Origin of the sequence: Streptococcus jiangjianxini, assembly GCF_040225085.1 — a bacterium.
GTDB lineage: Bacteria > Bacillota > Bacilli > Lactobacillales > Streptococcaceae > Streptococcus > Streptococcus jiangjianxini.
In genome coordinates this window covers 1-57671 of record NZ_JBEHGL010000007.1, presented here as the reverse complement: position 1 = coordinate 57671, position 57671 = coordinate 1, and the positions used below count along the sequence as shown (strand labels likewise).

Genomic DNA, 57671 nt, shown 5'->3' with positions numbered 1-57671 from the left:
TGCTGCCCAGCTGGCAACTGATTTTCAAGTTCAATCACTTGATTAATCTCTGTCTCACTTAAATAAGGCTTAAACATGGCTTCCTCCCTTCTTTGCCTGATTTTTGTCGTGTATTTTTTCTAATAGTAACTGCCGCTTTTGTGACGGGCTGGCTTTAATGCTTTCTAAAAAACGAGCCTGTCCCAAGTGCAAATCAGCTTCAAATCCAGTCAAAGCTGTCAATTGCTCACCAGCAACTGATTTCCCATCTTGACTATAAGGATTAATGGCAAAATGCCCCTTCAAAATGGTCTCGGCTGCTTCTTGGTATTGGGATTTCAACAAATTCAATAAGTCGTCCAGTTCCTGTTCATTATAGACAACAGCTTGTCTATTACGGCTGAATTTATAATCGTCTTCAGGTAAGTAAGTCAGAAATTCCTCTCGGAAAAGACCATCGTAACGCAAGTCGTCCTTGAGTTTTTGAGGAATTTTTCCAAATTCACTAATGTCTTTGAGGGCTAGGCTGGGTTCTTGCATCTGCAAATACATGGCACCAAAGTAATCGAGCTCATCAAAGAGAGGCTTCCCTGTTTTGTCCTTACCTTCTCTTAAAGCTAGAAGATAGGTTATCAACTGAGGACTAAGGCCATTGTAGAATTTCTCCAGTTGAAAGCGTTGGTGACTGGACTTGTAATCAATAACACCATAAGCCAAGTCTTTTGCATCTGATTGCAACTTATCCACACGATCAATAAAACCAGATACTTCTATGGGATGACTCGGTGGAGACTTAGGATCACCTGCTAACAGAAGCTTAAAGGGGGCTTCTTGGCGACTGACCTGAATATCATCTCTGTCTTCAAATAAACTTCCTGTAGCCTTAGCGATCATCTCCAAGATTTCGCGGGAATACAGACTTGCTTGATTTTCCTCATAAAGCGCTTGAAATGCCTTATCTTGCTTCGTTTCCATCAAAGCCTTGTCCAGCTTGTCTTTAAAACTTAAGGTCTCTTGGTTAGAAAGCGCCCGCTCAAAAACTTTGTGTAAAAAATTCCCGTGACTTCTGGCATCTGGATGAATAGAATCCTGCTCACGAAGACCAAGGATTTTCTCAACAAAATAAAGATACTGGTTATTGTAAAAACGCGTTAGTGACGAAGCCGATAGGTGTAAGGCCTGATTGGTTGGAAAGAGGACTTCTAAGACCTCTTTCGATAGGGGTTTGGTTGTCAACTCTTTCGAAATGTGACCAATCGAAATGCCTTTGTCAGACAATTCCTTCCGAATCACACGACCTAAAACATTCCAGTAAGTCACTTCTTCCTGACTCAATTTATCCAAAAATTGAGAGCGATTAAGGCTGATTAAGCGCGCTAAAACCTCTTTGTAAGAACCCAAATCGTCTGGGGCAATCTGCCCTAAATTTTTTTGTTTTATCGTAAGGGGAAATCCCAAGTCATTCGTTAGGGTGGTCATATAGGGCGACATGAGTTCTTGACCTTCGCCCATAAGCTGTGGATAAGACAAGACCAAGCCTTTATCGGCAGCATTTAAAAGAGAGATAGCTACAAAATGATTTTTCTTGAGATTATCTCCTGTGATGATGTCAAGTCGTCCTTGACCATTCACATTTTCATTAACCAGTTGACGCTCTTCATCTGTTAACAGACTAGTATTTTGAGATACCTTAGGAAAGGATGATTGCCCAAGCCCAATAGCATAGACATAGGGAGCCGAATGTGGCTCTATCAAATCATATGAACGCACATTAACCACATTAACCGTAGCAGGAACCGTACGGTAATCCGTTGATGTCATCCCATTGGCTAAAAGAGTTACCAACTCCAGCATGCTAAGCGACTCTTTTGCAAAGGCAAGTTTTGCCTGTTCCAATAAATCAGTAAAGACCTTCCACACTTGCTCATGTTTTTCAATTGATTCTTGGTTAGCATTGACGGTTAAGGTTTGCATATTCTGCGCTAAGTGGCAGTTTTCAAAGAAGCTCATCAGTTCTTGTAATAGAAAATCAATATCGCCTTGCACATGTAAGCCTGTCAAGGGTTCTATTAGTGATTGTCGCATATGGTTGAGTGCTTCTAAAGCATACTTTTTAAGTTCTTGTTGTTGCCCTTTTTCATCTGCTTGAGTTCGACTGATATTATGCTTGAAAGGTTTGTTGAATTGTCCAGCATTGATGTCTGCGAATTGACAATATTGTTCAAAAACGTCCAAATCATCATCCTTATATTGACCATAGAGACCTGTTTTTAACAGATTGATGACATCCTCTCTTTGAAAATAATAACGCAAGACTCGCTCAAGACTCATCATAAAGGCAGAAAGCGGATGGTTAACCATTGACTCAGCTCGTCCCCAGTAAAAGGGGATTTCAAACTGATGGAACAGGCGTTCAACAGGTAACTTATAAGAGTGTTCATCCCCTAAAAGCAATGTAAAATCCTTGTAGTCTGCCCCTTCTTCACGGATTTTGCGGCGAATATCTTTAGCAACTGCTTCGATTTCAACTTTTTGATTGGTAGCTTCCCAAAGTTGCAGAGCGGTTTGGTCACTATCAGTCCACTCAACAGTCACTGCTTCTTGAGATGTAACATCATAACTCGCTTCGAAGGCTTTTGACACTTTCGCGAACGTGGTCTCCTTGCTGTCTTCCAATAATTCTTCCGCTTGAACACCATGTTGGCTAGCTAGCGCTCGTAAAAAAGACACACTGGCTTCATAGACATTGCCCGATAATAACTGAGCATTGTAAGCTCTCTCAGTCGCATAGGCGCCAATAAGCACTTGCTCTGCTTTTTGATTAAGAAGTTCAACCAGCTGCTCTTCTTCTTCTGAAAAACGGGTAAAGCCATCGATAACAATAACCGTATCTTGCAACTGGTGATCCAACTTGCCTTCACTAAGGACCCGCATGAAAAATTGCAGCTTACTCTCACCACTCAAATGTTCCAAATGAATAGCTTCCATAAAGTGGCTCAAAATCGTTCTGAGCTCTGCCATTTTGTCCAAAGGATCCGTTTCTGATATAAGGACATCAAAGTCATCCAAAGTCAGCTGACTTTTGGCTAATTCCTTGTATAAATCGAGAACTTGTTCAATAAAACCAGGATCTTTTTTCAAGCGACCAAAAACAGGAAGGGATTGATCGGAGAGCTGGTTCAAGACACGGTAAAGAAGCATGCTCAAGCCTGCATCATTCAAATTAGCATTTTCTTTTTTCTTGGGCAACATAAAATAATTGGGCAGCTGACCAAAACGTGTCACAATCATTTGAAAACTAGCATGGCTCGGCAAGTAATCCAGTACTCGACGTTCTTTCTCAAAAGATAAGGAATTTGGGGCTATGTAAAAAACACGCTTACCTTGCTGAAGAAACCCTTCTGCTTTTTGTGTTAATAAATCCGTTAGAGAATTGGTAGGATTGGTATAATATAACTTCATGGAGACACCTAAAAATAAGATATTAAGCCCTTAAACAGCATGGACATGCTGACAAAACCGCCCAGCCTATGGTTAGGTAGACGCCATCTTTGCCACATAGCTGTCAGAGCGAGTTTAAGTTATCAGATACTAAGCCCTTTGATCACAAACGGGGCTTCAAACTATCTTCTTATTATAACAAATTTAAGGATTTCCATTGATAATGAAAGCTATTTCAGAAGACTTTTGATACAATTAAGTTATCAGATAAGTTTAGAGGATAGTAAAATGAAAATAGATGATCTTAGAAAAAGTAGTAATATTGATGATCGCCGAGCTCAGCAATCATATGGCACTTCACGCGGAGGTATGGGAAGCGGAGCCCTTCTTTCTATCCTCTTTTCAAGAGGATCATGGAAAATGAAGCTTTTCATGATTATCATCCTTATCATGTTTGGTGGGGGAGGTGCCTTATCCGGCATTTTTACAGGCGGCACCAGCCAATCTTATCAGTCAAATCAAATCTCTCAGAAAAAAAATACTAACGTCAGCGATGCGGATGCTGAATTTGTTAGTAAAGTTCTCGGCTCAACAGAAGATTATTGGAATAAGCAGTTTAAAAAAGAAGGTCTCGGAGATTACTCCGAACCAGAGCTGGTCTTCTATTCTGGTCAAACGACTACCGCTTGTGGTGTTGGCCAAGCTTCATCTGGGCCTTTCTACTGCCCTGCTGATGAGAAAGTTTATTTAGATTTAAGTTTCTACGATGAACTATCCAATCGTTATGGGGCTAAAGGGGACTTTGCTTTAGCCTATGTCATCGCTCACGAAGTGGGGCATCATGTGCAGAACGAGTTAGGCACTATGACGGACTACAATAAAGCACGTCAAGGCAAATCCAAAGCTGAAGCCAACCAGCTCAATGTCCGTTTGGAGTTACAGGCAGACTATTATGCTGGGGCATGGGCTAGCTATGTCAAGGATGAAGGTCTTCTGGAAAAAGGAGATGTCCAAGAAGCCATGCAGGCGGCGCATGCTGTTGGTGACGACACACTTCAGCAAGAAGCCTATGGTCGAACGGTTCCAGATAGTTTCACACACGGAACTTCTGAACAACGCCAGCGCTGGTTTGACAAAGGTTATCAATATGGAGATATCCGTCATGGCAATACTTTCCAAGGTCCTTACGGAGATTTATAAGATTGATGCCAGTTAAAAGTTTCCTCTTCGTTTCTTGATGGCTCATAAGGACAGGGTTAGCTCGCAATGAGATACTATAAACGGCTTACTGATTTGTTATCATCAAGTCGTTTAAAAAACTTAATGTGGCAATAGGAAACAAAAACAATCCAGTCTTGACGTCATCATATTAGTACGACCTATTCATTAACTTTTTGTCAAATAGCTCCGAAAAGCATTGCTTCATTGTAATGCTTTTTTTAAAGCATTATTTCCCTTCTCTTGTTTCATAGCTAACTTGTTACTAGAGGGCATTCTGATGTAGGCACAGAGATTACGCAATCCTCTCTTAAACACAGCTCCACCTTGACTAATACTTAGCAAAATTCAGAAATAGTGATGTCATAATGTTATGACAAGAAACTCGACCCTTAGGCTAAGAAGGGTCGAGTTTTTCGTTATGATCTTTTGAATTCATGCTGAGACATGATCACTATCCTTGTCCTACGTAAATATTATCCGCAACATAGTTCCTTGTCTGAAAACTATCTCATTTAACTCCATTAATGAATGATCTTTTGAATAAGGTGATTCATTAGATAGATAAAAGCTGTAACCCCCACACTAACTATGCTTAACAGTAAGACGGTATCAACTCTTAATGGCGTGGTCCCTAAAACATTGTTAAAGAATGGTAGATAAACAGCCATCATTTGCATCAAAAGACTAAAAATTAAAGCGAGAACTAAACGTTTATTGGTCAGCAACGACCTATCTAGCCCAAAGCCATTTTGACGTCTGACATTGAAAATATGCCCTAGCTGAGCCACTGTCATAAAGGAAAAGGTTGCTGTTTGAGCATAGACTAGTGGTCGTTGAGTGACGATATGCAGGTAATAAAAGAGACCGAATGCTGCTAGACCGATAATGATACCACTCAGGATAATCCTTGATAAAAAGTTAGTCGTCACCAGTCCATTTTGACTATCTCTAGGTGGTCGCTTCATAATGTCTTCTTCTGCAGTCTCATAGGCTAATGCAATAGCTGGCCCAATATCAATTAATAGATTTAACCACAAAATATGTAAGGGCTGAATTGGCATTGGTAACAGAAACATAATGGTAAATAAAATAGCACTGATCTCTACCATATTACAAGCAAATAGGAATGACACATATTTTTTGATATTTTCAAAGATGATACGTCCTTCCCTAACAGCTTCCACAATTGTCGAGAAACGATCATCGGTTAAAATCATATCAGAAGCCTCTTTAGCAACCTCTGTACCACGAATGCCCATGGCAACTCCAATATCTGAGCCATTTAGAGCGGGAGCATCATTGACACCATCACCTGTCATAGCAACTATATCACCATGTTTCTGCAAGGCATTAACCAGTTGCCATTTATTTTCCGGAGAGACACGGGCAAATACGGCAGTATCATGAACGCGGTCAATAAAGCCAGCCTGATCATGCTCTTGGTCAATCTCAGCGCCAGTCATGGTGTGATCCCAATTCTTAATACCAATTTCTTTCGCAATCATCGAAGCGGTCTTAGGATGATCACCAGTGATCATTTTTATGTTAATACCAGCTTGCTGTGTCTGTTGAATGGACTCTGCGACATCCTTGCGAGGAGGGTCTACAATACCAAATAACCCCTCTATCTCCAACTCTTGACAATGGTCAGATAGCCATTTGGGTAGATCTTCCGTCATCGCAGAACGATCTTCTGCTGAAACAAAGGTACTAGCTAATGCCAAGGACCGCATTCCTTTTTCAGCAATTTGCTCTATCTTGTCTTGCCAAAATTGTTTCTTATCAGCCTTTTCTTCCACCAGCGACAAGAGAACATCAGGAGCGCCTTTTAAGATAAACTGCACCCGATTATTTGGCCACTGATAACTGACTGCCATGTATTTATGTTTAGAGTCAAAGGGAATTTCATTTAGTTTTTTGAAACCATATTGCTCTATCTTGTCTGGGGTCAAGTTTCCTTTGTAGCCAAGGACTTTCAGAGCACCATCTGTTGGGTCTCCTTTGATGCTGTACTCATCACTAGCGTCATCTGAAACTTCTAAACGTGCATTACTAGACAAAAAGGCATGCAAGAGTATGGCTTTTAAGCGACTCTCTTCAGAACTATCCTCTTTATCCTGAGAGGTCACAAATGTCTGATCGATGTCAATATCATACTGATAGTCATCTTTAGTAATCTCACCTTCAGGTTGGTAACCCGAACCTGACACCTGATAATCACCTGTAGGCGTACTGATAATGCCAACCATCATTTGGTTCTCGGTTAGCGTTCCTGTTTTATCACTAGCAATCACTGATGTCGATCCTAGGGTCTCTACCGCCGATAAGGTTTTGACCAAGGCTTGATGGGAGGCCATGGTTTTCATCCCATTGGCTAAGGTAATCGTCTGAACAGCTGGCATAGCTTCTGGAATAGCCGCAACAGCCAAAATAATCGCAATAGGCAAGATATCAGTTAATCTCTGACCGTTAATAAGACCAACTATCACCACCAAAATTGCTGCAAGAACAGCGAGTAAAATCAGTGATTTACCAAGTTTGGCAATTTCCCTATCTAGTGGGGTTTCAGAACTTTGGTGACCAGACATCATATCTGAAATTTTACCAACCTCTGTATTCATGCCAGTATCCGTCACAAGAGCCAAACCTTGTCCCCTTGTCACTGACGACCCTGAAAAAATCATATTGATGCGATCACCAATAGGCACGTCTTGATCTAAGATAGCATCGGCATCCTTATCCACAGCTTCAGATTCACCTGTCAAAGCCGACTCAATGACTGCTAAATTGTTTGAGGTCACCAAACGTCCGTCAGCAGCGATAGCATCACCTGTATGAAGGACTAGCACATCGCCAGGAACTAACTCTGATGACTCTATCTCGATTTCTCTACCATCACGTAAAACACTGACGTGCGTATTAACCATATTTTGCAAGGCATTGACTGATTTTTGTGCTTTTAATTCTACAAAAAATCCTGTCAATACCGAAATTAGTAAGGCTAAGAAAACAGCTCCAGCTTCGATCCATTCGCCCATTGCAGCTGATAACATCATGGCAAAGCCTAGTAGGTAGACAATAATATTGTTCAACTTTTCAACTAGAATTTCTATGGCTGATTTGCCATCATTTTCCTCTAAAATATTTTTCCCATATCTTTCTCGCTGACTCGTGACTTGTTCTTGTGTTAATCCTTTTTTGATGTCAATATCATAGGTTTCAAGTAAAGTATTCAATGCTTTTTGATAAATTTTCGTCATATACGCCTTCCTTCTTTTTTAAATTTTCTAACTATTTAATTATATCATACTATTAACTCAGATAAAAGAAAAAACCACACTACAAAATAATAGTGTGGTTACTTTAGGTATATCGCTAAACATGGGCTTTGACTAAATCATTTCCTAATCAACTGACTTCAAGGCTTCTAGCATATCAATTGTTTTAAGGATATGGTTGACCAGCCAACCCAGCAGTATCAAAATGATAAGCACAACAGCAATCGGAGTGGCATAGACCGTCCAAGCAACTTGGGTACCAAAGAGGATATCATTGCTACCAATCATGTTCATAATGACCTTGTGAAGGTAAATCCCTGAGAAGAGTCCAACCCCAATACCGATAAGAGAAAGGATGATCGTCTCACGATAGATATACATCGTCACTTCTTTATTGAAAAAGCCAAGAACTTTAATAGTCGAAAGTTCACGAATGCGCTCTGCCACATTTATATTGGTAAGATTGTAAAGAATGACCACAGCTAAGAGCACAGCCACCACTGTCAAAACGGTCATAGCGCCATTTAAGGAAGCCACTACGGCTTCAACCGTATCAACCATAGCAGAATTTTGACTCAAGCCTGAAATAGCCGCTAAACTTAGTAGAGCTGTCGCTTGATCTTTCAAAGCCTGACTGGATTTATCTTTTAAATTAACCAAATGAGCCTCTGAAGCATCCACCTGTTTAAACGTTTTCTCAAAAATGGGTTTCGTCATCATGAGATAATGTCCAGCATTCATCTCGATAATCCCTGAAACCTTGACCTGATAATGTTGCCCTTTATCATCTTTCAGACGAATCGTTTGACCTTCTTTAGCCTGATAAGCTTTAGCTAATTTTTCTGAGATAAGAACACCGTCTTTTGCTAACTCACGTTTTTTGCCGTTTTTAGCATCGTAGAGATTAATAAAAGAGCCAAAATCTTTTTGATCAGACATCAATAGTGACACGGATTGGTGTTGAGGCATCTTAGGAACTTCTACCATCATTGAAGCATAGTTGATCGTCATTTGCTTGGAAACCTCATCACTTGATAGGGCTTTGGTCAGTTTGTCCTTGTCTTCTTTCTTAGCGCCAGATGCTTCCACAACTAGCATGTCATAAGGTGTCAGACGACCAAACTGGTTCTCAATGACCTTAGATAAAGAGGATTGGATACCAAGTCCTGCAAATAAGAGGGCAACAGACCCTGCTACGCCAAAAATCGTCATAAACATCCGTTGCTTATAGCGGAAGATATTTCTCGCCGTCACTTTTTGGGTGAAAGATAGTTTTTGCCAAAGCAAAGACAAACGCTCTAGTAGGATTTTAGACCCCTTGACCGGTGGTTTAGGCAAGAGTAGCTGGGCAGCCTTTTCACTGAGCTCACGGCGGGCGATGAGGTAGGCTGGTAAGACGGCAGATAACAAAGCAAGACCAATAGCAATGCTAGTATAACTCCAGAAAAAGTCATAATGAATAGCGCTAATGGTTGTGTCTTTCGTCATGATATCAGCAATCACCCGAGGCAGGATATAATGTCCCGCCAAGACACCCAAAATGGTTCCGGTCAAACTGGCGATAAGACCATAGATAACAAACTTGCGAATGACATCAGCATTGCTGTAGCCCAATGCTTTAAAGATTGCCGAATTATTGCGTTCCTCATCAACGAAGCGTGTCATAGTTGTAAAAGTCACCAGTGCCGCCACTAGATAAAGAACAACTGGAAAAATGTTACCGATCTGCGCTACGCTGTCTGAACCTGATGCATAGACCATATAACCATTACCACCAGGCAGCGTTTCACGGGTGTAGACAGTGTAACTGGGTAGTTCTAAAGCATCCAAATCTTCCTGTGCTTTAGCAAGGTTCTTTTCGTTGGCGGCTAACTCTTTTTTAGCAGCTACTAAGTCTTTTTCTTGCTGAGCGATTTCTTTTTGGGCTTCTCTTAGTTGCGACTGAGCGGCTTTCGCTTGTCCTTGTGGTAAAGCCGCTATCATTTTTTCTTGATCAGATAATGTTTTCTTAGCATCAGCTATTTTTTGCTCACTGTCAGTAATTTTTTGACTAGCATCAGCTATGTTAAGCTTGTTGGCATCAATCTCAGCTTGTGGTTCTTTTTTGATTTCAGCTAAATGGATTTGCGGATTGTCAGCTAACAGTTTGTCTAAAGAATCTTGTTTATCTCGTAGCTTGCTTTGATAAGTCTTCTCAAAGGAACTTAATTTCGCTAAATCATGATAACGGATACGGGCAAGCAGCGGATAGTCGCTATCAAATGCGTTTCCTACAACAACACCATAGGCAGCTAGATTTCCATCTCCTGCGGTTGAAGTACCAAGGTTTGTTGTCGACCAAATTTCCGGTGAATTGACAAACCCCGTCACCTTAAAGCTTGTTTGCTTGAGAATACCATCTTCTGACTGAGTAAATTTGATCGTATCACCAATCCGATACCTTTTTTTAAGACTGGAAACCAGAGCGATTTCCTGAGTACTGCTAGGTAACTTCCCCTTAACTAGGGTCATCTTAGAAATATTGTCCGGCCTTGAAAAGAGTCTAAGAGCATCATTGGTGTCTTTAATAGTGACATCGGTCATATAACCAAAGTCAACATCAGCCTTCTTGAGATTTTGAAGCTCTTTTTGATCCTCTTCCCCCAAGCCCATGCTGGCAATCACCGTCAAATCCATGGTATTTTGGCGATGGAGGTAAGTCGTGGCTGAACGCTGCATGTCAGGTGTTGTCACTTTAAGACCGACGTAAGCGAATGCCCCTAGCATCATCAAAAGCATAATGGATAAAAAGCGTCCCTTGGAAGAGCCTAGCGATTTCCAGATATCTTTCCAGTAAGTTTTCTTAGACATGGCTTCCTCCTAGTATTCTAAGGTCGCAATGTCTTGCGGGTTTTCATTAATGTCAACACTTGTGACACTGGCATCATGCATTCGAATGACCTTATCTGCGATCGGCGCCAAGGCTGCATTGTGGGTGACGATAACTACTGTCGCTCCTTTTTCGCGCGACATGTTTTGGAGGATTTTTAAGACCTGTTTTCCTGTATTATAATCCAGGGCTCCAGTTGGCTCATCGCAGAGCAAAAGTTTTGGGTTTTTGGCAAGAGCACGCGCAATGGACACGCGCTGCTGCTCACCTCCAGATAACTGAGCTGGAAAATTGTCCATGCGATTAGCAAGCCCCACGTCAGCCAAAGTCTTTTCAACATCCAGAGCATCCGGAACTATCTCTGAAGCTAGCTCCACATTTTCTTTAGCTGTCAGGTTAGGAACCAAATTATAAAACTGAAAAACAAAACCAACGTCATTGCGACGGTAAGCGGTCAACTCCATGTCCGAATAACCAGAAATATCCTTACCATCAATGATCACCTGCCCCTCATCATTGGTATCCATACCGCCTAAGATATTTAAAACAGTGGACTTACCAGCACCCGAAGCTCCAAGGATAATAACCAATTCGCCCTTATCAATATCAAAGCTCACATCGCGATTGGCAACAATTTCAGTACTCCCCGTTTGATAACGCTTATAGGAGTTCTTCATTTGAATATAAGACATGCTAACCTCTCAATTCCTTTTCCTCTTAAATCATCAACGTGTTGATTTAATCTTGCTGATATTATATAATGGCAGCAAGAAATCTTCAAGAACAAAAATCGACAAAGTGTTGATTTTAAAAAAAAGAGATAACAAACCATGACAAAACGACAAACCGAAACCAAATACTATATTAAAACAGCCCTAATCATCCTGCTCAAAGAAAAACGTTTTGAAGATATTAGCATTTCAGACATCACACGTAGAGCAGGGATCAATCGTGGCACCTTCTACCTGCATTATAAAGACAAGTATGACATGATGAGCCAATTTAAAGAAGAAATGTTGTCTGACCTCTACTCCATCTTAAAAAAAGGCGATATTGAAACGGATATCAATACTATTTTGATCAATACCTTTTCTTATGTGCAAGACAATTTTGAGTACATAGAAGCCATTTCAACCATCTCTTTTATCAACTTCTCGGAAACGATCAAGAAGTTTGTACTCGATTTTCTCTTAGAATTCCCCCAATCCAAAACAGCTATTGCCAACCATTACGGTGTTCCATATGAATATGCTATTCAAGTCTATTTGGCCAGTATCGAAAGCCTTATTTCCTATTGGGTCGCAACAGGTGGCAAAGAAAGTCCGGTAAAGATGACCGACATCATCTCCAAAGTCTTAAAAATTGACGAAAGCATCAGCCAGAACTCACCAAAAATGAACCGCTAGACAACGGTTCATTTTTAACTTTAATCTTTTACAGCGTCTTTAACACTTTTGGCCACGACCTTTGCAACCCCTTCTTGGAAAGCATCTGGAATAATATTAGTTGGGCTTAATTCATGATCAGGAATTAAATCTGCAATGCCTCTAGCAGCTGCTACTTGCATTTCAACGGTAATGGTTTTAGCGCGTGCATCTAAAGCACCTCTAAAAATACCCGGAAAAGCTAACACATTATTGATTTGATTAGGAAAGTCACTACGTCCGGTACCAACAATGTAAGCACCTGCTTCTAAAGCTTCATCAGGATAAATTTCTGGGGTCGGATTAGCCATAGCAAAAATAACTGGTTTTTTTGCCATCTTTGAAATCCATTCTGCGTGCAGAGCACCTGGTGCTGATACCCCTACAAAAATATCGGCATCCACAAGAGCATCTTCAAGACTTCCTGCTTTAAAATCTCGATTAGTTACTCTGGCAATATCTAAATGATGTGGCTCCAATTTTTCTGCATCTTTTTCATTGATAATACCAAATTTATCAACAACCGTGACATCAGTAGCTCCCGCTGCTAGCAGCTTTCTCGTAATAGATAGACCAGCAGAACCACCACCATTAACAACCACCTTGACATCTTCTAAAGCCTTACCGATCAATTTTAAACTGTTAAAAATGGCTGCTAGAACAACAATAGCAGTTCCATGCTGATCATCATGAAAGACCGGAATATCACACTCTTTGATCAAGCGTTGTTCAATTTCAAAGCATCGCGGTGCAGAAATGTCTTCAAGATTAACGCCACCGAAGGTTGGAGAGATGGCTTTGACAATATTTATAATTTCTTCTGTATCCTTGGTATTCAAAACAATTGGTACTGCATCAACATCCGCAAATCGTTTGAACAGGGCTGCTTTTCCTTCCATAACAGGCATGGCTGCTTCAGCCCCAATATCACCTAAACCTAGTACCGCAGAACCATCACTGACGACTGCTACGGTATTTTTCTTAGTTGTTAACTCATAGGCCAAACCTGCATCATTTGCAATCGCTGATGATACCGATGCAACTCCTGGTGTATAGGCAATGCTTAGATCTTTACGATTATTGACCTCAACTTTTGAAATCACTTCCAGTTTTCCACCATTTTTCCGAGCTTGTTCTATCGCTAGTTGTCCTACATTGTTTGACATAATATTGTCTCCTTTTTTTCTATGTTCTTATTTTAAAAAATCATTCGTAAAATAGCTGTCATCGTAATCACTGTGATAGCACCTCCCAAGCGCGTTGCTACTTGTGCAAAGGGCATGAGATTCATTCGATCAGCTGTACTTAAAATAGCGACATCACCAGTTCCTCCCATACCACTCTGACAAGAGGAAATAATCGCTGCTTCAACAGGATTCATATTTAGAAAACGAGCAGCAAAGAATCCTACCGATACAACCGTAAAGACCACACTGATAACAACAATAAAATATTGAATGCTCAAGGTAGCCACCACATCCTTCAAAGGAATGTAAAGCAGTCCTAAACCGGCCATCAAAGGAAAAGTGAAGTTTCCTGAAATAAATTTATAGAGTTGTTTAGACCCATTTTGGGTTTCTTGAGGAATAACATTGATATATTTTAAAGCCGCTGCCAAGAGAATCATCAAGACCGGTCCTGGGAATCCAGTCAGTTCTTGTAGTAAACCTCCGGTAATAAAAAGCGTGCAAGCTGTTAACACACCAGCTCCCATTTTTTTCACATCTAAAGGTCCCGATTTATCTTCTAAAATATCCGAAAGATCATCACCTTTATTAATTTTAACTAATTGTCCCTGACCAGACAATTCTGGACGTTTTTCACCAAGGCGACTCAATAAAGCCGTGCATAAAATCGCAAAGAAATTTCCAATGATGGTTGCTGGAATAAGCTGTGCCACCAACTGCTCACTTGATATGCCTGTAATAGCACTATAGCCAATTGACAGGGGTAAAATACCTTCACCAATTCCTCCTGCAAGGACAGGGGTTACAATAAAGAATAAGGTTTCTTTCCAATCAAGCCCTAGTAAAACACCTACCAAAGTGCCTACTGCCATAGCACAAACCATCCCTAATAACATGGGAATGATCATTCTAAAAAGTCCCTGAATAAGCATCTTTCGATTCATCCCAAGAATGCTACCGGCAACCAAACAAGCGATATAAAAATATAAGAAATTAGCTTGCTTCATCAGAATATCCGCAGACTCTAGAACATTGTCATTAACCAGGTTAAAAAATACCAAAACAGACGGTACTAGTAATGAGAGAATAGCAGGTCCCCCGAAGTTTTTTAAACCAGGGATATTAGCACCGATTGTTCCTAGTAACCACCCAAGTGTCAAAATCACGGCGAATCCGCCCAACATATTAACAGGTAATTGTTGCCAATAAGCAGCAGCCATAACAACAAGGGACAAACTGACGTAAACAGGCAAAGGAACCGAGCCAACTTGAAACTCTTTCCAAGCTAATTTGTTCGGATGGTCCCTATTTTCAACCTTTAATTGATTTGTGACTTTCATTTCCGCCATGAAAGTACCTCCTTTTGTTTTGTTACCCCCAGTTTAAAGTAAACGCTTTCTAAAGTAACTATTTTTAAATTATTTTAAGTTCTTTAAGTAATTCAATTTTTTTAACTAATTTAAACTAGCTTTCAATTTTTAAGATATGCTATACTCAATGAGGAGGCATTTACATGAAAAAGTCACTTTCTCTATGGGCTCTATTAACCCTCGTTCTCATTATTACTTCCAGTATCGCTATCTCTTTTTTCTACATGAGTAGCCTCAAGCAATCCTACCAGTCCATTCAACAAAATGAAAAAACATTATTGAAATCGACCGCCCAATTTTTGAAAGAGGATCCCAACATTAACGATGCTCTCAAGGCTAAACAAAGTAATCAGCAACTTCAAACTTTTGTTCAAAAAATGACAAAACAATTCCATCTAGACTATGTTGTTTTAATGGATATGAATGGTATTCGCTTAACCCATCCTGATCCTTCTAAAATCGGAAAGCATTTTAAAGGCGGTGATGAACATCTAGTCTTTCATGGTAGAGAATCTTTTTCTACTGCCAAAGGAACACTCGGACAGTCGCTGCGCTATTTTGCGCCCGTTTTTGATGATAAAAAACAACAAATTGGTGCCATAGCTGTCGGCATTAAATTAACAACACTTGAAGAGTTGTCACAAAAACAGGCAAACACTTACGGAAAAGTACTCATCATTAATATAGCTGTTAGTCTATCCATAACAGCTATACTGGCCCTATTATTGAAAAAAGAACTTCACGATTTAGAACCTAAAGAAATTTTTCAACTGTTAGAAGAACGAAATGCCATGTTAGATAATACCCAGGCTGCCGTACTTGTTCTTAATAATCGACACGAGATAAAACACTTCAATTATGCAGCAGCATCCCTTTTTGAAGCCCTAAAACAGCCTTCAACAGATGTCAAAAAAATTGTTGATCTACTCCCTTATCTAGAAAATAAACAGTTTGAAACCTCAGACGAGCAATTATTACGCTTTCAAGGAAAAGATTACCTGCTTACCATTTCACCAATCATTGTGAAGAACAACCAGCGAGGGCATATTGTTTTTCTAAAAGATGCCAGTAAGACACTGTTTACTCAAAATCAACTAGAGACAACCACAGCCTATGCTAAAGCGTTACAAGCACAAAATCATCATTTCATGAATCAATTACATGTGATCTATGGTTTACTTGATACCCAGTATTATGACGAGCTAAAATGGTATCTCTATCAACTGCTAGAACCTGGTCAAGATACATTGAGTCAACTTTCTCTGTTAATCAAGGACCCACTTTTAGCCAGCTTTTTTGTAGGGGAAAAAGAAAAGTTCTCTGAAGAACAAATCGTCTTAAATATCACTATACTAGATGACATTGACACTTTTTCAAATGAAACCTATCTGAATAATTTTATGCTGATCCAGCACTACATCCATAACCGTCTCATTGCTAACATCAGCGCTACATATCTGAATTTAGAGGTTCTCATAGAAGGTGACAAGATTGTTTCAGAATTAACTCTTCCTCCTAGGACAGATAAGCCTCTTGATTTAGAAACGATTTTCAGCACCCCCTACTTCCATCAACTCATCCAAGATTCTCAAGTGACATTTCAAATCAATCATGACCAAGAAAAATCACAACTTATTTTTATCAGCCCTTATTAGAGAGGATTCTCAATGAATGTTTTAATTATTGAAGACGATCCAATGGTCGAATTCATTCACAGGCACTACCTTGAACAAACAGCCTATTTTGAAATGATTTTCTCTGCCAATAGTATTGAAGAAGGATCTCTTATATTAAAGAAAAATCCTATCGACTTAATACTCCTTGATATTCATTTGAAGACTGGCAATGGCTTAACCTTTTTAAAAGAAGTGCGCACCAACTCTATTGAGTCTGAAGTCATTATTATTTCAGCAGCAAAGGAAGCTCAATCCGTCAAAGAAGGATTCCATTTAGGCATATTAGACTATCTCATCAAGCCCTTTAGTTATGAGAGGTTTGAGGAAAGTATCCAACGTTTTCTAGAACGTAAAAACATGTTTAATAACAGTGAATTTCAACAAACGACCATTGATCATCTTAACCAAGCCTCAATCTCCCAATCCCGCTCCTCCAAAACAGTAACTTTAGATGAAAAAGGATTATCACAAACAACTTATCAGCATATCCTAGAATGCATTGCTTCGTTCGATCGGGCCTTTACCATTCAAGAATTAACTGATAAAAGCAACTTGTCCCATGTCTCTATCCGCAAATACATTAATTTCATGGAAGAAAATGACCTTCTTACCAGCCAGCAAATATATACTAAAATTGGGAGGCCCTATAAAAAATACCTTCTTAAATAGAACCAAAAATGAACCGCTAGACAACGGTTCATTTTTTGATAGATAGTTTTTTACGATATGTTTAAATGTCAATGCTAACATTAACGGTTTGCACCGGTACGTCATAGAATGGATCTTCACGACGTCCAAGGAAATCACGTGCTTGTTGCGGGAAAGAGGCATAACTCAATACGTCTTCCTCAGTCTTAGCGTAGTTGGCGATTTCCTCACGAAGAGCTGGCAACTGTGGTTCAAGAAGATCAGCTGGACGAATCGTTATCACTTCTTCATCGCCAATAATTAGCTCCTTAATGCCATCAGCTAAGGGAGCTGGGGACTGTCCATAAAGCCCACGCACATAGTCCTTGATTTCATTTGGAATGACCTTGTAACGTTCGCCTGAGATAACATTCATGAGGGATTGTGTACCAACCATTTGTGATAAAGGCGTCACCAAAGGGGGATAACCAAGATCTGCCCGCACACGGGGAACTTCTGCTAAGACTTTCTCGTACTTATCTTCCAAACCCTGATCCTTCAACTGACTAAGGAGGTTGGAGAGCATTCCTCCAGGTACTTGGTAAATCAGGGTCTTGGGTTCAACATCCTTAACTTTCGGATTGAGAATACCTTCTGAACGATAGTGATCGCGAACCTTATTGAAATGCTCGGCCACTTCTTCTACTTTCTTAAGGTCAATACCCGTGTCAAATCCTAGCTCTTCAAGAGCCACAACCATTGATTCGGTTGCAGGTTGACTCGTTCCGCCTGCAAAAGATGAAACCGCCGTATCAATAATGTCGGCACCTGCTTCAGCTACCTTAAGATAGGTCATTTCAGAAATTCCGCTGGTCGCATGAGTGTGCACTTCTAAAGGCAAATCAACAGCTTCTTTGATGCGTTTCACCAAGTCATAACCAGTTTGAGGGGTTAAAACACCCGCCATATCCTTGATACAAATGGAATCTGCACCAATCTCAGCATAACGTTTGGTCAAATCCACAAAATAATCCACTGTGTGAACAGGACTGGTAGTATATGAAATAGCAACTTGCGCGTGCCCTCCAGCCTCCTTTGTGGCACGCACTGCCGTTTGTAAATTACGAGGGTCATTCAAGGCATCAAAGATACGGATAATATCAATTCCGTTTTCAACAGATTTTTGAATGAAACGAGTTACCACATCGTCAGCATAGTTACGATAACCCAATAAGTTTTGCCCTCGAAGGAGCATTTGTAATTTTGTATTTTTAACGGTTTTACGAATGGTCCGTAGTCTTTCCCAAGGGTCTTCGTTAAGGTAGCGCAAACACGAATCAAAGGTTGCCCCTCCCCACATTTCAAGCGCATAGTAACCAGCTTGATCTAATTGCTCAAGAACTGGCAACATCTCTTCAGTGGTCATGCGCGTTGCGATTTGACTTTGCTGACCATCCCGTAAAACCGTTTCGGTAATACGAATTTTTGTCATCTTATTCTCCATTATTTCTTAAATCGTGATTCATTCAACTAGTGTTTAGCTTGATTAATCTCTCAAACTATCGTGTTTAATGATTATCATCTAATGCTTGATCAATGATTTTACTAATAACTGCTTGCATTTGCTCAATACTATGTTTTCGAGAACGCCCACATTCTTTAGCGATTTCAGAACATATCAAACACTGACGAGGGGCTTTGTTTAATTCCGTTCGGCTGATAGGACTTAAGAGCCCAGTTTCAACTTTTCGTAAAACGTCCAAATCCATTAGGCGCCCCAAATCACTAGCTTCCTCAATTGTCATTAACACTTTTTTGAGTTCAAGAGGTGGTAAACTTGACATCATGTAATATTCCCAGCCTGTTTTTGGGGTTATCTTTTTATCAAAGATAATCTTGTCAGATAATTCCTCTTTAATCAGATCAATCATACTATCAAAGGCTTGCCCTAGTTTTTCTGATGTCTTTACAGGGCCTGGGATATTCATGGTTGCACAGAGTATACTAGCTTGTGGATATTTTTCCATGAGCATTTGTTGTCTAAAACTGCGTGCTTCCCTAGCTTGTAGCATGTTATCTAAGCTAACTGACGGTCCTTCAAATACAGATTCTTTAGACATTTTTAACCACGTCAATCAAACTGCCATCACGGTATTCAATGAGGGCAACCACCTTTTCACCATATTGGATCGGTTCAGGATTGCCAACGACCGCATAGGCTTTTTCTTTGAGTTCTTCAATCGTAAATTGAGGCACTTTCAAATCGTTAAAGTGTTCTATCAAGTCAGGACGATTTGGGTTAATCGCGATACCAACTTCTGTTACGACAACATCAACACTGGTACCAGGTGTAATGACTGTATTAACCTTATCCACAAAGGTAGGAATGCGACCACGAATAAGAGGTGAAATCACAAGACTCATCTTAGCAGCAAAAGCGGTGTCACAGTGACCGCCTGATGCCCCACGAATTACCCCATCAGATCCCGTCATAACGTTAACATTAAAGTTTGTATCCACTTCAAGAGCAGATAGGATACAAGTATCCAGTTGGTTAATGGCAGAGCCCTTGCTGAGTGGTGAAGCGTACATATTGGCATCGATTTCCAAGTGTCTGCCAGCATTACGGTCAAGAGATAGAGCAGATGGATGGTCAAAGTCTTGAACGTCAATGATTTTTTCAACCAAGCCTTCTTCCAAAAGTTCTACCATAGCATTGGTGATACCACCAAGCGCAAAGCTAGCTTTTATATCTTTGTCAATCATGGCTTCTCGAATAAAGCGGCTAACAGCAAGTGAAGCACCCCCAGTACCTGTCTGGAATGAAAAGCCTTCTTTAAAGTAAGGTGAGTTGGTAATCACTTTTGCTGCGTATTCTGCGATTAAGAGTTCTTTAGGATTTTTAGTGAAACGAGTAGCCCCTTTGGCAATACCATCTGGATCACCAATAGCATCAACTTCAACCACGTAATCAACATCTGTTTGAGGAATCGAAATTGGTGCATTAGGATAAGGGACCAAAGTATCGGTAATGATAACCACTTGGTCTGCATACTTAGCATCAATCATAGCATAGCCGAGGGAACCACAGGTGGCTTTGCCTTTTGTTCCATTGGCATTTCCATAAGCATCTGATGACGGTGCTCCCAGAAAGGCTACATCAATGTGAATATCACCTGAGGCGATAGCACGCGCACGTCCACCGTGAGAACGGATAACCACAGGGTTTTCCATGATGCCTTCTGAAATAGCTGCTCCCACCTTGTCACGCAGACCTGATGAGGTGATGTTTGTCACGACACCGTTTTTGATGTGTTCAATCAGAGGTTCATGGACATTGGCAATGGAACTTGGAGCAATAGAGAGATTTTTAATCCCAGCTTTAGCAATCTCATCTAATACCATGTTCATGACATAATCCCCTTCACGAAAATGGTGATGGAAAGAAATAGTCATACCATCCTTCAAACCTGTTTTTTCAATAGCTTCTCGGATGGAGCTGAGCAGCTTATCATCTCCTGGTTTTACTGGTTTAATCTTGCGACTTGTTTCTTGGTAGTCTTTGATATGTGCCAATTCTCCTTCAAAAACACCGTATTGATCAGCGTATTCTTGAGGAATGTCTCGGCCTAGTGTGTTTGTCACCATCTTAAATATCCTCCTCAGTCAAAACTCCTGCTGCTTTCGCGAGCATCATCACACGTTCTGCGCGCTCCACGATTGGCTTATCAATCATCTTACCATTGAGCGCAATAACACCTGAACCCTTGCTTTCCGCCTCACGAATTGCCCATTTGACTTGTTTAGCGTTCTCGATTTCCTTTTCAGTTGGTGTGTAAATGTCATTTGCCAACGGAATCTGACGTGGGTTGATAACAGACTTACCATCAAAACCAAGTTGTTTAATCAAGCGAACTTCATTTTGGAAACCTTCCGTGTTATTAACATCTGAGTAAACCGTATCAAGCGCTGCGATACCAGCTGCACGGGCCGCATGAAGAATCATACTACGGGCAAAAAAGAGTTCTTGACCATCTGCATAACGGCGGGTTTTCATGTTGGTTACATAGTCCTCCGCACCAAGGGCAATCCCAATCAGACGATCCGAGGCTTTTGCAATTTCACGAGCATTGAGAACACCTTCGGCAGATTCAATGGCTGCCATCATACGAGTGCGACCAACTTCAATGCCGTATTCTCGCTCCACACGTTCTATCTCAGTTTCCACATCAATAATATCTTGAGCTGTTTCTGTTTTTGGTAAACGAATAACATCAACACCAGCTGTTACAACAGCTTCAATATCTAAAGCACCACAAGTATCTAAACCATTCACACGAACAACTGTTTCAACATTGCTATAATCAAACGTTTTAAGTGCAAAATGAACCAAGACACGTGACGTATCTTTTTCTTTTAAGGATACTGAGTCCTCTAAATCAAACATAATCGAGTCAGCCCCGTACAAAGGCGCATCGCGAAGCATTCCAGCATTGGCACCAGGGACAAACATCATTGTTCTTCTTAAACGTTCCATGAGTCAATCTCCTTCCAATTATAAGCATCAAGGCCTGCTGAACGGTGTGCTGCTGCGATGGTACGAGCCTGGATGGTACAATCAAGAGCTCCCTTATCCACAGCTTCTACCTTGGCAGATGTGACACCAAGATTTTTTAGAGTTTCTTCAATGACACGACGAATTTGTGTGCCAAACTGTTTTTCAACGCTACTATCCAGTGAAATTGAAATACCATCAACCTCACTTGGAGATAAGGTTAGCATAATGTCGCTTGATTCTAATGAACCAGCAACTGCTGTTTGCTTAATTTCCATGATTCACCTCTATAAAATACTTATTTATCTGATGGGAAAAGCTTGATCAACACTTCTGCTGAAATATAAAGGATTCCCAAAACAACAAAGATTCCAAGCATACCTAGACCCATGAGTTCAAAAGCCTGGATTAAATGATCCATATTTATCATAATGACCTCTTTTTCTATTGCTTAGCTGAAGAAGGCAAGGAGCAAACCACCAGCAATAACTGAAGCGATTTGACCTGACACATTGGCACCAACAGCGTACATCAAAATGAAGTTTTGCGGGTCTTCATCAGTTGCCATTTTTTGGATAACACGACTTGACATTGGAAAGGCCGAGATACCTGCCGCACCAATCATTGGATTGATTTTTTCTTTACGGAAAATATTTAAAATCTTAGCAAAAACAACGCCACCGATAGAATCCATGATGAAAGCAACCAAACCAAAGACGATGATTAAAAGTGTTTGCACGTTCAAGAACAAGTCCGCTTGCATCTTTACTGAAATGGTCAAACCAAGTAAGATCGAAACGATATTAACCAATTCATTTTGAGCTGTTTGTGATAAACGATCCAAGACACCACACTCACGAAGAAGGTTACCAAACATTAGGAAACCAACCAAAGGAAGGGAAATCGGAGCGATAAATCCTGCAACAACGGTAATCACAATTGGAAAGAGGATTTTCGTCATTTTAGAAACGCTCTCTGCTTTATAAGTCATACGAATTTGACGTTCTTTTTTAGTCGTTACTAATTTGATCGCAAATGGTTGGATAATTGGTACCAAAGCCATATAAGAATAAGCCGCCACCGTGATTGGACCTAGAAGTTTCGGCGCCAATTGGTTAGCAACAAAGATGGAAGTCGGTCCATCTGCTGCACCGATAATACCAATAGAAGCTGCTTCTTTGATGTCAAATCCAGCTAAAACAGCCACGACAACAACAAAGAAAATACCAAACTGAGCCGCCGCTCCAAAAAGCAGCATAAATGGATTCTGCAAGAGAGGTCCAAAATCAATCATGGCTCCGATACCGATAAAGATAAGAAGTGGGAAAAGCTCCGTTCCAATACCAATATTGAAGAGAACATCGAAAACCCCTTCTTGCTCAACCCCATTGACAACCTGAGTTAGAACCCCAGTTCCTGGGAAGTTAACTAAAATTGTACCAAGCCCCATGGGGACCAACAATGTCGGCTCATATTCTTTTTTAATTCCTAAATACATCAAGATGGCTCCGATTAACATCATAACGATTTGCGGAATCGTAATAGACGTAATGCCAGCAATTAATGTTTCCATTATGTCAATTCCTTTCTCTACATGTGTGATTATTGGATCGTAATCAAGCCATCACCTGGATTAACTGTTTGTCCTGATGTCACATGAATCGCTGAAACAGTACCTGCAGACGAAGCCACAATCTCATTTTCCATCTTCATCGCTTCAAGGATCATAAGAGGTTGGTTTTCAGAAACGGTATCGCCTACATTTACCAAAATGTTAAGGATAGTTCCTGGCATTGGAGCCGCTAGGGCATCCGCTCCTGCGGGGGCAGAAGAGACTGCAGCGGGGGCTGGTGCTGTCTCTTCTGGGGTATCTACAACTGGAGCTTGTGGGGCTGCAGGTTGAGGTTGAGCTGATGGCAGTTGACCAGCGGGTGTAGGTGTGCCACCAATTTCTTCCATCTCAACGAGGTATTCTTTTCCATCCACAGAAATTTTGAATTTGCGTAACATTATTGTCTCCTTATTTATCTTCTTATTTTTTGCGTTTGATTGATTTAACAACAAAGTGGCTATCAGGGTTATCGCCTGCGGCAATGCTTGAGGCAAGCAGTGAGACGATCAAACTTTCAGGGTTTCGTTTTAAAATCCGTTTAACCTTAAAACGACTATCAGGATTATCTCCTGCAGCTATACTTGAGGCGATAACACTAACCAGTTGAAAGTCCTCTGAGGTCGCTGGTATATAGGCCGGTACATCTTCCCACTTTTCTACAACTGAATAGTTACGATTGTTTTCTTCAGTCTTAGGAAGGTGGTTTGATTCCTTGGATTTTGAAAATAACCGTTTTAAAATCCCCATAGATTCTCCTTTCTAACGTCATAGAATTCCAAAAAAGTGTGGTTAAAAAACATCGTTTCTTAACCCTTCTAAAATTATTATATAACATGTTTTTTGATATGAGTGGCTTTTTTGTGTTTTTTTGAAAAACGTTTCCAAATCTTAACAACATCCTTTTCAGAATGTTCTTTTTGTGTTTTTTATCGTCCATTGGTCTTTAAAAAATAAACGCTTTCAATTATACTTGGGGTGTAAAATCATTTTGTTATATATTAGCTAAATATAATAATTATAAATTTAAGGAGAAAAACTATGCTTCTTACCATATTAGCCTATGCTATGATTATCGTCTTCATGTTTGTGGTCATGAAGAAAAAAATGTCACCTCTGACATCCCTGGTTATTGTTCCGTTAGTTTTTACAATAATCGCTATCTATACTGGTGCTGCTGACTTTGGTTTAGATGCCAGTTTCGCAGAATTCTTAGGAGACAATAAACTTGCAAACAACTTAACTGCTGTCGGTCCGATGGTTATGTACGGCATCAACGGCACTGCTAAAACAGGTATTATGCTCCTGTTTGCTATTTTATACTTCTCCATCATGCTTGATGCTGGTCTTTTTGATCCAATCACTGAGAAAATGATTCGCTTCGCTAAGGGCGACCCGATGAAAGTCTTGATGGCGACAGCCATTGTATCGGCTGCTGTTTCCCTTAATGGCGATGGAACGACAACGACTCTTATCGTTGTATCAGCTTTCTTACCCATCTACAAAAAACTCAACATGAATGTCATGAACCTTGGGGTTTTGATTATCCTTCAAAATACTATTATGAATCTGCTTCCTTGGGGCGGACCAACAGCACGTGCCATGTCTGTACTTGGCGTTGGTGCCGAAATCCTTGGTTACCTAGCTCCCGGTATGATACTTTCAGTTCTTTATGTCATCTTCATCGTTGCACGTAGCATGGGTAAAAAAGAGCGTAAACGCCTTGGTGTTAAGGAATTATCAGAAGCTGAGGTCCGTAAATTAACAGACATTACAGACCCAGATACAATTGCTATTCGTCGTCCACAAAATTTCCTTTTCAACGGTATCTTAACGATTATTTTAATCGCTTGGTTGGTTGCTGGATCATTCGTTGATGCCATTAAAGTTGAACCACTTCTTCTTTTCGCAGTGGGAACATGTATTGCTCTTATGTTTAACTATCCAAAATTAAAAGACCAATCCAAACGTATCGGTGACAATGCCGACAATGCCGTTCAAGTAGTTATCTTGGTCTTTGCTGCTGGTGTCTTCATGGGGCTCTTCCAAGGCTCAGGTATGGCTGGTGCACTTGCTCAAAGTTTTGCGACCATCATTCCTAAACAACTCGCTGGATTCTGGGGAATCATCATCGCCCTCATCTCTGCACCAGGTACTTTCTTCCTCTCAAACGACGGCTTCTACTACGGTATCATGCCAGTCTTAGCTCAAGCTGGTGCGCAATATGGATTTGATAACATGGCAATGGCACTTGCTTCCCTTATGGGACAAGCCTTCCACTTGCTCAGCCCACTCGTTGCCTTCATTTACCTTCTTCTTCGCTTAACAGGATTGGATATGGGAGAATGGCAAAAAACCTCAGCAAAATATGCATTTGTCATCTTCATCATTTTCATCATAACCGTTGTCTTGATGGGACGTATGCCAGTTTACCTACCACAGTAAACAGGAACTAAGAACTAAAAAGGATTGGAGTATTGTCCAATCCTTTTTACAATAATTTCGTTGATAAGTAATCTATGATATAAAATAACAAGTAACCATCACTATTTCATACTCAATGACAATCAAAAGCAGACTAGGTGACATCAAAACAGATGGAACTGACGCTCACCAAGTCAAGGACGTCTACTTTTGATTTTTGAAGAGCATCAGCTCATTTAAAACCTTACTAGGTATTACATTAAAATTGAAAAGCTGTTCCAATGCCTTTTTCTTTTGCTTTTTCAACAATCAGCTGTGCCGTCACAATATCAAGAACTGCGGAACCTACACTCTTAAATACCGTAATATCCTTACCTGATTCTCTACCCTTGATATGACCCAATAACAGTTGACCGAGTTCACCAGTGTAGTCGCTTTCAGTTAATAACCCTGTTTTTATAGGAGCTTGAATATCTCCTGCTTCAGCTAATACACCATCATTAGTATCAAACACAACTGCATTCGCCTTAACTAATAAATCCATTGGCAATTCTAACATCTCAGGCGTATAAGCACCGATGCCATTGACATGTGCCCCTTCTTTAATCCAATCCGCTTGGAAAGTGTTTACTTTAGATGTTGTTACGGTCGTCACTACGTCAGCATCTTGAACAGCTTCTTCTGCTGTTTTAACAGCAACAATAGCAGTTCCAAATACCCCTTTCATATCTCGACCGAGTTTATCAGCAAAAGCTTTTGCACGTTCAAAATCAATATCAAAAACGTTTAGTATTTCTAATTGACGTGCCGTCATCATAGCGATAGCTTGCTGATAACCTTGACCACCAGTACCAATAAGACCACCAATTTTTGCATCCGGATTAGCAAGCTCCTCTGTTGCAGCTCCCTGAATAGCTGCTGTACGCAATTGCGTCAGATAAGTTCCATCCAAAATAGCAGAAACAATACCTGTCTCTGGATCCAGAGCTACCATGGTAGCAGGCACCGATGGCAATCCTTTTTCAATATTATTAGGATACACCGATACAATTTTGACACCAAGAGCATTCTGATTTCCTTCGGTAACAGCTGGCATATACAAACTTTGACCTTGAAAATGCTTAACATCCAAATTGGTACGAAGTGGCACAACCGCCTTTCCAGAAGAGTAAAGCTGAGAAGCTTCTTTGGCTGCTAAAATAGCATCCTTCATTGAGAAGCATTCTTGAATATCTCGTTTTGTTAAAATAAGCATATTTAGATTCTCCTTTCTTAGACTTTTTCCTTTAGCATACCATAAGCACTATACAGGAGTATAAATGCTACAAACCATTGTAATAGTTCAGTATTTAGCTGTGTAACAATAAAAACAGCACAAAGTACACCCATCACGCCAAATGTTGAGGTAAACAAGGTAATTTTTCGGCTATATTCACCTGATTTAACAAATTGCACACTGCCTACCGGTACTGAAAAAGTGGCAGAACCCATCATAATTGGAAAAGCAACTGCCGGATTCAAACCTAACAAATACACAGTAATCATTGTGAGCGCATATGAACCAATACCAATGTTATTTAAGGCACCAAAAATTGCCAACGCAACAGCAGCTATCACAAGTTTAATACCAGTTAATTCTGTTGCTGTTCCACCTCCAGGCAAGAGCCCAAATTTTCCACCAAAGATTATAAGAGCTGCAACAATCATACCAATACCAATTGAAATTTTTAACTTATCTGCCGGTAGCTTAACAGCTAATTTCGCTCCAAAATAAGAACCAATCATCTGGCTGATAATACATGTCACAAGGGTTATAATACCGACTTTAATATTAGTAATATAGGCTAATGCCATAATAGCAACTGGTATAGTACATTGTGTATTTAAAGTTCCAGGTAATTTTTTAACGCTAGTCCAGTTCAATTTAGGATATAAACTGGTACTAATTGCAAAATCTGAAATACCAATAGTTGATAAGAAGAACATTATCGCACTACTAAATGGTAAAGCCAACGTGCTGGCTTCCTCAGCCATGACCTCATGTCTATGCTTTAATAAATCTGCTATTAAAATAACAGTGAAATAAGCATTTACAATAACAACAAGTAATAATAATATATTTTTAAATAACATAGGGTAACTCCACTAATAAATATCGCGAATCCCCTCAAAGTTTTCACCATAATCGTTGCGCAAATCAACGCCATGTTCTTGAATGATTTTCAAGGTATAAGCATCATGCTTGATGTACTCTTTAGCTAGCAGACGCATGGCAACATTGTGAGTCCAGATGACATCGCAGTGGTCATCCAGCGTTCCAAATAAAATAATATCATCGTCACAGACTAAATTCACCCAACGACCACCCATGTCTTTACGCTTTTCATCTTCAAAACCATGCTGATAAAAACGTTTGAAGGGTAAGTTGTAACGCCCACTTGCACTAAATAAAATACAGACGAAGTCATCTAAACGCGATTCCGCTTCTTGCAAAGCCTTTGTGATAGATGGCGTAAGTGTATCATCCCATATTTGAATGTAAAGACTCGATTGTGCATGCTTAATCATGTACAGCATTTTTAGTAAAACGGACTCTTTACTTTCCAATTGCCACAAAAGCGTATCTGCTTCTTTTCTTCTAATATCTGACAAGTGTTCATCTAAGTATTCAATGTCGCTAAGGGTTGAGTGTTTTAACATTCCCACAAACTCCTCTGGCGATAAAGCTGAGTACATTTTAGGTTCACTTTTATTAACTAGAACGGCTCCCTTTTTAACCAATATTTCTAAGTAATTGTATACTTTAGACCTTGGAACACCGGATTTTTTGCTAACTTCATATCCAGTCATCAAGCCATGTTCAATTAAACTAAGGTAAATATTGGTTTCAGATTCTGTATAACCGAACTGTTTCATTTTTTGTACCAACATATGGACTCCTTTTAATAATGTAGTAGCTACTTACAGTAACTATTATAATTTTGAAATCGTTTTAAGTCAATGATTTTTGTGATTTTTTTAACTTTCTTTAAAAATGACCGTTACTATTGAACTCTCACTTGTCAAAAATACACACTCTTTTGTAGATTTTCGCTATAATAAAAGACATAGAAAGGATACTTTATGAACCCAATTATTGAATCTGTTAAAGCAAATTTAGATCTCAATCAAAATCTTCCTTTGAAGCAGCTCTTTTATGAAGCCTTACGAAAGACTATTATTCTACGCGAAATTCCAGCTGGAAGTAGGATCAATGAAAAAGAATTCTCACTTGAGTTAAACATCAGTCGAACACCCATCCGCTATGCGTTAGCACAACTTTTAGAAGAAAAATTGGTCGAGCACATCCCCAAAAAAGGGATTATCGTTAAAGGAGTCAGTATTGAAGACGCTATGGAAATTTTTGAAATTCGTAAGTCTTTAGATACCTTGGCTAGCATAACAGCAATGAAGAAAATGTCCTCAGATGATTTTGATGATATGAAGGCTATCTTAACAGAATGCGAAACCTTTATCATTGATGGCGATGTTGAGCAGATTTTAGACAATTTCAACCAATTTAACAACTGTATTTACGAAAAAAGTCGCATGGTCCGCTTAAGAGAAATTGTCAGTGAACTCCAAACCTACCTGACCTACTTTAGAGAAATTTCGATCTCATCCACGGAACGTCGTCAACTAGCTTTGAGTGAACACTGGGACATTTATCATCATATGAAAGACCAAAATGCTGAAAAAGTTACGGAAATAACGCACCAGCACCTCGACCGTTCGCTAACCTTTATCCTACAAGAGATGGATGCTCACCCAAATGACTAGAAAACTCATCGATAACATTAGTCACGCTGCTCTCAAATCACTACTATACGAAGTTTCCCTTAGCCCAAAACCAGGTTTGGTGGATCGTTTTGACAATGGTGCCCATGACGACATGACTTTTCAAACCTTCATAGATAGCGCTCTTTCTCTGGCACCCTTTTTTGAATCCTATTTGACCATAGGTTTTGATACCGTCGACCAATCACCTCAAAAAGCCTTTCAACAACTAAGGCAAACTGGGATTGCAGCTGAAAAAGCTATGTTTATAGTAACAAAGGGCATAAATACTCATAAAGGGGTTAATTTTTCGTTAGCTGTTATCTTAGGAGCAACAGGCAGATGGCTAGCTCAAAATAAGATAAGTCTAGACGAAGATTATCGCTTTTCTCCAGAAGATAGCCTTGCTATCTGCCAAGTCACTACTGAACTTTGTTCAGAAATTTTAGCCATGGATTTAAAAAATTTAGCAACTAAAAAACATCTAAGCTATGGTGAAAGACTCTATCTAGACTATGGCATAACAGGTCCTCGTGGAGAGGCTAGTGCAGGTTTTCCAACCGTGATAAGAAAAGCCCTTCCTTTTTTAAGGCATGAGATGAAGCAAAGAGGACCAAAAGAAGAAGTTCAATTGAAACTGCTACTATATCTCATGACTTTTGTTGAAGACGGCAATCTTATCCATCGAGGAGGGATTGAAGCATGGCAAAAGGTTAAAAAAGAAGCTGCGCAACTTCTTAAACAGAATTTGTCTGGCACATCTTTGAATAATGCTATGTCAGACTACAATAGCATCCTAGTTAGCCGTCATCTAAGCCCCGGTGGTTCTGCTGACCTCCTTGCCCTTACACTTCTCTTTGCTTTTCTTGAAGAACTTATCTAAAAATAGCCCTATCATTTTTGCTGTAAGTTACCCCACTGCAGAAATGATAGGGCTTTTGACGGTATGTCTCAAAAAATCAAAACTGCTATTCTGGACCGGTAGCTTGTTCTAGAGCTATGAACCAGCCCAACCAAGGTCTCATTGATGGCATTGCCCTGTGCACCACTTTCCCCAATATTGTCTAGAAGCAAAGCCCTGATAAAAACATAAAAAACGAACACAACAGCATTCTGGTTAACAGAAAAAGCTATCTTGTTCGTTTTTTAGTTTTACCAACTTCATAGAGCTCATATAATAAAGACTTGCTAATGCTCTTCAAAAATCACAACAGCCGTTGTTGACTTGATCCAATTAACTGTAGTTCTATCTGCATTGGGTTCGTCTGGCCTACTGTTGATAGTCATTGAGTATCAGATGAGCGATATGCCCATCATCTCCAAAAACATCACGATTTTATCTTCTCGTGATGTTCTGCTAAACTGATTTAGTCTTGGTAGGCTTGGGCCAATTTTTTCAGGAGTTTATCTTTTTCTTCTTTTGTTGTGAAGCTGGCCCTAATAGCGTTCTGGTTAAAATGATAAAAGTCAGTCTTGCTGGTGTTAAAATGCTCAACAAACAGACCATATTCCTTAGTCAAATTGGTGTCTGATACCGTGCGATTATCCGTGTTAATCGTGATATTGGCGCCTAGGTCATAGAGGGCTTGATAAGGGAAATCTGCCAGTGTTTGAGCTGCTCTTGTCTGCAAGTTACTGGTCAAACACATCTCAACCGTCGTACCAGATTGGACAAGGGCTTCCATTGTTTTACGATCTTTCAAAAGGGCTGTGCCATGACCAATCCGAGAAATACCAAGTTGCATAGCATGAGAGACATTGGCGACACAACCACATTCTCCTGCGTGAAACGTTAGGGGCAAACCAAGTGATTGCGTCTCCTTAATCGCTTCTTCCAGTGCCTGTGTCGGAAAATCTGCTTCATTTCCTGCAAAGTCAAATCCCGCCAAACCCTCTCGGGCTAGGTTTGCAACTTCTTTAAAGATTGCCCGTGTCTGTTCGGGTGGGCTTTGTTTCAAGCCACAGACCAAGACTTTAGCAACAATTCCAAACTCTGCTTCCGCTTCTTTGATACCTTCCAAAACTGCTTCAACAGTCTCTAAGGCAGTTAACCCTTGATCCCTAGACAGCTCAGGGGCAAAGCGAATCTCCATATAAAGGACATTCTCTTGTGCCGCTTGAGCTGCCACATCATAGGCAGCTAGCCGGAGCGCTTCCTTAGTCTGGAGTAAGGGACGAATAAAATCAAACACAGTCAGGTAATCCAGTAGAGATTCCGTCTGCTTTGGTGCTGTCACTAGTGCCCTTAACTCCTCATCATGAGGAGGCAAAGAAATCTGTGCCATCTTTGCCAACTGTCGAATGGTCCCCAGAGATAAAGAACCATCTAAATGGCAATGAAGTTCTGTTTTCGCTAATGTGTGGAGAATGTTGTCCTTCATTTGTCACCTCTATATTTGTTTATTTTTTTCTATCATACCATTTTTAAATTAAATTTCAATAAAAAACAAGTAAGAATTAGTATGGATTAAGATAACTTGTTCATCACCTATAAAAAACTATAAGGACCGTCCTATTGACTCTTTCGATTTAACTAAAATTATATATTTCTAATATTTAACCAAAATCAATATACTATAAATACTGCAGATCTTCTAATTCATTAAACAGATTAAGATAACCATCAAAAAGCAAAAAACTTCATCTCACAGCCATAGTCAATTCATTCTTTTACATCATGATATTAAGGATGAGTTTAACAATTAAAGGCATGATTATTACCGTATAAAGGGTGCGGCAAATTTGAATGGTTGCAATCTTGGGCATATCTCCGCCTAAATCACCAGCCAAGAGCGATATGTCTGTTGCACCTGCTGGTGAGGAGGCAAAGAGTGCCGACTGCACATCTAGCAGACCTGTCTTAGCTATCCACTTCCCAAAGAAAACATTGATGACTAAGTAACTTCCTAAAAGTAACAAAATAGGAATGATAAGGGTACGCATGTGAAGAAGGCTATCATGTGAAAAACTTGTTCCGATAAGCGATCCTGCAAACACTTGCGCAGCGAAGCGATAGTTTCTGGGTAATTGTTTGGTATTTCGAGCCATTTTCAAGGCTGACGATACAAGGACAGAACCAATTAAGGCTCCCACCGGTAAGCCTGACCAGAGACCAAACAGCCCGCCAAGCGTTGATACGACCAAAATCAAACCATCATTGTGCCAAAAACGTGGTTTCACTATCTCTCTTTCTTTTTTAATAGCGCCTATTTCCGGTGCACGCCTATTCAAAGAACCTGTCTTATCGCCAATTCGATTTGTCCAATAAGAAACCCATGCTGGCAAAATGAGCATAATGCCAACGAAGCGAGCCGTTTGAAGAGTAGCTACAACATCAGGCTCTGCACCCATGTCAATACTCATCAAGGACACGTCCATAATGCCACCGGGAAGACAACTCAAGAGGGCAGTTGCGGCATCAAATTTAAAAATCACCATCAAACTAAATCCCACTATAAGCATATTAAGCGTAAAGATAAACATGAGGGTAATAATCAATGGGCTAAGTTTAGGCAAGCGTTTAAGGTCACTTTTGGTAATATTTTGCCCAATATAAGCACCACTGACAATCTGTGCAAGAATTTTAAAGCTAGAAGAAAGTTCTATATCACCATATAGAATCGAAAAAATGGCTACTGAAAGCATACTGCCTAGCATAAAGGGTGCTGGAAAGCGCAGCATTTTCCCAAGAAAACCTCCTAATAAGCCAATAAAAAGAGTTATAAGCACAATCATTATACGATCTTCTTTCTAAATTGTTCCTCTTATTTTATCACCTTTCAGTTGTTGTGACTTCTATTTTTGCGTCGCCAATTGTCTTTCTATTGTTCTTTCCTTTTACACTGGAAAAGTTCCAGCATTTGAAGTGTTATAATGGAGAAAAATGATCTGAAAGGTTAGGAGAACAAATGGTCAATCATAAGATTTCTAGAGTTTTTCCCTTTGACATTGCCAATATGGCTAAGGTAGAAGACCTTTTGAGAAAAGAAAATATTCGTCTCGATCAAAACCTAGACTATACCTGCGCTATTTTTAATGACGATAATCACGTCATCGCAACAGGTTCTTATTTTGGTAACAGCCTGCGTTGTCTTTGTGTTTCCAGTGATTATCAAGGTGAAGGCTTACTCAACAGTATCGTAAGCCATCTGATTGCGGAAGAATATGCGATTGGCAATTTCCATCTTTTCGTCTATACCAAAACTTGCTCAAGCAAATTCCTCAAAGATTTAGGTTTCACTGAAATTGTCCGCATTGATGATAAGATTAGCTTTTTAGAAAATAAAAAAACAGGATTCCAAGATTATCTATCCTCTTTGGAGAGACCTACGGAACATTCTGATAAGATAGCCGCTCTTGTTATTAATGCTAATCCCTTTACACTCGGTCATCAATATCTGGTGGAAAAAGCTGCTGCAGAAAACGATATAGTCCATCTTTTTATGGTTAGCGAGGATAAGAGTCTTGTTCCTTCCTCAGTTCGTCAAAAGCTCATCATATCTGGATTGTCACATTTGAACAACATTATTTTCCACGAAACTGGGCCTTATCTGATTAGCCAAGCCACTTTTCCAAGTTATTTTCAAAAAGAAGAAAGTCAAGTGATTGAAAGCCAAGCCTTGTTAGATACCCAGATCTTTTTAAACATTGCTAAACAATTAGGCATTACGAAACGCTACGTTGGGGAAGAACCAAGTAGTCAAGTTACTGCTATCTACAATGACACCATGGCGCAGCAACTAAAACAACATCAGATTGAGCTTGTTGTTGTACCGCGAAAAATGACAAGTAATCAAGAGCAATTCATCAGTGCTTCAACGGCTCGCTTAGCCATCAAAGAAGACAATTGGCAACTACTAGAAACACTTGTTCCTAAAACAACGCTTGACTTTTTTCAATCCGACCAAGCCAAAGCAATTATTGATAAGATCAAAAAAGCAGATAATGTCGTGCATCACTAAAAAACAGCTTCATCATACCTCTTGCGGGGAAATCTCCTCCAAGGATGATGAAGCTGTTTGCTGTGTATACTATTACTTATCAAAATTCATAAAAAGAGGCATCATAATGTTATAACAAAATAACTCATTCCTTCCCAACTACAGTCGATTGTACACAGAGACTGGATCTCCCCTATTTTTGATTTTGAATTAGTATAAGAGTCTCATAAGACTGATTCTGATAAGAAGCGTCAAAACTTTGTCTTAGCAATGCTCGCCAACTGCCTGATATTATCTTCCAATAAGAAGCCGCTAATTCAGTCATCAAAGACATTCGGCTTTTCAACTGAAATGATGGAATCATAACTTTAGTAGCATTAAGCGCTAACCAAAGATGAAGCCGCTCTCTCGGTATGACTAAGAGTAGAAAATAGGTACTCTACCTATCGTTTGAATTTTTTTGAAAACATACACCCCTTCGATACGTATAAGGCTATGTGACGAAAGGATAGATCAAGTCTAAAAACAAACTCTTAAGCCTCGTGACCACAGCAAAAAAGCACAATGATTTCACTATTGATAACTCAAAGATTGAAATCATTGTGCTTCGGTCGTTAAAAACCAGTAATTGTTTGGAAATTCGTCTATTATAAGAAAAGATTAAGACGCGATTTCTTCAAGTGTCTGAATGTTAACCCGAACAGTGCTACCATCTGATTTGGTCAACTGAACCACTGAATTACCAGGATATGCGAAGTTTTCCATGCTGACGCCATATTTAAGCGCAATTTTTAGAAGTTTATCCTCGAAAGTGTCAGGATCCATCCCGTACTGTTGCGCATTTTGACGTAGAGCCAAGTCAAATTCATCTAGATCTTCACTATCGTCTTCTGCTTCCGCGTTAGCATCAGTTTCAGAACTTGATTGGTCAGTCGTTTCTTGCTCGTTGGTCTTAGTTTCAGTTTCAGTTGTTGTAACATCGTTTTCACTTGTATCTGTTTTACCGTGATCGCTATCGTCTCCCCAACCATCTTCTTTTGGAAGCTCATCCCTATGTTGCATATAGTATTTTATCGTTGAAAAGAGATCAGACAAGCTGTAACCTTCTGGAGCTTCCCAACCATTTCCACCGTCAAACCAATGCAATGGCACATTGTGATAATGATCAAGGTGTGGAACAATCAGGTATTTATTCTCGTAACCAACAGCATAGGCCATATGAGCCCTAATTTGATCTAATGGCACAATTTTTTTAGGAGTTGCTTCTTCAAAGAGTTCATGTGCCAGTTTTTGGACTTCTTTCTTACTTTCTTGTTTATCTGACTTCTTAGGCGTTTCTTTTTTATCAGCTTTATCAGCATCCTTGGCAATTTGGGCGTCATTCCCCCATTCTTTCACTTTTGGACGCTTTTCAGGGTGCATCATGTAGTATTTAGCCGTTGCCAGGTAATCTTCAAGGCTATAAGTCTTATCGAAATCTTTTAGAATATCCGGATCTTCATCGAACCAATCTAACTTGACATAATGATAATGATTTTTATGAGGAATAACAAAGGTCCCATCACGATATTGTGTTGCTTGAGCGATTCCATAAATCAAATCATCTGGATCAACAATCGCTTTAGGTTCAATGGCTTCATAAATATCTTTTGCTTTTCTACCCTTACTTACTTCTTCTGAAGCGCCTGACTCTTCTTTAGAAGCAAGGAAGTCTTCTGCAGCTTTTAATTCTTCTTTAGAAAGATCTTTTTTAGGAACCCAATGCTCATGTGTCATATGAGGAATCACATAACCACTACCAGCATCTTCCTTAATGTCTTTAGCATCAAAAATGTAACCATCAGAAGTTGTGTATTTTCCTGCTGCTTTGGCTGCTGCTATTTCTTCTGGACTGTAAACAATCTGGCTATTTGGTTTGCCCTTACGTTCCTCTTTAGGTGTAACATGATGGCCTTCCTCTTCGGCTGAAACGATTGGCTTAGTAGGTTTGGTGCTATCTGTTTTTGATGGATTCGGTTTCGAACTTTGAGAAGTTGTATCATCTTTCTTAGCACTTGTTGATGGTGCTGTGTCCTCTTTCTTAGCACTTGTCGATGGTACTGTGTCTTCTTTCTTAGCACTTGTCGATGGTGCTGTGTCTTCTTTCTTAGGACTCGTTGATGGTGCTGTGTCCTCTTTCTTAGGACTCGTTGATGGTCTTGTGTCCTCTTTCTTAGCACTCGTTGATGGTCTTGTGTCTTCTTTCTTAGGACTCGTTGATGGTCTTGTGTCCTCTTTCTTAGGACTCGTTGATGGTCTTGTGTCCTCTTTCTTAGCACTTGTTGATGGTGCTATGTCTTCTTTCTTAGGGCTTGTTGGTCGTGAACTAGTTTTAGGATCCTCTTTTTTATCAGTTAATCCTTCAATGGTGATCCCATGATAGATAGCAACTTGCTTCGTCGTTTCTAGTTCCAAAGGAGACATGTCTTTATAATGGATAAAGTGAAAATGGTTGCCATGTGGAACAGAAACGCCTGTCTTAGTAAAACTTGTAATCTTAGCTGGATCATAAACCAACCCATCACTTTCCACATGTCTTTCAGATAATGACTGGGCATAGAGACGTTTTAAAATCTTGTCCAAGACTGATTCTTTCACTGCTGAATCTGGCTTTTCAGACGTTGTAATGTTTGGTTTTGAAACAGTCGTCCCAGCATTTGGCTTAGCAATCTGGGAAGTATTTGGCTTGGCTGATGCCGAAGGGGCAACCGCCTGGTGATCGCTATGATAACTTGGAGCTTTCTGCTTAGCCTTGTGAGCAGGTGCTGCGGCTGAAATAGTTGTTTTGGAACTATGATTGCTATTTGATTTTCCTGATTTCTTATTCCAGTAAGACTGCGCTGCAGATAATTCGCCTGCTGATAAGTCTGCTTTAGGAATATAGTGGAAATGATTCCCATGAGGCACAATAAAGGCATCGCCAGTATCTTCTACGACATCTGTCGGACTGAAAATGTAGCCATCATCAGTCGTATAACGACCATCCTTCTTCGCTGCTTTGATCGCTTTTGCCTTCTCAGGAGATCCAGCATTTGAGGATGAATGACGACCTTGCTTGCCCTGTTGTTTAGCTTCTAAAGTCCCTTTTTCGACTTGTTGGGCAATTTGTTCCTTGGTACGAAGATTGGTTCGCTTGCTACCTTCTTTAAGATAGAGGTAATACTTTCCATTTACTTTAATGATGTAGCCGTCTTTAACTTCATTGACAACGTCTGATTCACTAAAAACATAATTAGGATCTTTCATCATCAACTCTTCGCTAATTAAAGCATTATAAGGAACTTTACCATTGTAGTAATGATAATGGTCACCATGTGAGGTAACATAGCCTTTATCCGTGATTTTTACTACGATTTGTTCAGCTGTGATGCCTTCTTCATTACTGATCTGTTCTGGGGACTTGTCACCTTTGTGTTTAGCTATCTTGTTCTTGTTTGCTTTAGAGTCATTAACATAAGCAACCTGATTATCGTGTTTTTGCTCAGCTTGATACCGCCCTAGTTGATAACTAGATACACTTGCCAATAAAGCAATGGCCGCAGCAGCAGTCAGCACTTGTTTCTGTTTCATATTAACCTCCTGTTTATTTCAATTCTTGATAAAGAATGTCTAAATTTGCCTTAACATTATCAAGGTAAGTACGATTATTTTTAGGATCAGCTTCCAGGGGACTAAGCATTTTTAGCTTAGCACCAGTTGATTTTGCAACTGTCTGGGCAATCTTAGGAGATACATTTGATTCAACAAAAATCGTCTTAACCTTATAAGTATTGATAAAATCTCTTGTTTCCTTCAATTGCCGTGCTGTTGGTTCTTGTTCAGGGCTAATCCCAGCAATTCCTAACTGAGTTAATCCAAAACGCTTAGCCACATACGAAAAGGCTGTGTGTTGCGTCACAAAGGTACGCGATGAAACGCTTTTAAACTTTTTCTTGTAGTCTTTATAAATCTTGTTAGCCTCCTTACGAAAGCGGCTAGCATTTTTTTGATAAATGGCTTTGTGCTCAGGATCAACTTGACTTAATTTAGCGGCAATAACATCTGCCTCGTCAGCAGCAAGTAAAGGATCTGACCATGTATGAGGGTCAGACAGAGTTGCAGGATCGATCCCCTTGTCTACTTTAAGATCTTCTAAACCAGCCACTCTTTGCAATTTTAAGGTTTTACCAGCTTCTAGCACTTTCACATCAGAGTGATGACTATTGGCATCTAAATCACCAGCCCAACTCTCTAGAGTATGAGAATGGTAAACAAATAAATCAGCTTGATAGATAGCCGCAACATCATTTGGTGATGGTTCAAAACTGTGAATGCCTGCACTTGAACGAATCATTCGAACATCATTCAAGTCTCCCGAGACATATTTTGTCATGGCATAGATGGGATAAAAACTGGTTACAATACGTACCCCTTTATCATGACTTTGCTTCTTAGAGTGACACCCAAAAAGACAAACTAAAGATAGGCAACAGATGATAAGCAACCCGAGACCTAAAGGCTTTTTCTTCAATATAAAACTCCTTTCCAAAAAATCAGTAACTGCTATTATATTTAACCAGTTAACTATAAACTTAACTAGTTAATTATATGGTTTAAAAAAAGGTTTGTCAATCTTTTTTTTTAAATCTTGATAGCCTCTTTTTTGCTGACCGATGAATATCTCTGTAACAAAGACAGATTTTTCAGTATCAAAAAAGCCATATGACTTAATCAAACCATTCATAAGTCATATGGAACCCTCTATAGTCTTTTGAATTAACTTTGATACATCTTCACTTTAGACTTGCCGTAAACGAGTACTGTCTGCGTCTTTCTGTTCCTTGTCTGAAAGCTAATTCATTTGACTATACTCTGACACTTCAGAAAATCAAAAAAGCAAGAGAATTCATTCCCTTGCTTTTTGGTATCTTTTAGAACAGTTGTTCTAAAGTCAACTATCAGTTTTTCTAATCACAATTTTAGAGAGTCTAATTCTCCACTATATTGTGAATGAAATACTAATTATTTTTGATCTTTTTTACGTTTAGCAACGAGACCTGCTCCGAGAAGAAGTCCGATACCTGCTAAAAGACCATTGTTGGTTTCTTCACCAGTGTTTGGAAGTGTCTTAGCTGACTCTGATGCTGAATCAGATTGACTCGCTGAGGCACTTGCGCTCACGCTCATTGAAGCACTCAAACTGCTTGAAGTACTCATTGACATTGATGTACTTGTCGAAGTTGATAGACTCATACTCATTGAGCTTGATACACTTGTTGACATTGAAGCACTTGCTGATTGGCTAGCACTCATTGAGCTTGACGCTGATACAGACACACTGTTCAATCCTGAGATTGAGGCTGATGTTGAATCTGACAATGAAGCTGAATCTGAGGCAACGGTTGACAATGACGCACTCAAGCTTGTTGAAGCTGAATCTGAAAGTGACGCATTCATTGAACGTGACATTGAGTCTGACGCTGACACTGAAGCTGACTCTTTATCACGAGCTGAATCACTCATTGATACTGAAGAACTTACTGAGCTTGATAATGAATCACGCGTTGAAGCACTTAGTGACAAGCTGTCGCTATCAACGTTTGAGTTGTTTGATAATGACAATGAAGCTGAAAGTGATTCTGACGCTGACATTGACGCACTTGCTGATTGGCTGTCACGGACTGAATCTGACATTGATTCTGACGCTGCAACTGACAATGACTTAGAATCTGAAGCGCTTGTTGATGCTGACTTAGACTCTGAAGCTGAGGTACTTAAGCTATCACGTGCTGACGTTGATGCTGATGTTGACTCGCTCAAGCGGTTTGATTCAGATACTGAAGCACTTGCAGATGCTGAGTTGAACTCTGACAATGATTGTGACAATGACTCTGAACTTGAAGCATCTAGTTGTGATTCTGAAACAAGAGCTGATAGGCTTGCTGAGAAGCTATCTGAGGCTGAAACAGAATTTGAAACGGAATCTGAAACCACTTTTGAAACAGATACTGAATCACTTGCACTCATACTATCTGAAACAGTTGAGTTTGACGTTGATACTGAATCTGACAATGAGGCAGAGATTGATTCTGACAAATCAGTTGACTTGCGGATTGATGCTGAATTGGCAGCACTTGTTGATTCAGAAGCTGAGATTGACATTGAGCGTGAATCTGATTCAGAAGCTGAAGCTGATTGTGAAGCAGCAGCTGATACTGATTGGCTAGCACTCATTGAGCTTGACGCTGATACAGACACACTGTTCAATCCTGAGATTGAAGCTGATGTTGAATCTGACAATAAAGCTGACTCTGAGACAACGGTTGACAATGACGCACTCAAGCTTGTTGATGCTGATGCTGAAAGTGACGCGTTCATTGAACGTGAGTCTGATTCTGATGTTGAGACAGAAGCTGACTCTTTATCACGTGTTGAGGCACTCATTGATGCTGAGTCTTTTACTGCATTTGAGAGTGAATCACGTGTTGAGGCACTTACTGACAAGCTGTCACTATCAACGTTTGAGTTGTTTGATAATGACGTTGATGCTGATTCAGAAGCTAGCTTAGAAGCTGAAGCACTTGCTGATTGGCTGTCACGGACTGAATCTGACATTGATTCTGACGCTGCAACTGACAATGACTTAGAATCTGAAGCGCTTGTTGATGCTGACTTAGACTCTGAAGCTGAGGTACTTAAGCTATCACGTGCTGACGTTGATGCTGATGTTGACTCGCTCAAGCGGTTTGATTCAGATACTGAAGCACTTGCAGATGCTGAGTTGAACTCTGACAATGATTGTGACAATGACTCTGAACTTGAAGCATCTAGTTGTGATTCTGAAACAAGAGCTGATAGGCTTGTTGAGAAGCTATCTGAGGTTGAAACAGAATTTGAAACGGAATCAGAAACCACTTTTGAAACAGATACTGAATCACTTGCACTCATGCTATCTGAAACAGTTGAGTTTGACGTTGATACTGAATCTGATAACGACGCAGAGATTGATTCTGACAAATCAGTTGACTTGCGGATTGATGCTGAATCTGCAGCACTTGTTGATTCAGAAGCTGAGATTGACATTGACTCATTGTCTGATTGAGAAGCTGAAGCTGACAAGGAATCATCAGTACTATCTACAGTCTTAGGTCCTACCACAAATTTTGACTCAACCGTCTCAGTTGAACCGTCTTTATAAGTCACTTTAACTGGCACAGTAATGTTTTTATCAGCTTGATCATCCGTTGGCGTGAAGGTGACTACACCAGTCTTAGGATCTACTTTCGCACCGTCTGGGGCATCTTCTCCTAGTTCAAATTTGGTATCGGCCGGTACTTCTACTCGCGAATCATTTCCATCTTTGAAAATTGGTGTCGAACTTACTTCTGTTCCTGGCGTTGCATCTGTAGATGGATATTCAGGAGTGAATTGGTCTGCTTGTGTCTTACCTTTTTCTGTAACCGTCACTGGTACATCTACTATTTCCGTTGATTTATCAGGATATGTAATTTCTACTTTACCCGTGTATTTCCCAGGTTTGTTTGTATCGATTGACCCTTCTGGTGTCACATCTTTTATTCCCACACTGATATCTACTGGATTTCCAGATTTATCTGTAATAGAGTCAAGATTGTCGGTTAAGTCTACTGTTCCACCTTGTTCAACTACCTCAGGAGTTACTTTTGGTTCAAACTCGTCAGCTTGCGTTTTACCTTCTTCTGTTTTCTCACCAACCTTAAATGACGCTGTTACTTCATCTGTAGTCTGATCTGGATATGTTACTACAACTGGTACTGAAACTGTTGTGTTTGTATCTCCATCAGCTGGTGTGTATGTCACAACCCCTGTATCTGGATCAACTTTAGCTCCTGCCGGGGCATCCTTACCTAACTCATATTTTGTGCCTGATGGCGCTTCAGTTGGAGTGCCTTTTTCATCTTTGAAGCTTGGTTTTTCTGATGCTACTTCTGTTCCTGGTGTTGCATCTGTAGATGGGTATTCAGGAGTGAATTGGTCTGCTTGTTTCTTACCTTTTTCAGTTACGGTGAATTTCGCATTAACGGTATCTGTTGTACCATCAGCATAGGTCACAACTACAGGTACAGTGATTTCTTTACCGGCATCTCCATCATTTGTGCTATATTCAATTTCACCTGTTTTCGGATTTACGGTTACATCATCTTTAGGGAAATCCTCCCCTACTTCACCAATATCAAATGGATTTTCTACTAATGGAACTTTTGTGATATCAATTGTTTTACCATCTTTGCCGGTAAATGTTGGCGATACGGTTGCTGTTTTACCTGCTTCTACTGTGGTATCCTTATAGGCTGGTTCATTGATAACGTTATCGGCGATCGTGTTTTCATCAACAACTGCTGTGAATGAATCTAAAGCAAGCGCACTATATAAATCATCTGTTTTTTGGTTTGGTAAAAATACTGCTGATGTATACGTTGCATTCTTATCTAAGTTTTCTGGAACTTTAAAAGGTACTGAAGAAAGCGTGCCATCTACATTAGATGTTTTTGTAACTGCTTCACCAACTGGCTGACCATCTTTGAACCATTGAACTTGATAGTCACGTGATGGTAGCAATCCACCAGTTCTTGTTTCTGCTGTATCACCAGGAACGGCAAAGTTCCTCTCAGAATCATATACCAATACATCATGAATTGGTTGCGGTGCTAATGCGATGAAGTTTTGATCATATCCGTTATTCCCTAGTAACATTTTCGTATCGAAAAGATCAATTCCTGTGTGTGCGCTTGTAAACATATTGCTTTGATAGTTATTGCTCCAAATTGCATAATCATCAATAAGCGCACTTACATACATGTAATCAGAGTTAATATGACTGTGTACTTTAGGGATGAGCCCACCATTCCATTGTGCTAATGAACTATGATTAACATCTGCTTCTTCAACTAATTTACCATATTGTTCATCTGAAGTTTTAGAACCTTGCTTTTGTGCACTCTGACCATATAAACCTTTAAATGGAATATAATAGTCACCTTTTGAATCTACGGTACCAACAACTGTTTCTGCAATGTGAGAACCGACACCATGTTTAGCTTGGTATTCTTTGACAATTTGTTCTTGTGCTGCTTTGAAATCTTCTGTGGTGTAGCCTTTATGATCTTTTTTCCATGCATCGAATTGACGTGCGATATCATCATTTACGTACGAAGCAACAACTTTAACACCTGTTGCACTAATATCCCATGAATCTTTTTTCCATGCACGGGAGTCTGAACCAGCTGGGTCGTTTGTTTCATACCAAACCTTACCTGAAACCTTGCCGTAATTACCTTCATTTGGCCAAATACCATCTGAATGAGGTGCTGTTGTCCATTGGTCTTTAGGTTTCATCAACCAGTCGTTTTGACGTGGAATCTCCTGAACAAGTACTTGACCATTTACGATACGGTTAATGCCTGCTGTGAAGTCCCATGATTCATTTGTACGGTTTGTACGAGTATGGAAACCATATTTTTGGTCACCGTGTTTAATCACGTTGTATTTTGATGGGTCTGGATTTTCTACCCAAGTTCTTACTGCGAACTTAGCATCACCTGCTGTTCGGAATTGATGTTCTTGACCAGTTTGATCAATTAATTTTTGTTTAAGATTAAAGTAGTAAGAACCATCTGGATTTGTCGTAGTGTAATAAACTGGAGATACAAATCCTTTACCATCTACCCATTGTAAGTAAACTTTTGTATTTGGTAGTGGCTCAGCATCTTTAGCGTTAAAGTTATTGATGTTTCCGCCTCTGTAAATCCAAGCTTTACCTTCATAACCTTGTGTTTGACCTTTTTCACCTGGTGAATAAATCGCACCTTCTTGTGACGCTTGTTGTAAATCACTGTCAAAAGCACGAGTACCCGTTTTGATTGTAGCATCGTTAGAAACATCTGCTGATCCATCTACAGCTGTTCCTTGAGTGCTATCATCAACAGATCTCACTCCAACACGTCCAGCATAAGGTGTTGCCGCTGCTTCAAGGCCGTCTTTAGCAACAGAATCAGTGTCTGCCAAGGCTTTGGCAGCTTCAGGTGTTTCAGCATTTGGTTCTAGCAAAGCGCTAGGGCTAGGGATCACGTTAGTGACTACTTTTTCTTCTGAATCTGGTGTTGAGTCTTCCTCAGTAGCTAACAGATTTTCAGTTGCCGGTTCTGTCTTTGGTTCAATTTCTGCTACGGGTTCTTCTTGTCCTGCTAGTTTTGATGCACTCTCAGGTGTTTTTGAAGCTGATGAATCTGCTTTGTCAGCTGATGATGAGTCGGCAGTTGATGCCTCTGATGCTGATGCTGCAGCTTCTTCTGACGCTGATACAGATAGTGACGTTGATTCTGATGCTACGCTTTCTGACTGGCTAATCGAGAGACTCTCTTTGAGACTTTCAGACAGTGAAAGGGATGCTTCTTCAGTCGACTCAGATGCTGACGCATCAACCCCTGCCTCATCTTCTGCCACTGCGTTTCCTTCGACAACAACAACTTCCTCAAGAGTAGACTCAGATGCTTCACCTGATTCTGTTGTTTGCGTTTCTTCCGCTGCTTGAACAACGGTATCAGCTACCATCGTGCCCCCACCGATTGCTCCTGCGGCCAGCAAGGCTTTAAGGGCTGTCATATTAGACGTTTGAATAGAATCAATATCCTTGATACGAACCGTTTGACTTGCTCCCTTGCCTGCCACACGTAAAAGACTTAGTTGTGACATTACTGTCTTAACCCAGCTCTTACCGGACTTGTGCATTTTGACACGACTTTTGCGATTGACTTCGTCGAATTCTTTATTAAATTGTTTGCGACGCATGTAATCCTCCTAAGTATAATAATTTAAGAACTCTCCTCTTAAAAATGTCAGAATTCCCTAAGCAATACTATAACAAAAATCTGACAATTTTACTACAAGTATTGCCCTTTTTTTATCTAAAAAACCTATTTTTAACAATTTCATCTCTCTTTTGTCTCAGAAATCACAAAACCATGACGGATAATTCCTATCTGTCATGGTTTTGTTTTATATTATCCCTGATTCTAATGAATAAAAAATTCTTGCTTTTTAATTAAAAAAGTATTGAATTAAGGAAACGATACTAGCAATCAACCCCCCCAAGATGGTCAGGATGATGATGAGCTGAAAGTCAAATTTTTTAGGGGCTTTATCCTCTTTCGGTGGCTGATAACGTTCTTCAGATAATCGTTTGGAGATACTTTCTTGCAATGGATTTTTTTTTGTCATCTCTACCTACCCAATAAATGTTTGATAATTGGATTTGCTTTCAACATTTGCCCCCTCATGCTGAAGTCTTAATACTGCTGCCATTGCTGGTTCTTGAGTTGTGATTTTCTCTAATCTAGCATTCATCTTGTCAGGATCATCGGCGGAAAAAGTATTTTCTTGAGCAATATAATGGTTATTATGACAAGTATTATCGAAAGCCAAGATCGCCATACGGTTTTCAAAAGCCGTTCGGATGGCAGAGAGGATTTCGTTGCCATGGTTAATATCAAGGTAAATATCACACTGTTCAAACAACTTCGTCACATTACCTTGTGAGATGTTAGGGTATAGGCTAACATTTGGATAGCGTCCTAAGTCCATCAGCTTACTTGACATTTCCGTAATGGCTCCAATATGGAAGTGAAGCGTTTGTTGCTGACGAATGAGTTGCTCAGCATTCTCCAACTGATCAGAGTTTGTTAAGATTAGAGCCTCCTTACGATGGTTGTTTTGCCTTCTAAATGGATAAAGAAAGCCTAGGAAATGGGTTTTCTCTTTTTGTTCCTTCGTCATGAGGTCTTGCATTTTTTCATAAGCTGCATAATTTTGAGCAATCACTGTCGTTTGACGCGCGTAATCGCCACGCAAGGCAACTGTCATATTCCCCGGAAGTTGATCAGCTAGGCTTTCCTGCCAGAACAGGACATCATCGCCAGGTTCATTGAGACGATAAGCTACTAGAAAAGGAGTTGCCAAGGAGTTGTAGAAAATACGATCTAGATTAAACTGGGCTGTTTTTAAATAGAAAATGACAAACTCTGAACGGTTCTTAAAGATATAAACTTGCCCTTTAAAGTTCAAAATGATATCGCCAGTGTTATGGTTTTCAGTTAGGACTTCCTGCCCTTTTTGGTTGAAATAAGAGGTTAGTGTCGCTTGCCCATCGATATTATAGTTGGTTTGGGCAAAACGACTGCCGTATTTATTGTAACGATCTGTTAAACGATGACGCCCCTGTTCATCCAACCAATCCACCGATTTCACCTGACGAAGGTGTTTGGGGTTGGCATAGTTAATGATAGCCCGTTTTTTCTCGTAATCTAAGATCTCACCTTGCGTGTTATTGCCAGCTATCTCCCAATAGTCTGGAACCGGAACTTCGTTGAAGTAAAGTGGGCGTCCACTACCTTCAGAGAATCCTGTGAAATACAAGAAAGGCGAGGTCACATCCTCTGGTAGAAAGCCATCATCTGTAATGGCAATCGTTGGGTTGTTATAACCTGATACAATGAGGGAATAGTGCAAATCCCAGCTATTTTGGTCGTAAGTTTCAAATAGATTAATCATCGTCTTGCCTCCTCAATCAGTACTCGCCATTTTTCTTCCACTTCAGTTGTGAGATAATCTTTGGCCAAGTCATATGAAACCTCATGAGCCGTTTCGAGCATACCCGATTTAAAGAGGTTCACAATCTTATCCACAAACTCACTCACAATCCAAGCTTCATCATCAGTTTCAGATCTTGGAATGAGGTAGCCATTTTCTCCATTTTTTATAAAGGTTTTATTTCCATAGCGAACATCAAAGCCAATGAGCGGCAAACCAGACCCTACCGCCTCAAGCAAGGTCAAGCCAAAGCCCTCACTTTTAGACCCTGATAAGTAGACTTGATAGTTTTTATAAATAGCTGTCATGTCTTGGTGACCTTTTAGTTGAATATAATTTTGTGCCTTGTTTTCTTCAATGATTTGACGAAGCTTAGCGTCCTGACCACCGGCACCATAGATATCAAAGGTTAATTCAGGAAGGACTTTTTTCGCTTCAATGACGGCTTTAACCAGCCAATCCACGTGTTTTTCGGTAGCTAGACGTGAGGCAGTTAACATGCTATAAGCTTTTCGCTCTTTGTCAGGGTAGCGAAGTTGGTCTAAACTACCAACCGGAATCGTCACAATCTTTGGATCATGTTTGGTGAATTGTCTAAACTGCTCACCAAGTAGGCGCTTCTGAGCATCCGTAGCTGTGATAAAAACATCGACCTTATCAGCATTGGTAAACTGGTATTCGTAGTAATTATTCCATAAAATAGTGTCATTGGTCACTGCATTTTCACTGAAATGCTCCGCATGGACGACAACGGCTAAACGAGCAGGTTTAACGTATTTAAAGACGGCTTGTCCTGTTCCAGTTGAACGATCAAGAATGACAAAGTCTTTATCGCTAAGTGATAGGCTCTTCATAAACTCAGCGACCAGTTCTTCTTTGGAATAACAGATAAAGTCCTGATGACGATAGACCACATGGTCACCATCGATGATTTCCTCAAAGGCAACCGATCCATCTTCATTAAAGAAACGACGCTGGTAGAGATAAGCCCTACCATCACGTGGTGTGTAATACTCGGTAAAGCTTCGAGTATAGCTGAAAAAGTCCTTTCGGATCAAGCTGCCTCGAGACACATACTCTACCCGATGGACGATATCTTCGTTTTCATTTTTCAAATAAGCTGTCAAAAAGACATCCTGATCTGGATAAAAATACTTGACGACCTTTTGATTTTTTTCAATCCGCTCGAGATTTCCGTGAAAATCAGCTTTAAGATCAGCTAAAGTGTAGGTAGTCGGTGCTATTTTTTGATCAGTAAAGTGTGTGTATAACCAGATGACTTGCTCGTCTTTAAAGCCAATGTTGCGGGTCAAATCACAAATATTATCCTGTGAGATAAAATCCATGAAAATAAATTTTGCATCAATGCCTAACTGATTAAAGACCGTTGAGCGATAGGCTTGAGCGTATTCGACACCTGAGCTGGCCCAGCCAATCCCTAGATTAATATTATAGACTGTCATTTTTTCTCCCTTTTTAGACGAAATGAATCTCCAATTTGTTTTTCTTGTTATAAGAAACGTCACTTAGCATTAGGTACTGCAAGGCTAAGTTTCTAATATCCTTTTTCATGCGTTGGTAGGATTGGATCGCTTCGCTATGATACTCATAGACTGGATTACGTTGTGCTGATTGCCGTCCTTGAACAACGATGCGTAGTTGCTGCAAGTAGTCCACTTCTTCAATCCATGATTCATCAATAGCTTTTAAAACTGCTGTCTGACGGAAGGTCTCAAAATCTTTGGTAATGAGACTTTCTTTTCGTTCTTGCTCTTTTGTGATCAGTTCCCATAAGTAGGCTTTGACCGCTTCTTTATCTGTCGCGTCAAAATCATCGGGAAAGTCTGTAAACTCATAAGAGAGGTGATCGAAAATATAGCGTTCAACCATAAAAGGCGTTAACTCATCCTGACTATCAATGAAGTCTGTCAGAGCGTCTTCGATGATTTGTTGAACATCAAAGCCTTCGCTGCTACCGTTTAACACACGATTACGTTCTTGATAGATAAAATTACGTTGAATTTTAACACTTTCATCGTACTGAACAATCGTTGTCCTAGACTCTTTCCCTGAACTCTCACTAGCTGCTTGAGCCTTGGTAATGGCTGCTTTAAAACGCCTTTGCCGTAATTCTTTAGGACGATACTCATCAATGCTATCTCGATGTTTCTTGAAGTACTGTTCAATCCAAGAAGCCCCATACTGCGTTAGTAATTCATCTTCAAGAGAGACATAAAACTCGCTGAAACCTGGATCGCCTTGTCTACCCGAACGCCCACGCATCTGCAAATCCATACGCTCATTAAGCATGCGCTCTGTTCCAATAACCGCTAAGCCCCCTAATTCTCGAACACCTTCTGCTAATTTAATGTCCGTACCACGTCCTGCCATATTGGTGGCAACGGTAACCGCATGAAGTCTTCCTGCTTCAGCAATCATCTGCGCTTCCTTCGCAGCGTTATAGGCATTAAGTAAGCTATGAGGAATCCCTTCCATCAACAATATCTCAGAAAAGAGTTCTGACATTCGAACTGATCCTGACACGACCAGAATCGGTTGTCCTGTCCGATGGATCCGTTTGATTTCCTGTACGCAGGCATTAACCTTCTCGGGTAAGGTGGTGAAGATTTTATCTGGTAAATCTTTTCGCTGAACAGGCTTATTGGTCGGTATGCGGATGACTTCCATGTTGTAAATCTCGATGAATTCTTCTTCCGCTGGTTTACCAGTTCCGGTCATGCCGGCGATCTTTCGAAAAAGAAGAAAGAGATTTTGATAGGTGATTGACGCCATCGCACGCATTTCAGGTGATAGTTTAACCATTTCTTTAGCCTCAATAGCTTGATGTTGTCCTCCCTGGAGTTTGGTGGACTCAAGGATACGGCCGTTGGTTTGATCGAGCAACTGGACCTTGCCATTTTCCACGACATATTCTTTTCCTAAGGTAAATAAGGTGTGGGCCTTTAGAGCAAGATTGACATGGCGAACTAACTCAAAGTGTGTGACGTCATAAATATCATGCAGAGCGAAGAAACTTTCGGCAGCATCCATGCCTTCTTGTTTTAACCAGACCTCTTTTTGCTCTAGATTTACATAGTAATCGTCACCTTCAACTAAAGTTGACACAAACTGATTACTAATGTCATAAAGGTTAGACTGAACCCTCGGTGCCCCTGAGATAACGAGGGGGGTCTGTGCGGAGTCAAGTAAGACCGAGTCTGCCTCGTCAACGATAACATAGTTTAACTCACGCATGTATTTTTTGGATTTATTAGGAGCTAGATTATCGATAAGATAATCAAACCCTAATACCGAATTAGTGGTATAGATAATGTCTGAGGCATAGATTCTCTTTTTCTCAGGAATTTCTATTTTTTTCTCGTCTTCACGAACACCAATACCAACCGTTAACCCAAGGAAAGTATAGACAGGACGCATTTCTTCAGCATCTCGACATGCCAGGTAGGCATTTGTAGTGACCAAGATGGCACCGTCCCCTGTCAAACCATTCAAGTAGAGAGGCATGGTGGCCGTCAAGGTCTTGCCTTCTCCTGTTTTCATTTCGGCAAGATTTCCTTGATGAAGAACAATCGCCCCCATGACTTGCACATCGTAAGGGAATTTCCCAAGAACTCTCTTGTCCGCTTCACGCACTACTGCATAGGCTTCAGGTAGCAAACTGTCCAAACTTTCACCCTTTTTCAGGCGTTTTCGAAATTCTACTGTCTTATGCTTCAACTCACTATCCGATAGCGAGCCCATCTCATCTGCTAGTCCATTAATCTCATCAACCAGCTTTTGAATCCTCTTCAAGCGATAAAAATCTAAGGTGAAATAATCTTTGATATTACTCATACTCTCTTTTTATGTTATAAATGGCAAACTAGCCAGCCTGTCCATTTGGTTATATCTATTTTTAACAATCCCTAAATCATGGCTTCCACTCTCTGATACTCTGTCATATATGATTAGTGAGGTGGAGTAACGGTATCTCTCAAATAATTCTTCAATGGGGGAGGCGAGCTTACGACCGTCTTTTTGAAAATGCTCAATATAGGTTTCTTTATCCCCTAAATCAGAAGTGATAAAAGCCTCACAATCATCCATACGCTCCATCATCTGAAGCACCGCAAGATTCCCCTTTGGACCATAGCCAATCAACCGCAAGCGGTCGTACTGCAGCCCATAAAGGGTATCTGTCAATCGCTTGACAAAATCCTCTTCTAAATAAAAATCTTTTGCATCCCTTGCATCTGAAACAAGATAAACATTACCTATTTGCTCCATAATGGACAGGTCATTTGAAGTGATGGGGTGTGTTGGATTCTCTACAAAAATGACTGATAAGGGTTTGTTACCATCTTTATAAAAGATATCATCTTTGACAAAGGTTAGTTGCTCCGATGGGATTGGCTCATCGGATAACAACATAAAGTCAAACACCATGGAAGAACATCCAGCGTTGATCAGACTGATATCATAGGCATAGGCACCCTCAGGATAGACAAAGGAGGACTTACCATTTTTTAAGGTGATGGTCCCCAAAGAACGATCAAAGCGATCGTAAAAGGTGATTTGCAACATGTAAGTCTGCTCTGGTTGACAGTCTATCTTTGCCGATAAAAAGTAGGTTTGTCCTTGCCTTAACAGGGGCAAACTTGGTTCTATACGATTGGCCTGAAAGTTCGTTCGCGATTTCCAGCAATTAATCACCTGTCCCGAAGGCATTAAATGATTTTTAAAGCTAACGCTTGTTCCTTGAAATAGTAATTCAGAACCGTAAAGGTAGCTACGACCTGCGTCGTAATCCCAAGTGATTGTATATATCATTTCAACTCCCTATCAAAATCACGATTCAATATCTTATGATACTGTGACACAAACCAGCCAACAACTGCCGTACTATTATCATTATGTCGACCAATCCAGCCTTTACCATATATTTTTAGTTTTTTATCACGTGAGTGTTCGATAATATCATCGAAGGCCTTATCGTCATAGTCATCGTCTTTCATATAGGCAAGAGCAAGCTGGGTCTGACTAAAGTCTGCTTTTAAAAATTTGTCCCAAAAACGATTGTTTAGGCCTTCGATTGCTTTGTTATCCTGAGCACCTGACATAGCTTGTAACAAATCTAAAGACGTACCGAAACCATTCGGTCGACTCAACCGTTCTTTGTAGGCCATATTTCCCAAGTTGACCAAAGGTTTTCCAACCACAATAGCATGCGGGGAAAGCTCAGAGCCATAATATAAAGCACCAAAAGTTCCCATTGACAAACCAGACAAGACTAAGTCTTTAGAGGTAAATCCAAGGAAATCCAAGGTCTCTTTTATTTTTGAAACAAGGCCATTTTCATAGCTCTCGCTTCCTAGGTAGAAGGCCCCTCCTTCATTTCTGGGATCGCAAATCAGAAGAAAGGGGGCTCCAAAGCGTTTCATCATGTAAAAACCTTCAAATCCTTCAGCTGTACGATACCCTGAAAAATAAACATTAAGAGGAGGCTTCAAGTCACCAGGATTAAAGTAGGTCATAAACTCTTGGCCATTTGCGTCAGAAAATCGCTCACCTCCTGGGATATACTCTCCTAGGCCTTTTCTGGCAAACCGATAATGGAGTGGACCTAGTTTTAAAGTTCCTTCACCTTTGGCAAAAATCGATACAAATAAGTTCCCATCCACAGAAGCCTCTAAGGTCAGAGGTTCCTTCAATAGATCGCCTTCAAAACACCAATTTTCTGCTATTTCTGAGATAGAGCCCGAAGGAATCAACTGTACTCTCAGTTGTAAATCAACAGTCGAATCATGGATTATCTCCTGCCATAAATCCAGATATTTTCCCGATTCAAAGGGAATATTATAGCGATAATAGGCAACCTGCTCAAAGTCATCGCCAAAATCATCATCCAAAACGGTATATCGATTGCCTTCAAAACTGATGGGTTTGAGGAGCGTTTTTGACATCATCAACTCTTTAATCCCCATCTTAGCGCCATATTGTTTACTAAACAAGCCTTTTGACAACTTATCAAAAAGAGCGACTTTATCAGTCATGTCTAATGGTCTAGCTAATTTATAACGAAACAAAGAAGTTAATGATTCAGGAATGTTAAGCTCACTTGGATAGTAAAGTGTGTGCGGCTCAATCCATTTCTCTAAGGCTAAGAAGTCGTCACCGATCGTGCTATCAGTATATAAAACGGCTTGAAAACGAATCAATGGATGCGTTTCAAGATTTTCCTTTTGTAACCGTTTGTTTTCCTCTTTTTTTGCTAATTCAGTAGCGATGAAGTCTTCAATCTCGTCTGGTTTAAGGTGAACCCACTCTAGCCTTTCTGGTATCTGATAACTATCCTGCCAATTGTCATAGGAAACCTGTAAAATAGTTATCTTATCATCAGTCATTGTTAATATCCACCACACTTTCCATTACTTTTTGAGCCAAATTACCACTTGTGTACTCACCAATTTTTTGAACCGAATGGACTAAGGATTGATTCCAATGACTAAGACCCTCTAAAAAGTAAGCTAACGCTTTTGGAATCTCAGCAATACTAGTGATATGGTAACCATTTTTTTGATGTTCCACAAACTCTGTCTCCACGCGATTAACTTGTGGAATACCTGCACTGATCCCCGCAATCTGCGTATAAAGATCTGGGGTCTCGCTCATATCCAAAATCAATCGTGCTGAGTCTAAAACGTCAATAATATCAAGTTCCGTTACTAAGAAATGAAGTTGAACGCGGGCAGGATCCTCATCCTCCTCATCATCAATCTCATAACTTTCATCCACTTCTGCCATCAACTTTAGGTAATCCTCTTCACGACTACCCAGCAATTGTTCAACATAGGCCATGAGTTCAGCTTTTTTCGACAGGTCTTGTTCATAAGACACAATAGCTAAGATGACATCGTCATTAACAGACATCAACTCAAAAATATACTCCAAACTCTGAGTCAAGTCATCACGTGTCATCCCATCAACTTGGAAATAAACAATTAACTCACGTAGCCGTTGGCTTTTACCAAGCGACAGCCTTGTGTCAAAGAGACTAAGATGAAGCACCTTAGGATGAACACGTTCTTTCAATAGTGATTCTGTTGATGCTTGATCCACTAAAATCAGATCACTCTGATTGATAAAGTCAGTAGACATGAGTTCAATTGGGTAACGCTCTTGGAAAAAGGACACAACCAGATCTTTCACACCACGGCAGGCCTCTACTATTTGGTTATGATGTTCTGACAAGGCGACAAGAAGAACATCGCCCACCTGATCGTGATCTAAAAAGTATCTGTAAGCCACTTCTGCCACCAATTCAGCCATCGAGCCATACTGTTCTTGCCAAAAACGTTGCTCATCATAAACCATGATTTGGACATGCCTATCCTCTGCTGTCAAGTATTCACGAAATTGGATGTCACCTCTTTGGTTTAAGTAATCTTGATAATAAGCTTGCCCATCTTGAAAGCATAAAATACTAGAAAGAAAGCCTCGGTCATCAAAAACATAACGCTTCTCTAGAATGGATTCTTCATAATAATCAATCCAAATAAGCTGTCCATCATTACCAAACTCCACTTTAGCTATTAAGCTTTGATTGACATAAGCCAAGACCATGAATGGGGTATAGACAAATGACGTTCCCTTAGGCCAATCGAAATCTCTAAAATTCAATCCCCTTGTCGCAACATCCTCAATATCTTGAAGATAATCAAACAAAGACCAGTAAGGCGTTTCATAAAGATCATACTCATGCAGAAAATACCTTAGATTTGGGGCATAATTAAAAATAGTGAGCTGTGTTTCTGCTTCTGTCGCTTTAAACATCCGAAGATGATTGATCGTATCATTAAAGGAAAGCCCTTGTTTTTTACGATACCAAGGCTGTGTTGTGTCGTAGAAAGGGCGGACAGAATCATACCAAGCTGGGATAAAATAATACATATAGCCTTCCTTTACTCAAATAGTGTTTGATACTGCTTGCTAAGTCGACTGATTTTGACTTCGTCTATCAGGTTAAGCAAAATCCCTGCAATCATCATAGCGATCCCAGTCAACATAGCCATCCGCTGAAAACTAGGATCACTTAAAGCATAAATCAAAGGAAGACTCGCCACAATAGCCATCACACAGCCACTAAATATCCCTAGACGCCCAACTATTTTTGATAGATACGTTTTTGTAGCAGAACCCGGTCTTAACGATGCGATGTAATCTCCAGACTTCCGCATGTTTTCAGCTGTTTTTACAGTATCGAAATTCATATAAGCAAAACTTAAGGTTAGGACAAAGATAATCAACATGTAGAGTAAAACACCTGATGCACTTGTAATGGCAAAGAAAGAGGTGGCTTTTTTCCAAGCTGGGTTATCAGGATACAGATAGGTTAAAAGTAAAATCAAATATTGGGGTAACATTAACAATGAAAAACCATACATTACAGGCATTCCTCCAGCCGTATTGACTTTTATTGGCATGTAAGTATCCTCTGACAGGCTATTGTTAATGCCAACACGTTTAACTGGAATACGATATTCTGCTTTTTCAAACAGCACCATCAAAAATACCGCCAATAAGCTCCAGAGAACAAGACCAGCTATTAGAAGGAATTCTCGGTTTTCTATAAAAGTAATCCCTTCTTTCATCAGACTTTCCTGTGAGAGCAAGATATTAACCATAACCAAGATAGATGGTCCACCAATACCTTTTTCCGAAATACGATTTCCGATCCAAACCAAGACAAAAGCACCAGCAATCAATATGAGACTCGTCATAAATACTAACTCTAACTTTGGTATCGTATTCACTTGATAATCCAAACTAATCGCTATGCCAAGTGCCTGAATGATCGCAATCACTAGCATGATAATATTGTGCCTACGATCCTGTACTTTTTTGGAAACCGATTGGTCATTTTTCTTTCCTAAATTAAAAACACGGCTTAAAATCATGGCATACATCCATGGTCCCAAACCAAGTGAAAATAGGCTAATTTGGGATAAATTACCACCCGTAACAGCTGCTCCAAATCCTAGTGAAGACTCCTGTGAAAACAAGTAGGTATCAAGGGCAACGTTTGGAATAGGGACATTTCTCCCAACCAGAAAAATCAAGAGAAAGCAATAAGTCACCAGAACTTTCCTTGTAAAATGATGTTGTATTAAAAATCGTGTCAAAACACTCTATCTCCATCTCTCAAAAGCTTACTTTAGTTTACTTGAAAGTATATCATTTATTGACCTACCTTGCAATTAAGCTTGCTGGAGTAGTCACGCCAAACGCATGAAAAATTGCACCTATCCTAATTTTTGATAAGTGCAATTTTTTTAATAATTTCATAACTTTTTTGAAAGAACTATTAAATTTTCTGTCGTTAGTGGTTTAATTATACATAATTTTTTCTAAATGCTAACACTTCCAAGTGTTGATCGTATCTTTATGGATACTATATCGGTCACTAAGCTATGTGATGGACTGCTCGTGATTCAATATAGTCTTTTGAATTAACTTTGATACTTCGTCACTTTCGACTTGCCTTACGCGAGTACTGTCTGCATCTCAATTCCTTGTCTGAAAGCTAATTCATTTGACTATAATAACTGACACCTAATAAAAATCAGAAATAGCGACATCGTAATGTTATGATAAAACAACTCATTCCTTTCCAACTAAAATTGATTGCACATAGAGACTAGATCTCCGCTATTTTTGATTCTGAATGAGTATGGACAATATCGACTTTCTCTTCAACTGATTTTCAACTTCTTTTGGACATTTGAAAACTCCCCTTATAGTGTCTAGTGAATTTTTGTTTTTTCACTGTCTACTATATGGGGAGTATATCGAGAAATACCTAACTTTGAGGTGCTTTTTCAGCTTCGACGGAACCTATCCATCATTTTTCATTTTGATTCAGTAACTTTGTCAAAGCCTAATTTGTAACATAGTCAGTCATCACTCTTCACGATCTTTTTTACGTTTTTTAGACGCAAACAAGGCGGCTAAGGCAATGGTCAAACCACCATACATGGTAGCTAATGGGTTATTTCTTTCGCCTGTTCTTGGAAGACTCTCGTCACTCTTCGTTTGAGATGGTACTGATGTCTTAACTGATTGAGGTGACATCGTCCGTTTGGCGGGTTTTGTTACCATTGGGACAACTTTGTGACCTGTCTTAGCGGAGTTGCCGTTTTCTGAATCATCAACTTTTGGATCCAATTCAGGTTTCTCGATTTCTTTACTATCAGCCTTACCGTTGCTATTAGCATCGTTGACGGTAACTTCTGCAGTCATCACTTGGTCAAGGCGGGCTTTAAGACCCTCTTTAGCAGCACCTCCTGGTAGCTCGTTGACTAGATCTGTTGCTGTGGCTTTCTTAGCCGTTGTATCTTTGTTTAAGTCATCGACTTCTGCTTTCTCGGCTGGATTCACAACACCATCTTTTTCGGCTTCCGCTTTTTTAGCTTTACCGGCTTGAGCTGCTTCTTCTGCTTTTGCTACTGCGTCTTGCGCATCTTGCAAGGCTTTAGCTTCTGCTGCATCTGTTTTTCCGTCTCCGTCTGTATCTACTTCTGGGACTTCTAATGGATGTACTGCGTCTACTCGAT

The 57671-nt window shown here is 40.0% G+C and carries 40 protein-coding genes and 1 pseudogene (1 of these 41 running past the window's edge); 8 read left to right on the top strand and 33 right to left on the bottom strand.

Annotation, left to right across the window (positions count from 1 at the left end):
* Both addA and rexB read right to left on the bottom strand, forming a co-directional pair.
* A protein-coding gene (gene addA, locus ABP870_RS04320) for a helicase-exonuclease AddAB subunit AddA (protein WP_350014252.1) crosses the window boundary here: on the bottom strand, positions 1–77 show its beginning. Its footprint begins 4003 nt before the window's first position; only the first 77 of its 4080 coding nucleotides appear in the window; its start codon is at positions 75–77; the stop codon falls past the left edge of the window.
* Positions 70–3441 carry an ATP-dependent nuclease subunit B gene (rexB, locus tag ABP870_RS04315; protein WP_350014251.1) on the bottom strand — a complete coding sequence of 1124 codons (3372 nt, stop codon included), beginning with the start codon at positions 3439–3441 and terminating at the stop codon, positions 70–72. The genes addA and rexB overlap by 8 nt, the downstream gene beginning before the upstream one ends.
* Before the next feature lie 267 nt (positions 3442–3708).
* On the opposite strand from rexB, the gene ypfJ reads away from it, so the two are divergent.
* On the top strand, positions 3709–4620 hold the full coding sequence (gene ypfJ, locus ABP870_RS04310; protein WP_350014250.1) for a KPN_02809 family neutral zinc metallopeptidase: 912 nt from the start codon (positions 3709–3711) through the stop codon (positions 4618–4620).
* A gap of 542 nt (positions 4621–5162) precedes the next feature.
* Here ypfJ and ABP870_RS04305 read toward each other — a convergent pair.
* From ABP870_RS04305 to ABP870_RS04295, 3 genes are all read right to left on the bottom strand, one after another.
* Positions 5163–7901 carry a cation-translocating P-type ATPase gene (locus ABP870_RS04305; RefSeq protein WP_350014249.1) on the bottom strand — a complete coding sequence of 913 codons (2739 nt, stop codon included), beginning with the start codon at positions 7899–7901 and terminating at the stop codon, positions 5163–5165.
* 144 nt (positions 7902–8045) lie between these two features.
* A complete protein-coding gene (locus tag ABP870_RS04300) occupies positions 8046–10769 on the bottom strand; it encodes an FtsX-like permease family protein (RefSeq protein WP_350014248.1) in 2724 nt (907 codons plus the stop codon).
* A gap of 9 nt (positions 10770–10778) precedes the next feature.
* A complete protein-coding gene (locus ABP870_RS04295; RefSeq protein ID WP_350014247.1) occupies positions 10779–11480 on the bottom strand; it encodes an ABC transporter ATP-binding protein in 702 nt (233 codons plus the stop codon).
* 138 nt (positions 11481–11618) lie between these two features.
* Here ABP870_RS04295 and ABP870_RS04290 point away from each other — a divergent pair, with 138 nt between their 5' ends.
* Positions 11619–12194: a TetR/AcrR family transcriptional regulator gene (locus ABP870_RS04290; RefSeq protein ID WP_350014246.1), complete on the top strand. Its 576-nt coding sequence runs from the start codon at positions 11619–11621 to the stop codon at positions 12192–12194.
* 20 nt (positions 12195–12214) lie between these two features.
* Here ABP870_RS04290 and ABP870_RS04285 read toward each other — a convergent pair whose 3' ends face one another.
* Positions 12215–13378, bottom strand: a complete 1164-nt coding sequence (locus tag ABP870_RS04285) for an NAD(P)-dependent malic enzyme (protein ID WP_350014245.1) — start codon at positions 13376–13378, stop codon at positions 12215–12217.
* Positions 13379–13410: 32 nt separating this feature from the next.
* A pseudogene (locus ABP870_RS04280) lies at positions 13411–14667 on the bottom strand (2-hydroxycarboxylate transporter family protein); the annotation flags it as partial.
* A gap of 245 nt (positions 14668–14912) precedes the next feature.
* Between ABP870_RS04280 and ABP870_RS04275 the strand changes: the two are divergent.
* Both ABP870_RS04275 and ABP870_RS04270 read left to right on the top strand, forming a co-directional pair.
* Complete coding sequence (locus tag ABP870_RS04275) at positions 14913–16424, top strand: sensor histidine kinase (protein WP_350014244.1); 1512 nt, start codon at positions 14913–14915, stop codon at positions 16422–16424.
* Between the two features lie 12 nt (positions 16425–16436).
* On the top strand, positions 16437–17114 hold the full coding sequence (locus ABP870_RS04270) for a response regulator (protein ID WP_350014243.1): 678 nt from the start codon (positions 16437–16439) through the stop codon (positions 17112–17114).
* Positions 17115–17175: 61 nt separating this feature from the next.
* Here ABP870_RS04270 and ABP870_RS04265 read toward each other — a convergent pair whose 3' ends face one another.
* The 9 genes from ABP870_RS04265 to ABP870_RS04225 all read right to left on the bottom strand — a co-directional run bounded on the left by ABP870_RS04265 (position 17176) and on the right by ABP870_RS04225 (position 23986).
* On the bottom strand, positions 17176–18564 hold the full coding sequence (locus ABP870_RS04265; RefSeq protein ID WP_350014242.1) for an oxaloacetate decarboxylase subunit alpha: 1389 nt from the start codon (positions 18562–18564) through the stop codon (positions 17176–17178).
* A 76-nt stretch (positions 18565–18640) separates the two neighbouring features.
* On the bottom strand, positions 18641–19192 hold the full coding sequence (gene citX, locus ABP870_RS04260) for a citrate lyase holo-[acyl-carrier protein] synthase (protein WP_350014241.1): 552 nt from the start codon (positions 19190–19192) through the stop codon (positions 18641–18643).
* The gene (gene citF / locus ABP870_RS04255) at positions 19185–20720 is read right to left on the bottom strand and encodes a citrate lyase subunit alpha (RefSeq protein ID WP_350014240.1); all 1536 of its coding nucleotides are present in this window, start codon (positions 20718–20720) and stop codon (positions 19185–19187) included. Before citF ends, citX begins: the two co-directional genes overlap by 8 nt.
* Position 20721: 1 nt before the next feature.
* Positions 20722–21609 (bottom strand): citrate (pro-3S)-lyase subunit beta, encoded by an 888-nt coding sequence (gene citE / locus ABP870_RS04250; RefSeq protein ID WP_350014239.1) that lies wholly within the window; start codon positions 21607–21609, stop codon positions 20722–20724.
* The gene (gene citD / locus ABP870_RS04245) at positions 21597–21905 is read right to left on the bottom strand and encodes a citrate lyase acyl carrier protein (RefSeq protein ID WP_350014238.1); all 309 of its coding nucleotides are present in this window, start codon (positions 21903–21905) and stop codon (positions 21597–21599) included. Before citD ends, citE begins: the two co-directional genes overlap by 13 nt.
* 20 nt (positions 21906–21925) lie before the next feature.
* Positions 21926–22057 carry an OadG-related small transporter subunit gene (locus ABP870_RS04240; RefSeq protein ID WP_405054526.1) on the bottom strand — a complete coding sequence of 44 codons (132 nt, stop codon included), beginning with the start codon at positions 22055–22057 and terminating at the stop codon, positions 21926–21928.
* Positions 22058–22078: 21 nt separating this feature from the next.
* Complete coding sequence (locus ABP870_RS04235; protein WP_350014237.1) at positions 22079–23200, bottom strand: sodium ion-translocating decarboxylase subunit beta; 1122 nt, start codon at positions 23198–23200, stop codon at positions 22079–22081.
* A 29-nt stretch (positions 23201–23229) separates the two neighbouring features.
* Positions 23230–23637 (bottom strand): acetyl-CoA carboxylase biotin carboxyl carrier protein subunit, encoded by a 408-nt coding sequence (locus ABP870_RS04230; RefSeq protein WP_350014236.1) that lies wholly within the window; start codon positions 23635–23637, stop codon positions 23230–23232.
* A gap of 22 nt (positions 23638–23659) precedes the next feature.
* A complete protein-coding gene (locus tag ABP870_RS04225) occupies positions 23660–23986 on the bottom strand; it encodes a hypothetical protein (RefSeq protein ID WP_350014235.1) in 327 nt (108 codons plus the stop codon).
* A 291-nt stretch (positions 23987–24277) separates the two neighbouring features.
* On the opposite strand from ABP870_RS04225, the gene ABP870_RS04220 reads away from it, so the two are divergent.
* Entirely contained in the window at positions 24278–25681 is a 1404-nt protein-coding gene (locus ABP870_RS04220; protein ID WP_350014234.1) for a CitMHS family transporter, read from the top strand.
* A 238-nt stretch (positions 25682–25919) separates the two neighbouring features.
* On the opposite strand, the gene ABP870_RS04215 is transcribed toward ABP870_RS04220, so the two are convergent.
* Genes ABP870_RS04215 through ABP870_RS04205 form a run of 3 tightly spaced genes read right to left on the bottom strand, consistent with a single transcriptional unit; the run spans position 25920 to position 28591 of the window.
* Entirely contained in the window at positions 25920–26915 is a 996-nt protein-coding gene (locus tag ABP870_RS04215; protein WP_350014233.1) for an ornithine cyclodeaminase family protein, read from the bottom strand.
* Positions 26916–26932: 17 nt separating this feature from the next.
* A complete protein-coding gene (locus tag ABP870_RS04210) occupies positions 26933–27793 on the bottom strand; it encodes a sulfite exporter TauE/SafE family protein (protein WP_062709393.1) in 861 nt (286 codons plus the stop codon).
* A 12-nt stretch (positions 27794–27805) separates the two neighbouring features.
* Positions 27806–28591, bottom strand: a complete 786-nt coding sequence (locus ABP870_RS04205) for a TrmB family transcriptional regulator (protein WP_350014232.1) — start codon at positions 28589–28591, stop codon at positions 27806–27808.
* A 192-nt stretch (positions 28592–28783) separates the two neighbouring features.
* On the opposite strand from ABP870_RS04205, the gene ABP870_RS04200 reads away from it, so the two are divergent.
* Positions 28784–29479, top strand: a complete 696-nt coding sequence (locus ABP870_RS04200; protein WP_350014231.1) for a GntR family transcriptional regulator — start codon at positions 28784–28786, stop codon at positions 29477–29479.
* Positions 29472–30359 carry a triphosphoribosyl-dephospho-CoA synthase CitG gene (citG, locus tag ABP870_RS04195; protein WP_350014230.1) on the top strand — a complete coding sequence of 296 codons (888 nt, stop codon included), beginning with the start codon at positions 29472–29474 and terminating at the stop codon, positions 30357–30359. The genes ABP870_RS04200 and citG overlap by 8 nt, the downstream gene beginning before the upstream one ends.
* Before the next feature lie 484 nt (positions 30360–30843).
* Here citG and add read toward each other — a convergent pair whose 3' ends face one another.
* Entirely contained in the window at positions 30844–31857 is a 1014-nt protein-coding gene (gene add, locus ABP870_RS04190; RefSeq protein WP_350014229.1) for an adenosine deaminase, read from the bottom strand.
* A gap of 289 nt (positions 31858–32146) precedes the next feature.
* Complete coding sequence (locus ABP870_RS04185; protein WP_350014281.1) at positions 32147–33214, bottom strand: AbrB family transcriptional regulator; 1068 nt, start codon at positions 33212–33214, stop codon at positions 32147–32149.
* A 170-nt stretch (positions 33215–33384) separates the two neighbouring features.
* Here ABP870_RS04185 and citC point away from each other — a divergent pair, with 170 nt between their 5' ends.
* The gene (gene citC / locus ABP870_RS04180) at positions 33385–34437 is read left to right on the top strand and encodes a [citrate (pro-3S)-lyase] ligase (protein WP_350014228.1); all 1053 of its coding nucleotides are present in this window, start codon (positions 33385–33387) and stop codon (positions 34435–34437) included.
* Positions 34438–35076: 639 nt separating this feature from the next.
* On the opposite strand, the gene ABP870_RS04175 is transcribed toward citC, so the two are convergent.
* The 12 genes from ABP870_RS04175 to ABP870_RS04120 all read right to left on the bottom strand — a co-directional run.
* Positions 35077–38025 (bottom strand): pneumococcal-type histidine triad protein, encoded by a 2949-nt coding sequence (locus ABP870_RS04175; protein WP_350014227.1) that lies wholly within the window; start codon positions 38023–38025, stop codon positions 35077–35079.
* Positions 38026–38038: 13 nt separating this feature from the next.
* Positions 38039–38965 (bottom strand): metal ABC transporter solute-binding protein, Zn/Mn family, encoded by a 927-nt coding sequence (locus ABP870_RS04170; protein ID WP_405054637.1) that lies wholly within the window; start codon positions 38963–38965, stop codon positions 38039–38041.
* A gap of 491 nt (positions 38966–39456) precedes the next feature.
* A complete protein-coding gene (locus ABP870_RS04165; RefSeq protein WP_350014226.1) occupies positions 39457–45261 on the bottom strand; it encodes a Rib/alpha-like domain-containing protein in 5805 nt (1934 codons plus the stop codon).
* A 249-nt stretch (positions 45262–45510) separates the two neighbouring features.
* Positions 45511–45690 (bottom strand): hypothetical protein, encoded by a 180-nt coding sequence (locus ABP870_RS04160; protein WP_350014225.1) that lies wholly within the window; start codon positions 45688–45690, stop codon positions 45511–45513.
* Positions 45691–45696: 6 nt separating this feature from the next.
* Positions 45697–47019, bottom strand: a complete 1323-nt coding sequence (gene gtfB, locus ABP870_RS04155) for an accessory Sec system glycosylation chaperone GtfB (RefSeq protein WP_350014224.1) — start codon at positions 47017–47019, stop codon at positions 45697–45699.
* Positions 47016–48521 (bottom strand): accessory Sec system glycosyltransferase GtfA, encoded by a 1506-nt coding sequence (gene gtfA, locus ABP870_RS04150; RefSeq protein WP_350014223.1) that lies wholly within the window; start codon positions 48519–48521, stop codon positions 47016–47018. Before gtfA ends, gtfB begins: the two co-directional genes overlap by 4 nt.
* Before the next feature lie 13 nt (positions 48522–48534).
* A complete protein-coding gene (gene secA2 / locus ABP870_RS04145; RefSeq protein ID WP_350014222.1) occupies positions 48535–50913 on the bottom strand; it encodes an accessory Sec system translocase SecA2 in 2379 nt (792 codons plus the stop codon).
* 9 nt (positions 50914–50922) lie between these two features.
* Complete coding sequence (asp3, locus tag ABP870_RS04140) at positions 50923–51888, bottom strand: accessory Sec system protein Asp3 (RefSeq protein WP_350014221.1); 966 nt, start codon at positions 51886–51888, stop codon at positions 50923–50925.
* Positions 51885–53462: an accessory Sec system protein Asp2 gene (gene asp2, locus ABP870_RS04135; RefSeq protein WP_350014220.1), complete on the bottom strand. Its 1578-nt coding sequence runs from the start codon at positions 53460–53462 to the stop codon at positions 51885–51887. Before asp2 ends, asp3 begins: the two co-directional genes overlap by 4 nt.
* Entirely contained in the window at positions 53455–55008 is a 1554-nt protein-coding gene (gene asp1, locus ABP870_RS04130) for an accessory Sec system protein Asp1 (protein ID WP_350014219.1), read from the bottom strand. Before asp1 ends, asp2 begins: the two co-directional genes overlap by 8 nt.
* A gap of 11 nt (positions 55009–55019) precedes the next feature.
* Positions 55020–56240, bottom strand: a complete 1221-nt coding sequence (secY2, locus tag ABP870_RS04125) for an accessory Sec system protein translocase subunit SecY2 (RefSeq protein ID WP_350014218.1) — start codon at positions 56238–56240, stop codon at positions 55020–55022.
* A gap of 778 nt (positions 56241–57018) precedes the next feature.
* Positions 57019–57671 (bottom strand): LPXTG cell wall anchor domain-containing protein (locus tag ABP870_RS04120; protein ID WP_350014217.1); only part of this gene is annotated, 653 nt, incomplete at its 5' end.

Excerpts from the sequence above, each read along its gene's own strand:
- asp1 (WP_350014219.1), bottom strand. The coding sequence starts at position 55,008 with ATGTATTATTTTATCCCAGCTTGGTATGATTCTGTCCGCCCTTTCTAC.
- gtfA (WP_350014223.1), bottom strand. The coding sequence starts at position 48,521 with ATGACAGTCTATAATATTAATCTAGGGATTGGCTGGGCCAGCTCAGGT.
- ABP870_RS04275 (WP_350014244.1), top strand. The coding sequence starts at position 14,913 with ATGAAAAAGTCACTTTCTCTATGGGCTCTATTAACCCTCGTTCTCATT.
- ABP870_RS04240 (WP_405054526.1), bottom strand. The coding sequence starts at position 22,057 with ATGATAAATATGGATCATTTAATCCAGGCTTTTGAACTCATGGGTCTA.
- ABP870_RS04215 (WP_350014233.1), bottom strand. The coding sequence starts at position 26,915 with ATGCTTATTTTAACAAAACGAGATATTCAAGAATGCTTCTCAATGAAG.
- ABP870_RS04290 (WP_350014246.1), top strand. The coding sequence starts at position 11,619 with ATGACAAAACGACAAACCGAAACCAAATACTATATTAAAACAGCCCTA.
- citG (WP_350014230.1), top strand. The coding sequence starts at position 29,472 with ATGACTAGAAAACTCATCGATAACATTAGTCACGCTGCTCTCAAATCA.
- secA2 (WP_350014222.1), bottom strand. The coding sequence starts at position 50,913 with ATGAGTAATATCAAAGATTATTTCACCTTAGATTTTTATCGCTTGAAG.
- citF (WP_350014240.1), bottom strand. The coding sequence starts at position 20,720 with ATGGTGACAAACACACTAGGCCGAGACATTCCTCAAGAATACGCTGAT.
- ypfJ (WP_350014250.1), top strand. The coding sequence starts at position 3,709 with ATGAAAATAGATGATCTTAGAAAAAGTAGTAATATTGATGATCGCCGA.
- asp2 (WP_350014220.1), bottom strand. The coding sequence starts at position 53,462 with ATGACTGATGATAAGATAACTATTTTACAGGTTTCCTATGACAATTGG.
- ABP870_RS04300 (WP_350014248.1), bottom strand. The coding sequence starts at position 10,769 with ATGTCTAAGAAAACTTACTGGAAAGATATCTGGAAATCGCTAGGCTCT.
- ABP870_RS04225 (WP_350014235.1), bottom strand. The coding sequence starts at position 23,986 with ATGGGGATTTTAAAACGGTTATTTTCAAAATCCAAGGAATCAAACCAC.
- ABP870_RS04305 (WP_350014249.1), bottom strand. The coding sequence starts at position 7,901 with ATGACGAAAATTTATCAAAAAGCATTGAATACTTTACTTGAAACCTAT.
- ABP870_RS04200 (WP_350014231.1), top strand. The coding sequence starts at position 28,784 with ATGAACCCAATTATTGAATCTGTTAAAGCAAATTTAGATCTCAATCAA.
- add (WP_350014229.1), bottom strand. The coding sequence starts at position 31,857 with ATGAAGGACAACATTCTCCACACATTAGCGAAAACAGAACTTCATTGC.
- ABP870_RS04210 (WP_062709393.1), bottom strand. The coding sequence starts at position 27,793 with ATGTTATTTAAAAATATATTATTATTACTTGTTGTTATTGTAAATGCT.
- citE (WP_350014239.1), bottom strand. The coding sequence starts at position 21,609 with ATGGAACGTTTAAGAAGAACAATGATGTTTGTCCCTGGTGCCAATGCT.
- ABP870_RS04230 (WP_350014236.1), bottom strand. The coding sequence starts at position 23,637 with ATGTTACGCAAATTCAAAATTTCTGTGGATGGAAAAGAATACCTCGTT.
- ABP870_RS04160 (WP_350014225.1), bottom strand. The coding sequence starts at position 45,690 with ATGACAAAAAAAAATCCATTGCAAGAAAGTATCTCCAAACGATTATCT.
- ABP870_RS04175 (WP_350014227.1), bottom strand. The coding sequence starts at position 38,025 with ATGAAACAGAAACAAGTGCTGACTGCTGCTGCGGCCATTGCTTTATTG.
- citC (WP_350014228.1), top strand. The coding sequence starts at position 33,385 with ATGGTCAATCATAAGATTTCTAGAGTTTTTCCCTTTGACATTGCCAAT.
- ABP870_RS04235 (WP_350014237.1), bottom strand. The coding sequence starts at position 23,200 with ATGGAAACATTAATTGCTGGCATTACGTCTATTACGATTCCGCAAATC.
- ABP870_RS04295 (WP_350014247.1), bottom strand. The coding sequence starts at position 11,480 with ATGTCTTATATTCAAATGAAGAACTCCTATAAGCGTTATCAAACGGGG.
- citX (WP_350014241.1), bottom strand. The coding sequence starts at position 19,192 with ATGTCTAAAGAATCTGTATTTGAAGGACCGTCAGTTAGCTTAGATAAC.
- ABP870_RS04165 (WP_350014226.1), bottom strand. The coding sequence starts at position 45,261 with ATGCGTCGCAAACAATTTAATAAAGAATTCGACGAAGTCAATCGCAAA.
- rexB (WP_350014251.1), bottom strand. The coding sequence starts at position 3,441 with ATGAAGTTATATTATACCAATCCTACCAATTCTCTAACGGATTTATTA.
- ABP870_RS04270 (WP_350014243.1), top strand. The coding sequence starts at position 16,437 with ATGAATGTTTTAATTATTGAAGACGATCCAATGGTCGAATTCATTCAC.
- ABP870_RS04265 (WP_350014242.1), bottom strand. The coding sequence starts at position 18,564 with ATGACAAAAATTCGTATTACCGAAACGGTTTTACGGGATGGTCAGCAA.
- ABP870_RS04205 (WP_350014232.1), bottom strand. The coding sequence starts at position 28,591 with ATGTTGGTACAAAAAATGAAACAGTTCGGTTATACAGAATCTGAAACC.
- ABP870_RS04220 (WP_350014234.1), top strand. The coding sequence starts at position 24,278 with ATGCTTCTTACCATATTAGCCTATGCTATGATTATCGTCTTCATGTTT.
- asp3 (WP_350014221.1), bottom strand. The coding sequence starts at position 51,888 with ATGATATATACAATCACTTGGGATTACGACGCAGGTCGTAGCTACCTT.
- gtfB (WP_350014224.1), bottom strand. The coding sequence starts at position 47,019 with ATGATTAATCTATTTGAAACTTACGACCAAAATAGCTGGGATTTGCAC.
- citD (WP_350014238.1), bottom strand. The coding sequence starts at position 21,905 with ATGGAAATTAAGCAAACAGCAGTTGCTGGTTCATTAGAATCAAGCGAC.
- ABP870_RS04285 (WP_350014245.1), bottom strand. The coding sequence starts at position 13,378 with ATGTCAAACAATGTAGGACAACTAGCGATAGAACAAGCTCGGAAAAAT.